At 72.4% G+C, this 44,130-nt stretch carries 45 protein-coding genes; 18 read left to right on the top strand and 27 right to left on the bottom strand.

From position 1 onward, the window contains the following. Positions 1–414 precede the first annotated feature (414 nt). Positions 415–1,575, top strand: a complete 1,161-nt coding sequence (locus FXF51_RS57405) for a DUF418 domain-containing protein (protein ID WP_148443323.1) — start codon at positions 415–417, stop codon at positions 1,573–1,575. Here the strand turns inward: FXF51_RS57405 and FXF51_RS57400 are convergent. Next, complete coding sequence (locus FXF51_RS57400) at positions 1,572–2,495, bottom strand: AraC family transcriptional regulator (protein WP_148443322.1); 924 nt, start codon at positions 2,493–2,495, stop codon at positions 1,572–1,574. The two genes, FXF51_RS57405 and FXF51_RS57400, sit on opposite strands and share 4 nt — an antisense overlap. A 119-nt stretch (positions 2,496–2,614) precedes the next feature. On the opposite strand from FXF51_RS57400, the gene FXF51_RS57395 reads away from it, so the two are divergent. The 3 genes from FXF51_RS57395 (at position 2,615) to FXF51_RS57385 (ending at position 5,782) form a co-directional block, all read left to right on the top strand. Then, complete coding sequence (locus FXF51_RS57395; protein WP_148443321.1) at positions 2,615–3,166, top strand: NADPH-dependent FMN reductase; 552 nt, start codon at positions 2,615–2,617, stop codon at positions 3,164–3,166. A gap of 72 nt (positions 3,167–3,238) precedes the next feature. Continuing rightward, positions 3,239–5,431: a hypothetical protein gene (locus tag FXF51_RS57390; RefSeq protein WP_222871951.1), complete on the top strand. Its 2,193-nt coding sequence runs from the start codon at positions 3,239–3,241 to the stop codon at positions 5,429–5,431. A 12-nt stretch (positions 5,432–5,443) separates the two neighbouring features. Next, positions 5,444–5,782, top strand: coding sequence for a hypothetical protein (locus FXF51_RS57385; RefSeq protein WP_148443320.1), 339 nt, complete (start codon positions 5,444–5,446; stop codon positions 5,780–5,782). 21 nt (positions 5,783–5,803) lie between these two features. Here the strand turns inward: FXF51_RS57385 and FXF51_RS57380 are convergent, their stop codons facing one another. From FXF51_RS57380 to FXF51_RS57370, 3 genes are all read right to left on the bottom strand, one after another. Then, complete coding sequence (locus FXF51_RS57380; protein WP_148443319.1) at positions 5,804–6,961, bottom strand: serine hydrolase domain-containing protein; 1,158 nt, start codon at positions 6,959–6,961, stop codon at positions 5,804–5,806. 98 nt (positions 6,962–7,059) lie between these two features. Then, on the bottom strand, positions 7,060–7,962 hold the full coding sequence (locus tag FXF51_RS57375; protein ID WP_148443318.1) for an alpha/beta fold hydrolase: 903 nt from the start codon (positions 7,960–7,962) through the stop codon (positions 7,060–7,062). Positions 7,963–8,046: 84 nt separating this feature from the next. Then, on the bottom strand, positions 8,047–8,865 hold the full coding sequence (locus FXF51_RS57370) for an SAM-dependent methyltransferase (RefSeq protein WP_148443317.1): 819 nt from the start codon (positions 8,863–8,865) through the stop codon (positions 8,047–8,049). Positions 8,866–8,984: 119 nt separating this feature from the next. Between FXF51_RS57370 and FXF51_RS57365 the strand changes: the two genes are divergently transcribed. Next, positions 8,985–9,959 (top strand): LysR family transcriptional regulator, encoded by a 975-nt coding sequence (locus tag FXF51_RS57365; RefSeq protein ID WP_148443316.1) that lies wholly within the window; start codon positions 8,985–8,987, stop codon positions 9,957–9,959. Here FXF51_RS57365 and FXF51_RS57360 read toward each other — a convergent pair. The 4 genes from FXF51_RS57360 to FXF51_RS57345 form a co-directional block, all read right to left on the bottom strand. Continuing rightward, positions 9,922–10,995, bottom strand: a complete 1,074-nt coding sequence (locus FXF51_RS57360; protein WP_148443315.1) for an ABC transporter permease subunit — start codon at positions 10,993–10,995, stop codon at positions 9,922–9,924. The two genes, FXF51_RS57365 and FXF51_RS57360, sit on opposite strands and share 38 nt — an antisense overlap. Beyond that, the gene (locus FXF51_RS57355) at positions 10,992–11,897 is read right to left on the bottom strand and encodes an ABC transporter ATP-binding protein (protein ID WP_148443314.1); all 906 of its coding nucleotides are present in this window, start codon (positions 11,895–11,897) and stop codon (positions 10,992–10,994) included. Before FXF51_RS57355 ends, FXF51_RS57360 begins: the two co-directional genes overlap by 4 nt. Further along, the gene (locus tag FXF51_RS57350) at positions 11,894–12,286 is read right to left on the bottom strand and encodes a GntR family transcriptional regulator (protein WP_148443313.1); all 393 of its coding nucleotides are present in this window, start codon (positions 12,284–12,286) and stop codon (positions 11,894–11,896) included. The genes FXF51_RS57355 and FXF51_RS57350 overlap by 4 nt, the downstream gene beginning before the upstream one ends. Before the next feature lie 68 nt (positions 12,287–12,354). Continuing rightward, the gene (locus FXF51_RS57345; RefSeq protein WP_148443312.1) at positions 12,355–14,706 is read right to left on the bottom strand and encodes a LuxR C-terminal-related transcriptional regulator; all 2,352 of its coding nucleotides are present in this window, start codon (positions 14,704–14,706) and stop codon (positions 12,355–12,357) included. Positions 14,707–14,783: 77 nt separating this feature from the next. Between FXF51_RS57345 and FXF51_RS57340 the strand changes: the two genes are divergently transcribed. Beyond that, entirely contained in the window at positions 14,784–15,767 is a 984-nt protein-coding gene (locus tag FXF51_RS57340; protein ID WP_148443311.1) for an NAD(P)-dependent alcohol dehydrogenase, read from the top strand. Here the strand turns inward: FXF51_RS57340 and FXF51_RS57335 are convergent. Further along, entirely contained in the window at positions 15,757–16,500 is a 744-nt protein-coding gene (locus FXF51_RS57335; RefSeq protein WP_148443310.1) for an SDR family oxidoreductase, read from the bottom strand. The genes FXF51_RS57340 and FXF51_RS57335 overlap by 11 nt on opposite strands. Before the next feature lie 86 nt (positions 16,501–16,586). Here FXF51_RS57335 and FXF51_RS57330 point away from each other — a divergent pair, with 86 nt between their 5' ends. Together FXF51_RS57330 and FXF51_RS57320 are read left to right on the top strand one after the other, a co-directional pair. Beyond that, positions 16,587–17,192: a TetR/AcrR family transcriptional regulator gene (locus FXF51_RS57330; RefSeq protein WP_187415152.1), complete on the top strand. Its 606-nt coding sequence runs from the start codon at positions 16,587–16,589 to the stop codon at positions 17,190–17,192. Between the two features lie 146 nt (positions 17,193–17,338). Beyond that, on the top strand, positions 17,339–17,587 hold the full coding sequence (locus FXF51_RS57320) for a YceI family protein (RefSeq protein ID WP_222871950.1): 249 nt from the start codon (positions 17,339–17,341) through the stop codon (positions 17,585–17,587). Here FXF51_RS57320 and FXF51_RS57315 read toward each other — a convergent pair. Beyond that, the gene (locus tag FXF51_RS57315) at positions 17,559–18,890 is read right to left on the bottom strand and encodes a hypothetical protein (RefSeq protein WP_148443307.1); all 1,332 of its coding nucleotides are present in this window, start codon (positions 18,888–18,890) and stop codon (positions 17,559–17,561) included. The two genes, FXF51_RS57320 and FXF51_RS57315, sit on opposite strands and share 29 nt — an antisense overlap. Positions 18,891–19,384: 494 nt before the next feature. Beyond that, the gene (locus tag FXF51_RS64010) at positions 19,385–19,465 is read right to left on the bottom strand and encodes a hypothetical protein (RefSeq protein WP_411268441.1); all 81 of its coding nucleotides are present in this window, start codon (positions 19,463–19,465) and stop codon (positions 19,385–19,387) included. A gap of 300 nt (positions 19,466–19,765) precedes the next feature. Between FXF51_RS64010 and FXF51_RS63355 the strand changes: the two genes are divergently transcribed. After that, positions 19,766–21,277 (top strand): PQQ-dependent sugar dehydrogenase, encoded by a 1,512-nt coding sequence (locus FXF51_RS63355; protein WP_148443305.1) that lies wholly within the window; start codon positions 19,766–19,768, stop codon positions 21,275–21,277. A 3-nt stretch (positions 21,278–21,280) separates the two neighbouring features. On the opposite strand, the gene FXF51_RS57300 is transcribed toward FXF51_RS63355, so the two are convergent. Next, positions 21,281–21,844 (bottom strand): ArsR/SmtB family transcription factor, encoded by a 564-nt coding sequence (locus tag FXF51_RS57300; protein ID WP_148443304.1) that lies wholly within the window; start codon positions 21,842–21,844, stop codon positions 21,281–21,283. 79 nt (positions 21,845–21,923) lie between these two features. Between FXF51_RS57300 and FXF51_RS57295 the strand changes: the two genes are divergently transcribed. Continuing rightward, entirely contained in the window at positions 21,924–23,363 is a 1,440-nt protein-coding gene (locus tag FXF51_RS57295; RefSeq protein ID WP_222871949.1) for an alpha/beta hydrolase family protein, read from the top strand. Between the two features lie 74 nt (positions 23,364–23,437). On the opposite strand, the gene FXF51_RS57290 is transcribed toward FXF51_RS57295, so the two are convergent. Continuing rightward, positions 23,438–24,397 (bottom strand): helix-turn-helix domain-containing protein, encoded by a 960-nt coding sequence (locus FXF51_RS57290; protein ID WP_148443303.1) that lies wholly within the window; start codon positions 24,395–24,397, stop codon positions 23,438–23,440. A 99-nt stretch (positions 24,398–24,496) separates the two neighbouring features. On the opposite strand from FXF51_RS57290, the gene FXF51_RS57285 reads away from it, so the two are divergent. Beyond that, the gene (locus FXF51_RS57285) at positions 24,497–25,525 is read left to right on the top strand and encodes a saccharopine dehydrogenase family protein (protein WP_148443302.1); all 1,029 of its coding nucleotides are present in this window, start codon (positions 24,497–24,499) and stop codon (positions 25,523–25,525) included. A 43-nt stretch (positions 25,526–25,568) separates the two neighbouring features. Here FXF51_RS57285 and FXF51_RS57280 read toward each other — a convergent pair whose 3' ends face one another. After that, a complete protein-coding gene (locus FXF51_RS57280; RefSeq protein WP_148443301.1) occupies positions 25,569–26,162 on the bottom strand; it encodes an NUDIX hydrolase in 594 nt (197 codons plus the stop codon). Between the two features lie 156 nt (positions 26,163–26,318). Continuing rightward, positions 26,319–27,014, bottom strand: a complete 696-nt coding sequence (locus FXF51_RS61610; RefSeq protein WP_187415150.1) for a hypothetical protein — start codon at positions 27,012–27,014, stop codon at positions 26,319–26,321. 51 nt (positions 27,015–27,065) lie between these two features. On the opposite strand from FXF51_RS61610, the gene FXF51_RS61605 reads away from it, so the two are divergent. Next, on the top strand, positions 27,066–27,428 hold the full coding sequence (locus FXF51_RS61605) for a hypothetical protein (RefSeq protein WP_187415149.1): 363 nt from the start codon (positions 27,066–27,068) through the stop codon (positions 27,426–27,428). Between the two features lie 121 nt (positions 27,429–27,549). On the opposite strand, the gene FXF51_RS57270 is transcribed toward FXF51_RS61605, so the two are convergent. Next, entirely contained in the window at positions 27,550–28,545 is a 996-nt protein-coding gene (locus FXF51_RS57270) for a hypothetical protein (protein WP_148443300.1), read from the bottom strand. Between the two features lie 236 nt (positions 28,546–28,781). Between FXF51_RS57270 and FXF51_RS57265 the strand changes: the two genes are divergently transcribed. After that, on the top strand, positions 28,782–29,189 hold the full coding sequence (locus tag FXF51_RS57265) for a hypothetical protein (protein ID WP_148443299.1): 408 nt from the start codon (positions 28,782–28,784) through the stop codon (positions 29,187–29,189). A gap of 177 nt (positions 29,190–29,366) precedes the next feature. On the opposite strand, the gene FXF51_RS57260 is transcribed toward FXF51_RS57265, so the two are convergent. From FXF51_RS57260 to FXF51_RS57235, 6 genes are all read right to left on the bottom strand, one after another. Then, positions 29,367–30,224 carry an SDR family NAD(P)-dependent oxidoreductase gene (locus FXF51_RS57260; RefSeq protein ID WP_148443298.1) on the bottom strand — a complete coding sequence of 286 codons (858 nt, stop codon included), beginning with the start codon at positions 30,222–30,224 and terminating at the stop codon, positions 29,367–29,369. Positions 30,225–30,249: 25 nt separating this feature from the next. Beyond that, positions 30,250–31,092: an oxidoreductase gene (locus FXF51_RS57255; protein ID WP_148443297.1), complete on the bottom strand. Its 843-nt coding sequence runs from the start codon at positions 31,090–31,092 to the stop codon at positions 30,250–30,252. A gap of 81 nt (positions 31,093–31,173) precedes the next feature. Next, positions 31,174–32,610 carry a dihydrolipoyl dehydrogenase family protein gene (locus tag FXF51_RS57250; protein WP_148443296.1) on the bottom strand — a complete coding sequence of 479 codons (1,437 nt, stop codon included), beginning with the start codon at positions 32,608–32,610 and terminating at the stop codon, positions 31,174–31,176. A 30-nt stretch (positions 32,611–32,640) separates the two neighbouring features. Next, positions 32,641–33,081: a VOC family protein gene (locus tag FXF51_RS57245; protein ID WP_262380577.1), complete on the bottom strand. Its 441-nt coding sequence runs from the start codon at positions 33,079–33,081 to the stop codon at positions 32,641–32,643. A 23-nt stretch (positions 33,082–33,104) separates the two neighbouring features. Beyond that, positions 33,105–33,923, bottom strand: a complete 819-nt coding sequence (locus FXF51_RS57240; RefSeq protein WP_148443294.1) for an alpha/beta fold hydrolase — start codon at positions 33,921–33,923, stop codon at positions 33,105–33,107. A 211-nt stretch (positions 33,924–34,134) separates the two neighbouring features. Further along, complete coding sequence (locus FXF51_RS57235) at positions 34,135–35,187, bottom strand: alpha/beta fold hydrolase (RefSeq protein WP_148443293.1); 1,053 nt, start codon at positions 35,185–35,187, stop codon at positions 34,135–34,137. Between the two features lie 394 nt (positions 35,188–35,581). On the opposite strand from FXF51_RS57235, the gene FXF51_RS57230 reads away from it, so the two are divergent. The 5 genes from FXF51_RS57230 to FXF51_RS57215 all read left to right on the top strand — a co-directional run bounded on the left by FXF51_RS57230 (position 35,582) and on the right by FXF51_RS57215 (position 38,472). Next, entirely contained in the window at positions 35,582–36,124 is a 543-nt protein-coding gene (locus tag FXF51_RS57230) for a TetR family transcriptional regulator (protein ID WP_148443292.1), read from the top strand. A 111-nt stretch (positions 36,125–36,235) separates the two neighbouring features. After that, entirely contained in the window at positions 36,236–36,661 is a 426-nt protein-coding gene (locus tag FXF51_RS57225; RefSeq protein ID WP_148443291.1) for an organic hydroperoxide resistance protein, read from the top strand. Position 36,662: 1 nt separating this feature from the next. Further along, positions 36,663–36,830: a hypothetical protein gene (locus tag FXF51_RS61600; RefSeq protein WP_187415148.1), complete on the top strand. Its 168-nt coding sequence runs from the start codon at positions 36,663–36,665 to the stop codon at positions 36,828–36,830. Positions 36,831–37,033: 203 nt separating this feature from the next. Further along, the gene (locus FXF51_RS57220) at positions 37,034–37,495 is read left to right on the top strand and encodes an ATP-binding protein (RefSeq protein WP_262380576.1); all 462 of its coding nucleotides are present in this window, start codon (positions 37,034–37,036) and stop codon (positions 37,493–37,495) included. After that, positions 37,492–38,472 (top strand): threo-3-hydroxy-L-aspartate ammonia-lyase, encoded by a 981-nt coding sequence (locus FXF51_RS57215; protein ID WP_148443289.1) that lies wholly within the window; start codon positions 37,492–37,494, stop codon positions 38,470–38,472. The genes FXF51_RS57220 and FXF51_RS57215 overlap by 4 nt, the downstream gene beginning before the upstream one ends. Here FXF51_RS57215 and FXF51_RS57210 read toward each other — a convergent pair. The 5 genes from FXF51_RS57210 to FXF51_RS57190 all read right to left on the bottom strand — a co-directional run bounded on the left by FXF51_RS57210 (position 38,462) and on the right by FXF51_RS57190 (position 43,849). Continuing rightward, positions 38,462–39,442 carry a serine hydrolase domain-containing protein gene (locus FXF51_RS57210; protein ID WP_148443288.1) on the bottom strand — a complete coding sequence of 327 codons (981 nt, stop codon included), beginning with the start codon at positions 39,440–39,442 and terminating at the stop codon, positions 38,462–38,464. The two genes, FXF51_RS57215 and FXF51_RS57210, sit on opposite strands and share 11 nt — an antisense overlap. A gap of 63 nt (positions 39,443–39,505) precedes the next feature. Beyond that, entirely contained in the window at positions 39,506–40,276 is a 771-nt protein-coding gene (locus tag FXF51_RS57205) for an enoyl-CoA hydratase-related protein (RefSeq protein ID WP_222871948.1), read from the bottom strand. A 67-nt stretch (positions 40,277–40,343) separates the two neighbouring features. Further along, positions 40,344–41,318, bottom strand: a complete 975-nt coding sequence (locus FXF51_RS57200) for a YihY/virulence factor BrkB family protein (protein ID WP_148443286.1) — start codon at positions 41,316–41,318, stop codon at positions 40,344–40,346. Between the two features lie 53 nt (positions 41,319–41,371). Next, a complete protein-coding gene (locus tag FXF51_RS57195; protein ID WP_148443285.1) occupies positions 41,372–43,336 on the bottom strand; it encodes a S8 family serine peptidase in 1,965 nt (654 codons plus the stop codon). Between the two features lie 45 nt (positions 43,337–43,381). After that, entirely contained in the window at positions 43,382–43,849 is a 468-nt protein-coding gene (locus FXF51_RS57190) for a hypothetical protein (protein ID WP_148443284.1), read from the bottom strand. Positions 43,850–44,130: the final 281 nt, after the last annotated feature.

Here is a 44,130-nt window from a genome sequence, read left to right as displayed (position 1 = left end):
GGGGGGGGGGGGGGGGGGGGGGGGGGGGGGGGTCCGGGACGCTCAGGTACGCGTACGCGGCCCAGCCGCCGCCGGCCAGCAGGAGCACGGCCAGGCCGCTCGCCAGGCCGATGAGCAGCGCGGTGTTGTTCTTGGGAGGGCGCGGTCGTCCCGGGGCACCGTACGGCGGCCGACCCCCGTATGGCGCGTATGGCGGCTGTCCTCCGTGCGGTGGCGGGGGTCCGTAACCCTGGGGCGGGCCGTAAGGCTGGGGAGGGCCGTAGCCTGCGGGCCGCGGAGGCTGCGGGGGGTATGCCATGCCCTCATTGTGGTGCAGGCCCTTACCTTCTGCCCCAAACACCCCATGCTTTGGTCGCCTCGCAGGAGACCAAGGTTCGATGCCGGGCCCGGCAAGCCGTCCGTAGCTTCAGGCTCATGACAGAAGTGCGCACACCGCCCGCCACCCGTGTCCACGAGGTGGACGTGGTGCGCGGGTTCGCGCTCGCGGGCATCCTGGTCGCCAACATCGGCTACTTCGCCGACCCCGGCTACGCCGTCAACGGCGCCATGCCCATCCCCGACGGCCCCGTGGCCTCGCTCATCACGGCGCTCGTGCTGACCAAGTTCTACATCGTCTTCTCGTTCCTGTTCGGCTACTCGTTCACGCTCCAGCTGCGCTCGGCGGAGCGGGCGGGCGTGAGCGTGCGGGCCAGGACGCTGCGCCGGTGCCTGGGGCTGTTCGTGATCGGCCTGGCGCACGGGCTGCTGCTGTGGATCGGCGACATCCTCACCCTGTACGCCGTGCTCGGCCTGGTCCTGCTCGCGATGCGCGGCATCAGGCCGAGGACGGCCGTGGTGACCGGGTCGGCCATCGTGGGCGGGCTCGCCCTGCTGTGGGCGGGGCTGGCGGCGCTGTCCACCCTCGACCCCACGGCCGGTCAGCCCCCGGCCGCCGATCCGGCGGCGGCGGCCCGCGTGCTGGCCCTGGCCACCGGCAGCCCGCTCGACGTGCTGACCCTCCAGGTGGAGCTCTACCCGTCGCTCGCCGCGATGATCTGGCTCTTCCAGGGGCCGACGGCGCTGGCCATGTTCCTGTTCGGGCTGGCGGCGGGCAAGACCAGGCTGCTGGAGGAGACCGGGCGCTGGTGGCGGCTCGCGCCCCGGATCCAGTGGATCGGCTTCGGCCTCGGCCTGCCCGGCGGGGTGCTGCTCGCGGTGACGGCCGGGCAGGCGGGCGCGTGGGAGCCGGCCGGGCTGGCGGTGAGCGCGGTCACCTCGGTGCCGCTGGCCGCCGCGTACGTGGTCACCCTGCTGCGCGTGACTCGCCGCTTCCCCGCCGCCGGGCGGGCGCTGGCCCCCGCCGGACGGGTGGCGGCCTCCAACTACCTCGGGCAGTCGGTGTTGTGCTGCCTGATCTTCACCGGGTACGGCCTCGCGCTGGCGGGCAAGCTGTCACCGGCGGCCGTGATGGGCGTGGCCCTGATGATCTACGCCGTGCTGCTGGGGCTGAGCGCGTGGTGGCTGCGCACGCACCGGTACGGGCCCGTCGAGTACGCCCTGCGCCGCCTCACCACCTGGAGCCAGGCCGGCGCCTAGGCCACGGCCGCGCGGCGGCGGAACCGGCCGGGCGCCACGCCGTACTCCCGCTTGAAGGCGTTGCCGAAGGCGAACTCCGAGGTGTAACCCACCCGCTCGGCCACCTCCGCCACTGACGCGTCTGACTCGCGCAGCATGCGGGCCGCGCTCGCCAGCCGCCACCAGGTCAGGTACGCCAGCGGCGCCTGCCCGACCAGCGCCGTGAAGCGGCGCGCGAAGCCGGCCCGCGACAGGCCCGCGTGTGCGCCCAGCGACTCGACCGTCCAGCGGCGGCCCGGCTCGCAGTGGATGGCGTCGAGCGCGCGCCCGATGGCGGGGTCGGCCAGCGCGGCGGCCCAGCCCGACATCGTGCAGGGCTCGCCGTCGCTGTCGAACCAGGCCCGCAGGATGTACAGCTGCAACATGTCGAGCAGGGACGACACGACGGTGTCCGCGCCGGGGCGCGGGTTGCCGATCTCGCCGGCCAGCAGCTCGACGGCGGCCCGCAGCTCGGGGTGCCTGCCGAGCGTCGAGGGCAGGTGGATGAGGGCGGGCAGCGAGCCCAGGATGGGATGGCTGCGGTCGGGGAACGTACGGTAGCCGCAGGACAGGAGGACCGTCTCGGCCCCGGCGCCCTCGAAGCCGGCCGAGGAGAACAGCTCGGTGTGCAGCGCGCAGTCCGACCGAGCCAGCGGCCTGGCGGGGTCGTCGGCCAGCCCGAACCCGTCGCCGTGCGGCAGGAACACCACGTCGCCCACGTTCAGCCGGACGGGCTCGCCCTCGGGCGGCAGCAGCCAGCAGGACCCGCTCAGCACCACGTGAAAGCCCGCGGAACCGGGCGCTGAGGGGAACGCCACCCCCCACGGGGCCCGCCACGAGACGCGGCTGGAGTTGGGGCGGCCGGTGCGCATGAAGGCGACCACGTCGCTCAGCATGTCCATGGCGGCAAGTCTAACGCCTGAGACGATTGCGTATAAATCTGGGACAGCAGCGCATTCAGTATCTCGGCTTCTCCTTCTACGGTGATTCGAGTAACCGAACTTCCCTGAGGAGCACCGACATGCTGAAGGTAGGCATCATCCTTGGCAGCACCCGTCCAGGCCGCACCGGCGAGGTGGTGGCGCAGTGGGTCCGCGACCTGGCGGCCAAGCGGGGCGACGCCGAGTACGAGATCGTCGACCTGCTCGACTACGACCTGGGCAACCTGGACGAGCCCGAGCACCCCTCCACGGGCAACTACCAGCACGAGCACACCCGGCGCTGGTCGGCCAAGATCGCGTCCCTGGACGCCTTCGTGATCGTCACCCCCGAGTACAACAACTCCTACCCGGGCGCGCTCAAGAACGCCCTGGACTTCCTGTACACGGAGTGGACCAACAAGGCGGCCGGGTTCGTCGGCTACGGCGTGGACGGCGCGCCGCGGGCCATCTCGCACCTGCGGCACGTCCTCGGCCTGCTCAGCGTGGCCACCGTGTCGAACCAGGTCGGCCTGTCGATCCACACCGACTTCGTCGACGGCTTCAACCCCGCCGGCTTCCACGAGGACCGGCTCAACGCCGTCCTCGACCAGGTGCACACGTGGGGCTCCGCGCTGCGACCGCTGAGGGGATGAAGTCAGTAGGTATTTCTCCCTGTACGTCCCCCCTCTAGGAGAGCACGATCCTGGGCAAGGGGGTGAGCAGCAGTGCCGATCGCCTGGGGCAACGTGCGAGGACGGGTCGTCTTCGACAGCTCCCGGCACGACGTGCTCCTGGAACGCCAGTCGTCCGGGTTCTCCTGGACGGGCACCCGTTCCCTGCTGCTCACCGACCGGCCCGCCGTGTACGTGCACGACACCGGCGGACTCGGCATCCCGGTCGTCACCGCGCTGGACCCGGCCGCCGACCCCGACGCCACGATCGAGCTGGTCGACGGCAGCACCAGGCTGGTCGCCGACCTCCGGCTGCCGGACGGCAGAACCATCGAGCTCACCTCCGGCGAGCTGCCGCGCCCCGCGCTCACCGCGCTGACCGGCCTGCGCGGCAAACTCATGCCGGACGCCCAGGCCACGGACTTCATCAGCCCGTGCGCCATCTCGATCACCCCCCACTACGAGGCCGGCACCGGGGACGACGCCCCGGCCGAACTGGCCGCGTACGTGGTCGTCACGGGCGGTCGCCTGCAACTGCGCAGCCGCGGCCAGATCCCGCTGGAGTGGCCCGTGAACCGGGTCACCGCGACCCCCGTCGGGCCGAGCGCGGTCGAGCTGCGGGGCGGCGCCCTGCTCGGCGGGCACTTCCTCACCGGCGCGACCCTGCATCTCGTGACCCGGCAGGTGAGGACGGCCTTCCTCCTCGTCGCCGGATCCTCGGGGCAGGGGCCGCGCACGGTGGGCACCTCCGCACCGGTGTCGCTGCGCGGCCTGGGCGGCACGAGCGGCACGAGCGGCACGAGCGGCACGAGCGGCCTGGGCGGCACGAGCGGCACGGGCGGTAGTGCGGTGGTGCGGGCCGACTGCGTGCTGAGCGAGCACGCGCTGGAGTTCCAGGCACCCGACACGCAGCAGGTGCTCGCCCGCTTCGACCTCGGCGACCGGCACCTGCGCATCGCGGGGACGGCCGAGCGGTTCGTCGTGTTCAGCCCGGCGTACGGGCCGGTGACCGTGGAGTGCGCCTCCGAGGTGTTCGGGCGGCGGCTGCACCGCAACGCCGACCTGCGCGCCGCCGCCGAACGCACGCTCGGCTCCGGGGTGCTGCCCGCCGAACTGGCTGACGGGCGGCCGGTCGCGTGCGCGTTCGCACCCGACGGCATGCGCGTCAAGGGTGGCGGGATGAACGTGCGCATCCCGTACGAGCACATCAGAACCGTCGAGGGCAGACCGGGGCCGCCCCGAGCCGAACTGCGGCTCACCACCGAACGCACGGACCTGCGCGTCGTCGCCCAGCCCGAGCTCGTCCAGGCCCTGCACACCGAGGTTCGGGCGTGGAGCAACGCGTGCGCGAGCGCGGCGCAGGTGCCCGACATGCTGCGCGCCGCCGTCGGGCTGGAGGAGGACTACCTGCTCTACACCGTGTTCGGCCCGTTCTACGAGCTGCACGCGGCGCTGCTCGGCGACGTCGGCGCCGACCAACTCGGCCGCCCCGTCGAGCTGCCCGAAGCCGGGGACGAGCGCGCCAGGATCGCCGCCGTCCTCCAGGCCGGGCTCCAGGAACTGCAGGCCCACCTCGACCAGGTCGCCACCGTCCTGCCCGCCTTCCTACGGCACCGCGACGCGCAACTCCTCGCCGCGGCCACCGGCGGCGCCGAACCCGGCTGGCTGAAAGCCGGGGAGCCGAGGCTGCGGGCGGCGCTCGCCCCCGCGCAGCGGGCCGCCGCCGAAACCGGGGCCCTCGCCGCTCAGCTCTCCCGCGTGATGGACCTCGACCCCGACGCGCTGCCCAAGGTCAGCTACGCGGGGGCAGCCCTGTCGCTGGGGGCGGCGGCACTGCTCAACCCGGTGTTCGCCGTGTCGGGCATCTCCCAGGCGTACTCGTCGCACGCGCAGGGCGAGCAGCGCAAGGCGCACGTGACCGCCCAGTCCGAGCGGGGGTGGGGCGTGGTGCTCGATCGGTGGAACGCGCTGGTGGGGGCTTCGGTGCCGGTGCTCGCGTACGTGCTGACCGAGAACGTGTTCGCGCTGCGCTGGGAGACCGCCCGGCGCATCGGGCAGTCTCTCGCCGGCGCGCCACCCGACGCCCGGCTGCCCGCGCTGCGCGCGGTGGCGCGGCGGCTCGCCGTCCTCGACGTGATGCGGCGGTATCCGGGCGGATCCGGGGTGCGGCTGCGGCGCGGGGAGATCGCCGGCCACCTGCGGGCCGCCCGCGAGTCCGTACGGACGCCGCGGTTCCTGGACTTCTGAGGGGTGGTCGTCGTGACCTTGTTCACCAGCCAGTTCGACCGGGCGCGGGACGTGGCCGGCGCCTACGCGGGGGAGGCCGGGGAGACCCGGTTCTGGGTGCCCGCCGCCGTCGTCGGGGGAGTCGCGGTGGCGGGGGTCGCGGAGGGCTGGGGTGAAGGGTGGGATCAAGGGTGGGACGCGGGCGCGCCTGAGGGTGAGCCGGTCGCGGGCGACGGTGGGGTGGTGGGCGCGCCTGTCGTGGACGACGGTGGGGCGTGGTCGCATCACGGGGATCACACGGACGCGTCGGTGGGTGGGGATGGTGACTTCTTCTACTTCATCGACGGGGACAGCAGCCTGACGATCGGCTGAGCATCAGAGGGCCGGCGCGCCTCAGAGGGCCTCTGCCACGACGTCACCGACTCGTTGCGCGGTGCTGAAGTCGGGCGCCAGCCGGTTCTTGGTGATCGCGAACGCCACACCGGTCGCGGTGTCGGCGCAGGCGTAGCTGCCGCCGCTGCCCGCCCAGCCGAACACGGTCGGGGTGTCGGCGGGGTCGGTGCCGAGGCGGCCGATGGCGTAGCCGTTCGACAGGACGGCGCGGTTGCCGAACACCTGGTCCACGTCGTCCACGATCGGGGTGCTCAGCTCGCGCAGGCGGTTCGCCGAGATCAGCCGGACGCCGTCCACCGGGGCGAGGAGGGCGGCGTACATGCGGGCCGCCGCGCGGGCGGTGAACTGGCCCGCCGCCGGGATCGCCGCCGACAGCACGTCGGCCCGGTTCGCGAACGCGGCCCCCGGCCGCACGCCACGCGGCGCCACCACGAAAGCGGCCGGATCGCCGAGCCCCGACGCCGCTCCGGGCTCTTCGCGTGACGGGGCCTCGGGCTCTTCGCGCGTCGGGGTCGCCGGTTGCTCGGCGTACTCCGGAGCGTCCTCCAGCCGGGCGAGCCTCCCCAGCTCGGCCCGCGGCACGCCGAGGAACAGCTCGTTCGCCACCTTCAGCGGCCCGGCCACCTCCTCGGCGAACGCCCGCGCCACAGGCACGCCGGTGACCCGCCGCACGACCTCCCCGACGATGTAGCCGAAGGTGTAGGAGTGGTAGCCGCTGCCGGTGCCCGGCTCCCACCACGGCCGCGCGTCGGCGATCACCGCGCACATCCGCTGCCAGTCGCACAGGTCTGCGGGGGTGAGGCCGGCGGGCAGCCCCGGCACGCCCGTCGCATGCGTCATGGCGTGCCGTAACGTGGCCGCGCCCTTGCCGTGCGCGCCGAACTCCGGCCACACCTCGGCGATCGGCAGGTCGTAGTCGAGAGCCCCGCGTTCGGCCAGCACGTGGACGAGGGCGGCCGTCAGGCCCTTGCCCGCCGAGAAGGCGTGGAACGGCGTGCCCGGGGTCACCGGCCGCCCGGTCGCCGGGTCGGCGAGGCCGGCCACCACGTCGGCGACCTGCTCGCCGTGCCGGTAGACGGCGATCTGCAGCCCGCGTTCCGCCCCGGAGCGTACGAGCTCGTCGGCCGTCTCCTGAAGCCGCCGCTGCAGGACGTTCATGATGCCGCCTCCCCGATCGGGCCCCGCGCGCCGTTCACGAGACAGACCGCTGCAGGACGTTCATGATGCCGCCTCCCCGATCGGGCCCAGCGCGCCGTTCACGAGGCAGGTCCCTGTTCGGCGCGGTGGACGAGGCCGGCGATGCGCAGGGCGAGCTCGGGCAGCAGCGCCCCGGGCAGGTTGTGCCCCATGCCGTCGATGACGACCAGCTCGGCCCCGGGGATCGCTTCCGCCGTGGACCTGCCGCCGCTGACGTCGCACATCAGGTCGTCGGAGCCGTGGATCACGAGCGTGGGCACGCGCACGTCGCGCAGCCGCGCCGTGCGGTCGCCCGAGGCGACGACGGCGACGGTCTGCCGCGCCATCCCGACCGGGTCGTAGGCCCGGTCGTAGGCGAGCGTGACCCGCTCGCGCAGCTCGTCCTCGCCGGTCGGGTAACCGGGCGACCCGAGGATCTGGAACGCCTTGACCCACTGCTCGATCGCGTCCTCCCGGGTGGCGGGCGGCGGCCCCGCCACGCGGGACAGCGCCTCGCGGTCGGCCCCGCCGACGCCGGGCGCGCCCGTCGTGCTCATGATCGACGTCAGCGACCGGACGCGGGCGGGATGCTCGATCGCCACCGTCTGCGCGATCATCCCGCCCAGCGAGACGCCGACGAAATGCGCGCTGTCCAGCCCCAGCGCGTCGAGCAGCCCGACGGTGTCGGCCGCCATGTCGGACAGCGTGTAGGAGGCCGAGGACGGGTCACCGGCCAGGGCCGCCTGAAGGTCGGGCGGCGGCGCGTCGTGGAAGTGGGTCGACAGGCCGACGTCGCGGTTGTCGAACCTGATCACCTGGCAGCCGCGGGCGACGAGCTCGGCGCAGAAGCCCTCCGGCCAGTGGATGAGCTGCCCGCCCGCGCCCATCACCAGCAGCACCGGTGGCGCCTGCGGGTCGCCGAGCCGCTCGTACGTCACCTCGATCTTGTCGGGACCGACCCCGAGCGCCTTTTCCTCGCTCATACGGCACCACCTCCTGCGGGCCATCGTATTTCGCCGGGACGGTCATTCGCCGAATTACGCTTCGGGGATATTCGCGATGATGACTCAGCGCTTTCGGCCGACCCCCGCCAGTACGTTGTAACGGGTCAAATCCTGACGAATAATGTCGCCTGGCTCGCTGCGCCAATCGGCCAGAGGCACCAGTCCCGGCTCGATCAGCTCCAGGTCGCCGAAGTACGACGCGATCTCCGCCCGTGTGCGCCAGCGGCCCGTCCCCAGGCTCTGGTTGAAGCTCCGCTCCGCCTCCACGGCGATCCTGGACGCCTCCGGGTGCTCATCGCCCGGATCGTGAAAGTGCACGATGGCCAGCCGGCTGCCGGGCGCGAGGACCGAGCGGAACCTGGCCATCACGCCGGACGGGTCCTCGTCGTCGTTGACGTGGTGCAGCACGGACACCAACAGCAGGCCGAGCGGCCTGCCGAAGTCCAGGCGTGCCCGGACCTCGGGATCGTCCAGGATCTCGGCGGGGCGGCGGACGTCGCCGGGGACGAACGTGGCGCGGTCGTCCCCGGCCAGCAGCGCGCGGCCGTGCGCCTGCACGATCGGATCGTTGTCGACGTAGACGACGCGGGCGTCCGCGGACACCGCCTGGGCGATCTCGTGTACGTTGCCCTGCGTGGGGAGCCCCGAGCCGAGATCGAGGAACTGCCGGATGCCGGCCTCGGCCGCCATGTGTTGTACTGCGCGGCGCAGGAAGGTCCGGTTGGCGCGGCCTGCCTCGCGGGCGTCGGGGGCGATTCTCAGGGCTTCTTCGGCGACCTTGCGGTCGACTTCGTAATTGTTCTTGCCGCCGAGGAAATAGTCGTAGACGCGGGCGATGCTGGGTTCGGTGGGGTCTACGCCGAGTGGCGCCCATTCCTCCATGGAAGGGAATCGTAGCGGTGAATCGTGGTGATTTATAAGGCGCACGTGGACCGCCCCGGCCCCTGGCTGGAGGCCCTGTCCGCCTTCCTGAGACCATCGCACGACGAGGAGGGACGAGCATGACGACGAGTGGTGGGACGGAGCTGGACCTGAGCGCCGTCAGGACGTTCCTCGCCGTGGTCGACGACGGCCAGATCACGGGGGCGGCCGCCGGCCTGCGGATGACGCAGCAGGCCGTGTCGAAGCGGATCGCCAGGCTGGAGGCCGACCTGGGCGTCCCCCTGCTGCTACGGACCCGCACCGGGGTGCGCCCGACCGAGGACGGCGAGGCGTTCATCCCGCACGCCAGGGCGCTGATCAGCCTCGCCGACCAGGCGGCCGCGATGTTCCGGGCGCGCCACCGCGCCCTGCGCGTCGACGTGCTGGGCCGCGACGCCGCCTCGATGGAGCTGGTGCGCTCCTTCTACGAGACCTGTGACGTGGACGTGGACGTGGTCATCTCCAAGGGCGTCCCCGCGCAGGGGGCGGCCCTGGCCGACGGCTCGATCGACGCGGCGTTCGGCCGGGCCACGGACGCTCTGCCGCAGGGGATCGAGCGGGTTCCGGCGTGCGTGGAGCCGATCCCCGTGCTGGCCGGCCGCCGGCACGTCCTGGCCGGGCGCGGGCGCGTCCCGCTGAGGGAGCTGTCGGGGGTGACGGCGTGGATGCCGGGCAACGCGCGCGACAGCGAGTGGGCGCAGTACTTCCGTTTCCTGAGCGCCGAGTTCGGCGTCCGGATCGACAGCTCGGGCCCGGTCTTCGGCCGTGACCACATCATGGAGCGGATCGAGGCCTCGGACGACCTCATCACCTTCGGCAACAAGACGCAGTACCCCGGCCACCCGGACGTCGTCGAGATCTCCGTCACCGACCCCGCGCCGGTGTATCCGTGGTCCCTCATGTGGCACGAGGCGAACCGCCACCCGTCGCTGCCGCTGCTCGTCGCGCACGTCCAGAAGCGTTACCGCCCGTTCGACTCGCGCAGCCAGTGGTTGCCCGCCCCCGACCGCCCGCTCTTCAGAGCTGCCGGATCAGCCGCAGGCACAACCCCATGAGCCCCAGAGTGAGCACGGCGTAGAGGCCGGTCTCCAACCACTGCAAGGGCCAGAACCGGGTGGAGGGCAGGTAGGTGACCTCCTGCCGGTAACCACGCCGGTTGATCTCGTCGAGACACGTGTCCCTGCTCTGCGCGGGCCGCGCGACCGGTTGGGCCTCCAGGCTGCAGGGCCCGGACGCCGTGGGCACGGGGACGAACGTCTCGTCAGGGAGCGCCTGGTCGCCGGTGCGGGCCGTGAACGTCACGGAGCCCGGCGGGCCGACGAGGCGGCTGGACAGCGTCCACGCGCCCGGGTCGCCGGGCACTCGCGTGGCCAGGGCCACCATCAGCGCGCCCTCCTGGCCTCTGAGCAACTGGTCCACGTTCTCCGGGATGAGGGCGAAGGAGGAACGGGCCGGAGGGAGCAGGTGGGGGCGGACCAGGAGCGGCATGGCGATCTGCACGGCGGTGAAGAGCGCCAGGGTGAGCGCCATGGCGGGCAGGGGGCGGCGCACCAGCATCCCGACGGTGACGCCGAGGGCGAACGCGAAGGCCGCGTACCCGATCGGAACGATGCCGCGTCCCATGAAGACCAGCGGCCCCATCAGCGGGAACTCCACGGCGGCCCGGTCGAGGTCGGCGGCCCACCAGCTCACCGCGAGGCTGCCCAGCCCGCCGGTCACGGCGGCGGCCCCGCCGAGGAGCGCCAGCTTGACGGCCAGCCAGCGCGTCCGGGTGATGCTCTGGCTCCACACCAGCAGGTGCGTGCCCGCCTCCAGCTCGCGCGTGATCAGCGGCGCTCCCCAGAACAGCCCGACGAGGGCGGGCAGGGCCAGGGCGACGGCGGTGACGCCGAGGAACGGGGTCTGGTGCTCGTCGAAGAACCGGTCCATGAACCGCTCGCAGTCGCCCAGCTCGCCGCACGCGGCCAGGCCCTGCGCGTACTCGTCGCCCAGCGTGGTGCGGCTCATGGCCAGGACGGCGGCGAGCGCGCCGAGCGCGAGTGCCGTCATCAGGGCGGCGGCGCGGAACTGCCGCCACGCCAGCCAGATCACCGCAGCACCGCCAGCGCGGGCCGCCGGGGGACGGCGGCGGGGGCGGGCGCGGTGGCGGCCTGCTCCAGGTACGCCAGGACGAGATCCTCCATGGTGAGCCTGCTGACCGTCCAGGCGGGGTCGAGGATCGGCCCGTCGGTGCGGACGATGAACGTGCTCTGCCGTTCGGTGTGCCGGGCGGAGACGACGTGCTGGCCGGCGGGCAGGCGGCCGGGGTCGCGGCGCGGGCCGGTGAGCCGGTGGTGGGTGGCCAGCAGCTCGTCCACCTCGCCCGCCAGCCGCACCCGCGAGTCCACGAGCACGATCAGGTAGTCGCAGGTGCGTTCGAGGTCGGAGACCAGGTGCGAGGAGAGCAACACGCTCAGCTCGTGCTCGGCGGTGGCCTCCATCAGGCCGCGCAGGAAGTCGCGCCGGGCCAGCGGGTCGAGCGCGGCGACGGGCTCGTCCAGGACCAGCAGCTCGGGACGCTTGGCCAGGCCCAGTGTGAGGGCGAGCTGGGCGCGCTCGCCGCCCGACAACTTGGCCGCGCGGCGGCGCGGGTCGAGGCCGAGCCGGTCGACGCGCTCCTGGGCCAGCGCCGCGTCCCAGCCGGGGTTGAGCCGGGCGCCGAGCCGCAGGTGATCGGCGACGGTCAGACCGGCGTAGGTGGGGGTGTCCTGGGCGACGAAGCCGACCCTGGCCAGTTGCGCCTGGCCGGCGGGCGGGCCGCCGAGCACGGTGATGCCGCCCGCCGTGGGGGCGAGCTGGCCGCAGGCCAGCTTGAGCAGCGTGGTCTTGCCCGCCCCGTTGGGCCCGACGAGGCCGACGACGTGGCCGGCGGGGACGTCGATCGTGCAGTCGCGCAAGGCCCAGCGGCGGCCGTACTTCTTGCCCAGGTCCTGGGCTTGCAGGACAGCGGTCACGCGATGTCCTCCTGCGCCGTGTTGCGGAAGGTGGTCATGAACAGGGCCTCGATGCTCTCGTCGTCGAGCCCGGCCGCGCGGGCCTTGATCAGCCAGCGCCGCAGCTCCTGGCGGAGCGGGCCGTGCGCGGCGAGCGTCGCGTCGGTCAGCGTCGCCGTCACGAACGTCCCCACGCCGGGCCGGGCGGCGACGAGCTTCTCGTGTTCGAGCTCCCGGTACGCCTTCAGCACCGTGTTCGGGTTGATCGCGAGCTGGGCCACCACTTCCTTGACCGTCGGCAACCGGTCTCCCTCCCGCAGCAGGCCCAGCCGCAGCGCGTGCCGTACCTGCCGGACGAGCTGCAGGTACGGGGACACGCCCGACCCGCTGTCCAGGTGGAACTCGATCACCGATTACTCCATTTACCTAGTGTCCTAGTCTTTCTAAGTACAGGAGCATACGGTGGGAGTAAAGAGCGTCACGGGCGGAGCGTGGCCGCCCAGGCGGCGATCTGGGCCCGCGAGTTGACGCCGAGCTTGTTCATGATCGCCCGTACGTGGCTGTCCACCGTGTGCTCGGAGATGAACAGCCGCTCGCCGATCTGCTTGTTGCTCAGCCCCTCGGCGACCAGCCGCGCGACCTCCGCCTGCCGCTTGCCGAGCGGCGTCTCCTCCGGTGCCCGCTCGGGTGGCGCGGGCTCGCCGAGTGCCAGGCCGATCGCGTCGTCCCTGCCCAGCCGCCCTCCCTCGGTGTACGCCGCCTCGTACGCCGCCGCGCCCAGCCCCGCCCTGGCCGTCCCCTCGGCCCCGGCCAGCAGCGGCGCGAGGAAGGGCAGCACGCTCGCCCCCGCCCCCGTGCGCACGGCGTCGGCCGCCCCCATCAGCAGCACCGCGTGCCGCAGCCGCCCCGAGCCCGCCGCGACGCAGCCCAGCGCGTCGAGCAGCACGTACTGGCCCACCCGGTCGTCGATCCGGTACGCCACCCGCAGCGCCTCCGCCAGCAGCGGCTCCGCCTCTGCGGGCGAGCCCGCGATCAGCCTGGCACAGCCCAGGTTCAGCAGCATCATGTCCAGGCTGTAGAGGTCGCCCGCCTGCCTGGCGAGCCGCACGCCCTCCTTCGCGGCCTCCCCGGCGGTGTCCAGGTCGCCTTCGAACAGCCCGTTCAGCGCGCGCGACTGCAGGTACATGAGCACGGCCGTGCCGTCGTCCGTCGCCGCCAGGGCGGCTCTGGCCCGCTCGCCGAGCTTCCGCGCCCGGTCGTGGTCGCCCGACATGCTCGCCGCCATCGACGCCAGCGACAGCGACTGCGCCAGCACGGACGCCATCCCCGCCCCGCCCTCGATCACAGCCTCGGCCCTGGTCGCCGCCTCGGCCAGTGCGGGCTCCGCGCTCGCCGCGTCCGACTGCAGCACGGCGAGGAACCCGCGCAGGAAGGCTGCCCTGGCCCGCTCGGCCGGCCCGCCGCCCGGCAGGGCCAGCAGCTCCTCGGCCCAGCGGACGCCCTCGCTGAGGGCACGCGTCATCCAGTAGTAGCCGAGGGCGTAGAGCAGGGTCATGCCGCGTCCGGCGCGGCCGGGGGTCAGGCAGCTCCGCAGGACCGCGCGGAAATTGTCGATCTCCAGGTCCATCCAGTCGAGCCACTCGGCCAGGCGGTGCCGGACCTGCGGCGCGGCGCGCAGGCAGAGCGCGGTGTAGTGGGCGGTGAACCTCCGGACGAGCGCCTCCCTCTCGCCCGCCTCGCGCAGCTTGAGTGCGGCGTACTCGCGCATCGTCTCGTGCAGGCGGTAACAGGCCAGGTCACGGGCGTCCTCCTTGATCACCAGCGACTTGTCCACCAGCGACGCCAAACGGTCCAGGGCGGGCGGAGCGTCGCTCGCGCAGACCGCCTCGACGTCCTCCAGCGTGAACCGGCCCGCGAACACGCACAGCCGCCGCAGCAACGCCTGCTCCGCCGGGTCCAGCAGATCGTGGCTCCAGTCGATGGTGGTGCGCAGCGTCTGGTGGCGTGGCAGCGCCCGCGTCCCTCCGGTGAGCAGCCCGAACCGGTCGTCGAGCCGGTGCAGGATCTGCTCGGCCGACAGCAGCCGCGTGCGGACGGCCGCCAGCTCGATCGCCAGCGGTAGCCCGTCGAGCCGGTGGCACAGCCCGGCCACCGCCGCCTGGTTGGCGGCGGTCAGCTCGAACGTGCCGGACGAGGCCGCGGCGCGTTCGGTGAACAGCCGGACCGCCTCGTTGCGCCGCAGCTCCACCAGCGGCGGGCGGGCGTCCCTGGCCGGCAGGCCGAGCGCCGGCACCACGATCACGTGCTCGCCCGGCGCCGACAGCGGCTCCCTGCTGGTCGCGAGCACCCGCACGCCGGGCGCCGCCCGCATCACCTCCGCGACGAGCAGGGCGGTCGCCGCGAGCAGGTGCTCGCAGTTGTCCACCACCAGCAGCAGTCTCTTGTCCCGCAGGTACGCCGCCAGCACCCGCGACGGCCGGGCCGCCGCCTGCGGCCGCAGGTCCAGGGCCGCCACGACGGCGTCCGCGACCAGCCCGGAGCCGCGCACGTCCGCCGGCTCCGCCGGCTCCGCCGACTCCGGCGGCTCCATCGGCCCGGAGTCGCGCACGTCCGCCAGCTCCACCAGCCACGTGCCCCCGCGGAAGGCGCGCCCGAGCATGCCGGCCGCCCGCAGCGCCAGCCGCGTCTTCCCGACCCCGCCGGGCCCCACGAGGGTGACCAGGCGGGCCTCGGCGAGCCTGGCCCTGACGGCGGCGAGCTCGCGGCGGCGGCCGACGAAGCTGGTCGCCTCGGCGGGCAGGTTGCCCAGGCGGCGCGGAGGTCTGGCCATGGTGGCTCGGACACTACCTCTCCCATCACGAATTCACGTGATTTCGTACAACCCCTTCCGGCCGCACCCTGGAACGCGTGAAAGCCATCCGCTACCACGCCTACGGCCCGCCCGAGGTGCTCCGGATCGAGGACGCGGACCCGCCCGCGGCCGGCCCCGACGACGTGCTGATCCGCGTGCACGCCGCCTCCGTCAACCCCCTGGACTGGCACAACATGCGCGGCGAGCCGTACCTGGTCCGCCCGATGAACGGCCTGACCCGGCCGAAGCACACCGCGCTGGGCGCCGACCTGGCGGGCGTCGTCGAGGCGGTCGGCCGCGACGTCACCGCCTTCGTCCCGGGCGACGAGGTGTACGGCGGCTGCGGCCTGGACCTGGTGCCCGGCACGACGGGCCTGGCCGAGTACGCCTGCCTGAAGCAGGACGGGATGGTGCTGAGGAAGCCGGCCGGGCTGACGTTCGAGGAGGCCGCGGCCGTCCCGGTGGCGGCGCTCACCGCGTTGCAGGCGCTGCGGGACGTGGCGCGGCTGCGGCGCGGGCACCGGGTGCTGGTGAACGGGGCGGCGGGCGGCGTGGGGACGTTCGCGGTGCAGATCGCCAAGGCGCTGGGGGCGGCAGAGGTGACCGGGGTGTGCGGCACCGGCAACGTGGAGCTGGTCCGGTCGATCGGCGCCGACCACGTCGTCGACTACACCAAGCAGGACTACACGCGCGAAGGCCGCCGGTACGACGTGGTGCTCGACCTGGTCGCCAACCACGGCGTGCTGGCGAACCGGCGCGTGCTCACCCGCCGGGGCGTCTTCGTCGGGTGCGCCCCGGCGAAGGGCCTGTGGATCGGGCCGGTGATCGGCATGGTCAAGCTCGCGGTGACGCCCCGGATGACGTTCTTCCTGAGCCGCAACAGCCGGGAGGACCTCGCCCTGGTCGGCGAGTTCGTCGAGTCGGGCGAGGTCACTCCTGTCATCGACCGCACCTACTCGCTGGACGACGCCGCCGAGGCCGTCCGGTACCTCGAACAGGGGCACGCGAGAGGCAAGGTCGTGGTGACGGTCACACCCTGACGGACAGGCCGCCGTCCACGGGAAGGTTCACGCCCGTGATGTAGCCGGCGGCGGGGGAGGCCAGGAAGGCGACGGCGTGGGCCACGTCCTCGCCGGCGCCGATCCGGCCCAGCGGCACGCGCGTGGCCAGCTCCTTGAGGAAGGCGTCGCGCGCGGTGTCGGGCAGGCCGAGCTTGCCCAGGGCGGGGGTGTCGATGGGGCCGGGGCTGACGGCGTTGACGCGGATGCCGCGCGGGGCCAGCTCGACGGCCAGGGCGCGGACCATCGAGATCAGGGCCCCCTTGGTGGCGCTGTAGACCGACCAGTGGGGCTGGCCGAGCGCCGCCCCGAGGGCGCCGTTGAAGATCACGCAGGCGCCGTCGGCGAGCAGGGGGAGCACCCGCTGGAGGGTGAAGACCTGGCCCTTGACGTTGACGTCGAAGTGCTGGTCGTAGAACGTCTCGTCGATCGACTCCAGGGGGGCGACCCGGCCGGTGCCGGCGTTGAGGAACACCAGGTCGAGGTGGCCGAAGTGGTCGCGTACGTGCTGGGCGACGGCGCCGGCGTCGTCCGGCACGGCCAGGTCGGCGCGCAGGATCGCGACGTCCTGGGGGAGTGCGTCCCTGGCGGCGGCCAGGGTGACGGGGTCGCGGCCGGTGACGAGCACCGCGTACCCCTGGGCGTGCAGGGTGCGGGCGGTGGCCAGGCCGATCCCGGTGGTGCCGCCGGTGATCAGTGCGGCGGATGCGGTCACGTCATGCTCCTCACGAGTGGACGGATCGGTCCAATGACTGTAGGCACAACTGGACCGATCCGTCCAGAGCCATTAGGCTGACCGCCATGGCGCACCAGCCGACCACCGACCGGGGCAGGCGCAGCCGCGACCGCATCGTGGCGGCGGCTTCGGAGCTGATGGCGACCCACGGTGTCAGCGGCACCGGCATCGAGCGCGTCCTGGCGCGGGCCGGCGCGAGCAAGAGCCAGCTCTACCACTTCTTCGACGACAAGGACGACCTGGTCAGGGCCGTGATCCAGGCCCGGCTCGACGGCGTGCTCGGCGCGCAGGGCCCCCTGCTCGCCGAGCTGGACGACTGGGCCGGCATCCGCCGCTGGCTCGACCTGATGATCAGCGAGAACGAGGCGCACGGCCTGCCCGGCTGCCCCATCGGCAGCCTCGCCGCCGAGCTGTGCGGCCGCGACGAGGCGGCCAGGGCCGACCTGGAGCGCTGCTTCGAGATCCTGGAGAGTCACCTGGCGGACGGGCTGGCGAGCATGCGGGCGCGCGGCCTGCTCGTTCCCGAGGCGGATCCGCGACGGCTGGCCATGGTGGTGTTCGCCGCGTTCCAGGGCGGGTTGCTGCTGGCCAGGACACGGCAGGACGTCGAGCCGCTGCGCGTGGCGCTCGACGCGGCCTACGAGCACCTGCGCTCGTTCAGGAGCCGGTAGACACGTGGCGCGGCGCCGCCGCCTGGAGCGCGGCCAGGCCCTCGTCGGTGAGGACGGCGAGCCAGCCGCGCCGGTCACCCTCGTAGTGCTCCCCGCGCACCCAGCCGCTGTGTTCGAGCCAACACGCGGGCGGCGACGGCTTCGAGGTGACCGGCGACCTGACCATCCGCGGCGTCACCCGCGAGATCACCGTTCCCCTGGAGTGCACCGGCACGGCCACCGGCGTCATGGGGCTCAAGCGGGTGGGGTTCGAGGGCGGCACCGTGATCAACCGCAAGGACTACGGGGTCAGCTTCAACGCCGTCCTGGAGACCGGCGGGGTGATGGTGCCCGAGAAGATCACCCTTGAGTTCGACCTGTCCGCCGTCAGGGCCGGTCAGCGGGGCACGGGGTGAAGAGCGGGCGCGTGCCGGTGGAGTAGGCGGCCGGGTCGGTGAAGCGGCACCCGTAGGACGGGGCGGCCACCACGGCCCGGTTCGTCACGTCGTCGCCCTGGGGCCGCCTGCCGGTCCGTTCCCAGCGGACCAGGTCGTCCCAGGCGGCGCCCGCCTCCACGTCGCTGAACTCGCAGTGCCCCACCGCGCGGATCGCCCGCTGCACCAGCAGCCAGGACCTGCCGTGCCGGGCCACGTCGGCGCGGTAGTACTGCTCCATCGAGAACGGCACGAAGGCGTCGCCCAGGTCGTGCAGCGACAACACGGGCACGTCGATCCTGCCGGAGACGCTCGGCACCTCCGTCAGCCGCGCCGTGCGGCGCGCCACCGGATCGGCGGGATCGACCCGCTGCACGCTCGCGTTCACGTTCACCGGCGTGACAGGGCGGTAGACGGTGTCGCGGTTGGTCGCCACCCTGCCGGGCTCCTGCGCGAGCGTGCCGCCGCCGTCCGGGCCCGCCAGGCCGAACAGGAAGTCCTGCCAGTACGCGAACGCCGCCGCCCCACCGGGCCGTTCACCGCCGCTGAGGTTCACCACGACGTCGCGGAACTGCCTGCCCAGCTCGTTGGCCGGCTCGCCGCCGTTCAGCCCGAGCCGCTCCTTGATCTTCGGGACGACCGAGGTCGCGTAGTCCGCCGGGATCGGGTACGCGGGCACGTCGGCCAGGTCCTGGGCGACGAGCTGGAAGTCGAGGAAGAAGTCGAACAGCTCGTGGTCGCCGAGCACCCCGCACATCGGCAGCGCGGCGTCGTACACGCCGGGGAACTGCTCGATCGAGCGGACCGTCACGTGGCCGCCCATGGAGACGCCGGCCAGGAACGTCCGGCGCGGCCGTGCCACCTCCCGCGCGAAGCGTGTGACGAGGTCGCGGGTGCTGAGCACGCCCGCGCGCACGTCGTAGCCGTTGGCGTAGTAGGAGGAGGCGGCCCAGGCGTAGCCCTGCTCCAGCAGCCGCTGCCGCAGGCCGTAGGAGGGCGGGTCCACGGTGAGCACCGTCGTGTCGCCGCGGTAGCCGTGCGCCCACATCACCAGCTCGCCGTTCCAGCGCGGCGGCACCTCGATGTCGAACGCGGCGTGCTCGTGCACCCCCTGCACCACCCGGCTCGGCTTGCCGTGCACGGTGGCCGGGGCCAGGGGCGGATTGTCGATGGTGTAGCCCGGCAGCGGCTGGTCGCCGGGGACACCGGGGGCCGCCGCCGCGGCGGGCGCCGCGGATAACGCGCACAGCACCACGGCGAGCGCGGCCGAGAGGAGGGTACGCATGGGATCGTCACCTTTCTCCGGGATTTCTCCTGGATGTCTTCGGGGATCTCGACTCCTGCATGTTCTCAGCCCCGCTGGGGCCGATGTGAGCACCGTTACCTGTTGGGATGTGTGGGCTTTGACGGGTTGTTTGGGTTTAAGGAGGTAACTGAGAGTATTCGCATGGGTACGTCTGCTTCCGTCAGGCGATCGCCCAGCACGGGGGACGCCGGATTTCTGGCCGATCTGCAATGAACGGAAAAGCACGTGAACACTCAAATTCGCCGAGGGCGGCTCGCGGCACTCGTCCTGACCGGCGCGGTCGCCGGTGTCGTCTTCCTTCCTCTGGGCGTGGGGGTGGCCAGCGCGAGCGCCGGCTTCCCCGCCGTCCAGGCCGGGGGCCCGCCCTCCGAGCCGGTGCGCCACGTCACCAAGTACGTGCCGAGGGAGAAGCCCGTCCTGCACAACCCGCGCTACCACATGCCGCGGATCGACGTCATCGTCCACAACGACAACTACTCGCGTAACGAGCGCCGCCACGAGCGTCTCAAGCACGAGCCGGTCAAGCAGGAGCCGGTGAAGGAAGAGCCCGTCAAGGAAGAGCCGATCAAGGACGACAAGGTCGACAACGACAAGTGGTGGTGGCCGAACCTGGACTAATCGGTCCGGGTTCACGGTGACCTGGGGCCGCTTCCTGTCGGGGAAGGAGGAGGCGGCCCCTGACCACCCAAGAACGATGTACGTTTCATCGGCCCCGCCGGGCCGCTCCCGCATCGTCCCCGGTCAGAGGGCGGGAACGACCCGGCGGGGCCGCGGCGTGATCGTTGATCTGGTTGTGACGGCGGATGGGCGGATACCGTCCGATCTCGACGAAGCCTCGCCGCTGGAGCCCTGACATGCCAGGAAAACGCTGGGCAGCGCCCGTGCTGCTCGCCTTGTCCCTGCCACTGCTAGCCCCCGTCAGCACCCCGCCGCCCGCGTCGGCCGCCTCCGCCGTGCCGCTGGAGGAGATCAACGCCACCACCATTCAGGTCGCGTTCGGCTTACGCCGCCCCACCGCCATCGCCGCCCCGGACGACGGCACGAACCGGCTGTTCATCACCGAGAAGCGCGGCACCGTACGCGTCTACCACCCCGACACCGGCCTGGCGCAGACCCCGATCATCGACGTCACCGCGTCGGTGGACGAATCCGGCAACGAGCGCGGGCTGCTCGGCATCGCCCTGGCCCCCGACTTCGCCACCAGCCAGGACCTCTACCTGGCCTACACCGCCCTCCCCGACGGCGCCGTCACCCTGGCCAGGTACCGGCTGGACGAGGCGCGGCTCGAACCGCTGCTCTCCCAGGAGCACGCCGAGAACACCAACCACAACGGCGGCCAGATCGCCTTCGGCACCGACGGCAACCTCTACATGAGCATCGGCGACGGCGGCGGCGCCGGCGACCCCTTCGACACCGGGCAGCGCCTGGACACCCTGCTGGGGAAGATCCTGCGGGTGGACGTGAGCAGGAGCTGCGGCGCGCTGGCCTACTGCGTACCCGCCGACAACCCCTTCGTCGGGGTGGCGGGCGCGAGGGCGGAGGTATGGATGTACGGCGGCCGTAACCCGTGGCGCTTCTCCGTCGACCCGGCCAACGGCTCGATGTGGATCGGCGACGTCGGCCAGGGCCGGTGGGAGGAGATCAACCACGTCAAGACAGGGCGGCAGGCCGGCGCGAACCTCGGCTGGTCCTGCTACGAGGGGCTGGAGGTGTTCGACCAGGCCCAGTGCGCTTCCGGCGCCACGTACACCAAGCCCGTCTTCACCTACTCGCCGCACACCGGCGGCTGCGCGGTCATCGGCGGCCAGGTCTACCGCGGCAAGCAGTTCGCCGACCTGGTCGGCGGCACTTACCTCGCCGCCGACTACTGCTACATGACCGTGTGGGCGCTGCGGGAGAACGGCGCGGGCGGCTACGCCGCGGCGGAGATCGGCGAGATGCCGACGCAGGTCACCGCGTTCGGCGCGACGCCGGAAGGCGAGCTGTACGTCGTCAACGACCTGCCGGGCGGCCTGCACAGGGTCTCCTTCGAACGGGCGAAGCCGACCTGCCGGATCGCCTACACCACCCGGACCTGGGGGACCGGCCTGACCGTCGATCTCACCATCACCAACACCGGCACCGCGCCGCTCAGCGCCTGGACGTTGCGCTTCCCCCTCGGCAGGGGGCAGAGCGTCATCTCCGACTGGAACACCGACCTGACGCAGAGCGGCGACATGGTCACCGCGGTCAACGCCGCCCACAACGGCTCCATCGCGCCCGGCCAGAGCGTCACCATGGGCTACCTCGCCAGCCACACGGGCGACGCGTCCCCGCCGAGCAGGTTCACCCTCAACAGGGACAACTGCGCCGTGGTCAGGAGCTGACCCTCAGCTCTCGTCGGCGGGCAGGGTGAAGAAGCGGACGTGGACGGGGCGCGCATCCGGCGGCGCCCCGTCGGCCGGGCGGCTGTAGCGCAGCAGCAGGGCGATGTACTCCTCGTAGAACGCGTCCAGGTCCTGCTTCGTCATGCGGGCCAGCCCGCGCGAGCCCCGCGCCCAGCCCGGGTCGGCCCGGTAGGCGGCGGGGAAGCGCTCGAACAGGGCGCGGTCCTCCTCGTAGCCGATCCGGTGGAACTCCTCCAGCACCGGCCTGTCCTCCGGCGCGACCTGGTCGGGGGTGGGCAGGCGCATATCCCTGGGGATGCGGGCGCGGCGCCACCAGCGTTCGCGGCCGGTCGAGCGCTCGGGGATCTCCTCGATGAAGCCGTACTTCTCCAACTGGCGCAGGTGGTAGCTGGTGGTGCCGGTCTTGGCGCCGAGCAGCTCGCCGAGCGTGGTGGAGGTGGCGGGGCCGTGCACGTTGAGATGGGTCAGCATGCGGCGGCGCATCGGGTGCGCCAGCGCCTTGAGCCGGTCGGGGTCGTCGAGTACGTACGGCTCGTCATCCTTCATGAGGAGCAGGCTAATCCTCCAGAACGATATCTGCAGACATTCCTTTGCCGAGAGTTCTCTGCAGACTAGTCTCGGCGATATGAGGAAGATCCTTATGGCGGCTCTGGCCGTGTTCTTCGTTCTCCCGCCGCCCGCCCAAGCCGCCGCGCCGCCCGCGCTGCCGGGTGACCTGACCTCCACCGAGGTGAGCTTTCGCGGCGAGGGCGGCCTGGAGTTGCGCGGCAGCGTGATCAGCCTGCCGGACGCGCCTGCCGGACGGCCCGGGGTCGTGCTGGTGCACGGCGCGGGCACCGGCACCCCCCGCGAGAAGCTGCTGGCCGAGGCTGTGGCCTTCGCCCGGCAGGGCCTGTCCGTGCTCGTCTATGACAAGCGCTCGGTGGGCTACTCGACGTTCGAGCGGTCGTACGCGCAGCTCGCCACGGACGCCTTGGGCGCCGTCGAGACGCTGCGGCACCAGCCCGGCGTCGATCCGGCCAAGGTCGGCATCTGGGGGCTCAGCGAGGGCGGCTGGGTGGCGCCGATCGCCGCCACCCGCACCTCGGACATCGCCTTCGTCATCCTCGTCGGCGCCAACGCGCTCAACCCCCTGCGTCAGCAGGCCTGGGCGGTGGCGGCGGGGCTGCGCAAGGCGGGCGCGGGCGGGTCGCTGGTGGACCGGGCCGAGCCCAACCTGTACCGGGTGATCGCGGACGGCGGCCTGTTCCCCGAGCCGTACCACGACCCCGAGCCGGTCATCGAGCGGTTGCGGCAGCCCGTGCTCGGCATCTGGGGGGTGCACGATCTGCTCACCCCGCCCAGGGAGTCGCCGCCGCTGTTCGCCGAGGCGCTGGAGAGCAGCGGGAACCGCCGCTACACGTTCCGGTTCTTCCCCGGCGCCGATCACGCCGCCCACCTGACGCCCGACGGCGGCGTCACCCGGCTGCCCGAGCTGGCGCCCGGCTACGCCGAGCTGGTCGGGACGTGGGTACGCGACGCCACCTCCGGCCGCGCGCCCGTGGCGCAGGTGTCCGGGCCGGAGCCGCAGCAGGCGAGCGACACCGCCGGGGTGCCGCCCACCGCCTGGTGGGAGTCGGCCGGCGTGCAGCTCCTGGCGCTGGTGCTGTTCCTGGTGGCGTTCGGCGGGTACCCCGTGGTCGCCCTGGTCCGGCGGGTCAGGCGCGGCCCGGACGTCGCCCTGGGTCGGCGGATCGGGCGTGGCCCGGCCGTCGCGCCTGTCAAGGCGGCGCGGCTGGCGAGCGCGGGCGGGCTGGTTGCGCCGGTGGGTGGGTTCGCCTACCTGTTCTACGTGGTCATGACCGGCGGGAAGCTGGCCTCGCCCGGGCCTCTCGTGGGGGATCGGCCGCTGCTCTGGCTCGCGCTCCAGGCGGTCGCGGTCGTGACCGTCGTCGCCACCGTGCTCACGGCGGTGCGGTGGCGGCGGGTGACGGAACGCGGCGAGCGGGTGCGGCTGGGGGTGCTCGTCGCGGGCGGCGTCGTGTTCCTGCCCTGGGCGCTGTACTGGGGGTTGTTGCTCCCCTAGGGTTCGTCAGCGCGGTCGCAGGGGGTGGTCGCTCTCCTGGCTAGTGCGGTCGCAGGGGGTGGCCGCTCTCTTGGCTAGTGCGTCCGCAGGGGGTGGGCGCGGGAGCGGAAGGTGCGGCGGTAGGTGTCGGGAGGCACGCCGACCGTGCGGTTGAAGTTGCGGCGCAGGGTCGTGGCGGTGCCCATGCCGGTGGCCGCCGCGATCGTGTCCACGCTGTCGTCGGTCGTCTCCAGCAGTTGCTGGGCGTGGCGGATCCGCTGGATCAGCAGCCACTGCAGCGGCGTGGTGCCGGTCACCGACCTGAAGTGACGCCCCAGGTTGCGCGCGCTCATCCGCGCCTGGCGGGCCAGGTCCTCCACGCTCAGCGGATGGTCCAGCCGCTCCATCACCCAGGGGAACAGCTCCGCCAGCGGATGGTTGTCCGGCGCGGGCACCGGGGTGGTGACGAACTGGGACTGGCCGCCGTCCCGGTGCGGCGGCACGACGAGGCGGCGGGCGACCGCGTTGCAGACCGAGGAGCCGTGGTCGAGGCGGACCAGGTGCAGGCACAGGTCCATGGCGGCGGCCTTGCCCGCGGAGGTGAGCACGCTGCCGTGATCCACGTACAGGACGTCCGGGTCCACCTCCACCTGGGGATGGCGGGCGGCCAGGACCTCGGTGTGCGCCCAGTGCGTGGTGGCCCGCCTGCCGTCCAGCAGGCCGGCGGCGGCCAGGATGAACGCGCCCGTGCACAGGGACGCCACGCGCGCGCCCGCCTCGTGGGCCGCGCGCACCGCCTCGACCAGCTCGGCGGGCGGATCCACGTCGACGTCGGCCCAGCCGGGGACGATCACGGTGTCGGCGCGGGAGAGATGGTCGAGGCCGTGGTCGGGCGCCAGCTGGAACCTGCCCGCCCGCACGGGGCCCTGCCCGCAGACCACGAAGTCGTACCAGGGATCGGCCAGATGGGACAGGTCGCTCCCGAAGACCTCGTACGCCAGGGAAAGCTCGAAGTGCAGCATGCCGTCGGTGACCGCCAGCGCGACTGTGTGCATGTCCGGAATTGTATGGGTAATGGCGTTCCGGACGCTCGTGCGATCGGGGGGATCTTGCCAGGATGTTCACATCAGATCAGCCGATTGAGGGAGAAACCCATGGCAGCGGGGCAGATGGTGGCGGTTTTCGGCGCGTACGGGCACACCGGCCGGTTCGTGGTGGCGGAGCTGCAGGCGCGTGGGTTCGTCCCGGTGCTGTCCGGACGTGACGCCGACAAGCTGAAGGCACAGGCGTACGAGACGGGGCTGGAGGCCCGCCCGGCGTCGGCCGACGACCCGGCCGCGCTCGACCGCGCGCTCGCCGGCACCGCGGCCGTGATCAACGCCGCCGGGCCCTTCGCCGTGACCGGTGCCCCCGTGATCGAGGCGGCCCTGCGCGCCGGCATCCCGTACGTGGACGTGGCGGCCGAGATCGAGGCCAACGCCGACACGTTCGCGCACTTCGCCGACCGCGCCCGCGAGGCGGGAGCGGTGGTCGTGCCCGCGATGGCCTTCTACGGCGGCCTCGGCGACCTGCTGGTCACCGCCGCCATGGGCGACTGGACGTCGGCCGACGAGGCGCACATCGCCTACGGCCTGAGCAACTGGCACCCCACCGCCGGGACGCGCGCCTCCGGCGTGATCTCCCGGGAACGGCGCGACGGCCGGCGCGTCCGCTTCTCGGGCGGGCGGCTGGAGTACCGCGACGACCAGGCCCCCACCCTGGAGTGGGCGTTCCCCGAGCCGATGGGGACGCGTGCCGTCATCGGCGAGTTCACCATGGCGGACGTCGTCACCGTGCCCAGCCACCTGCCCATCCCCGAGGTGCGCACGTACATGACGGTCGAGGCCGCCAAGGACGTCGTCGCCCCGGACAGCCCGGCGCCGGCGCCGGCCGACGAGTCGGGGCGGTCGGCGCAGACCTTCCTGGTGGACGTCGTCGTGCGCTCCGGCGGGGACGAGCGGCGGGCCGTGGCGACAGGGCAGGACATCTACGCCGTCACCGCGCCGCTGGTGGTGGAGGCGGTCGAGCGAATCCTCACCGGGCGGACCAAGGCGGTGGGTGTCGTCTCCGCCGGTGAGATCTTCGACGCGGCCGACTTCCTGCGCGCCCTGTCCGCGCACCTGTCCGTGGACCTGCGCCCGTGACGCGACCGGGAAAGCGGCCGGTCGTGGAGCGTCTGACGCCGGGTCACGGCGTCCCCTCCTGAAGACGCAGGCGGGCGGCGGACAGCTTCGCCACGAACCGTGACATCCCGGGGTCGAACCGCTCCGCCTCCCAGCGGGCGCCCTCCCCGAGCCCGAACCAGCGCACCTCGGCGAACTCTCGCAGCTCGGGCGTGACCGGCATTCGCTGATCCCCCTCCAGCACGAACCAGAGCGTCACATCGGTGTGCGAGTCAGCCCCGCGCGTCGGCGTCACGGTGAGGAAGAACGGATCGCGGCCGAGCACCGGATGGAAGCAGGCGGCGAGGCCCAGCTCCTCCTCGGCCTCGCGCAGCACCGTCCGGCGCGGATCCTCGCCGGGATCGACGTGCCCGCCGGGCGGCAGCCACGCCTGCGCCTTCCTGTGATCGACGAGCAGCACAGCGTCGCGCCGCTCGTCCACCAGGACGGCGTACACGACGAGGTGGATGGGCGGCGTCGCGGGCTTGGACACGCGGAACAGCGGCGCGCCCGAGTCCACCCACTCCAGCGCCCACCGGCGGTCCGCCGCCTCCCGGTCGTCGTGCGGGGGAAGCTCCTCGACCAGAGTGCGGACCAGCCGCTCGGGGCTAGGACGCATCGGACTTGTCCGCATCGGACGGCAGGCCCGGGGCGGTCATCGACCCCGCCTCGAACCGCAGCCCGCCGACGGCATGGCCCGATCCAGCGATTCGGTGAAAGTACGTCGATTCGGTCACGGCCAAGGACGATAGCGCCGGGCACTGACATCGCGGAGCTAACTCGTGACGACCTCTTCGTCCCGGCGCTTCATGAAGAAGTGGATGCCACGGTCGGTCTGCATCGCGGTGTGGAACTTCCTGGCCTTGGACTTCGCCGACGCGTTCGTCGTGACGACCGTGACGACCACGTAGTTCAGATACGCGCCGGAGTAGACCGCGCCGTAGGCGAAGCTGCTGTGGGCGCTGCTCCTGCGCCAGGCCACCTTCTCGTCCGCGCCGTTCTTGAGCTGAGTCGCGGTCTTCTTGGCGTCCGCCGCCCCCGGGAACTGCAGAATCACCTGCACGGCCTTCAGGTTGCCGCCGTAGGCGGTGTAGGCGAGCTGGACAGCGCTCTCGCAGTCGTTGTCGGCCATCACGCCCTCGGCGTCGAGCGGGTCGCACGAGTCGTACGTCCAGCCGCCGACCTTGCGGGCCGCGTACTTCTCGCCCTTCAGCGAGTAGTTCCAGTTGCCGAACTCCGTGTGCGTGAGCGGGGAGTCCGCGCTGCCGCTGGGTGTGCCGGACGGCTCGGGGGAGCTGGTCGTCGGCGTGGGCGACGGCTCGGGGGAGGACGACGGCGGGGCGGACGTGGGCGGGGTGGTCGTCGGCTGGGCGATGGGGGTGGGGGGTGCCTCGGTGGAGGAGTTGATGTAGGCGTACGCGCCGAACGCGCCGCCGCCCAGCAGGAGGAGCGCGGTCAGGGCGACGATCACGCCGATGAGCACGGGGCTGTTGCGGTTGCCCGGCGGGGGGCCGTAGGGCGGTTGCTCGCCCTGGTTGCCATAGCCGTTCTGGCCTGTGCCGGGCTGCTGGCCATAGCCGTTGTGGCCTGTGCCGGGCTGCTGGCCGTAGCCGGGCTGGCCGTGGTTGGACGGCTGCCCGTAACCCGGCTGCCCATACCCCGGCTGGCCCGGCTGGCCCGGCTGCCCATACCCCGGCTGGCCCGGCTGGCCCGGCTGGCCCGGCTGGCCATACCCCGGCTGGCCCGGCTGGCCGTGCGCGGGAGGAGGACCGTATCCCGGCTGACCATGCCCAGGTGGCGGGCCGTATCCCGGCTGGCCGGGCTGACCGGGGCCGGATGGGCCGGGGGCCTGTGGGGGACCGTAGCCGGGGGTGCCCTGGCCTGACGGCGGCCCGTACCCTTGGCTCCCTTGAGGCCCCCAGGGCCCTTGGGGACGGGGCTGCTGAGGGTGTGCCATCACCCCATTGTGGGACACATCCACCCCGTCTGCCCCAAGTACCCCCTAACTACGATCCGCACCGCCAGACAGCCGCCGCCGGCAAATGGTTCTGACCAGTCGTGGAACCGCCTATGGAGTCGTCGTCCCCGACCGTGGTGACGGACTCGGCGCCGCCGAGCTGACCCAGCGACGTCCCGTACCGCCACACCTGGAACGGCGCGCCGGTCAGCGAGGTGACGATCAGCCCGTTCCCGTTGAGCTGCGCCGTCTGCGCGTTCTGGGGCAGCAGGTGCGGCAGGCCGTCACGGTCCCAGTAGGCGGGCCGGTTGGGGTCGGAGCCCAGCCGCAGCGACCCGCCGACCAGCCCGCCGGAGATCACCAGGGCGTAGCCGTGCTGGGTGTCCGGCGCTTCGGGCAGGCGGGTGACCCGGCCGTCGCGCCACAGGTGCGGCCAGGGGTAGGCCGTCCTTGAGCCGACGAGCAGGGTGCCGTCGCCGTCCACGTCGATCAGCGCCATGCCGTCGGGCACGCCCTGCACCTGCTCGACGACGCCGGGCCGGTCGTGCGGCCAGCGCACCACCACGGGCACGAAGCCGGTGCCCCGCCACAGCAGGGCGTTGCCGTAGATGTCGCCGTTGTCGGCGATTCCGGCGGCCCTGCTGGTCGTCTCTGCGCCGGGCAGCGGGGGCAGCATCTCCCGCTGTCCGCCCCGGATGCGGAAGGAGACCACGTGCTCTCCGTAGAGGCCCTTGAGGGACGTCCCGGCGATGGTCCCGGCGCGGTTCTGGCCCACGACGCGGTCGGCGCCCTGGCCGGAGGCGCCGTAGTCGATGACGCGGCCGTCCTTCCAGTACAGGATCCGCCAGCCGGTGCCGGAGAAGTAGGCCCTGCCGGCGTAGCCGCCGCTGTGGTCGGTGGCCTCCACCAGTTGCTGGGTGGTGCCGGCGGGGGCGGGGAGGAGCTGCATCCGCCAGGTGCATGCCGACCGCGCCGCCGCTGCAGGGGGCGTGAGGCCGAGCAGTGCGACGACGAGCATCGCCGCCAACGCGATTCTGCCTGTCATGACAACAGTCGATCGTGGTGGGCGGTGGCGGGCATCTCCCTGAGTGCTCAGCAGCCCGGGCTCGGTGGCGATCCGGGACCGCGAGTCGCCGTCGCGGCATGGCGCCCCGTCAGTCGTGTCAGCGGCCGTGTCAGCACGACGACAGTCCGGTATCAGAGAACTCCGTCATCTTTGAGGACATGAACGGTGCGGCGCACGCGGCACCGGAACCGCACACCACCACAGGAGCATCCGACATGTCCCTCAACCTGACCGACCAGGACAAGGCCACCCTCCGCACCGCCGCCTACGGCGCCGTCACGCTGCTGTCCGCCGCCGGTGCCGCCGGCTCGCCGCACAAGATCGCGACCGAGGGCTCGATCGCCCTGGCCTCCGCCACCGGCCCGATCGGGCACGTGCTGGCCGCGAAGTCCAAGGACATCGCGCTGGACGGCAAGTCCGTCGCCGAGCTGGCCGACCACGTGCTGCCTGCGCTGACGGAGTCGATGAGCCTGCTCAAGCGGCAGGCGCCGGAGGAGGCGGACAACTTCCGCGGCATCGTACTGATCGCCGTCGAGGCGGGCCTGCGCGGTCAGAAGGGTGAGCCCGGCCCGACCCTGACCGAGATGGCTCGCAAGATCACCGAGGCCATCGACGCCGCCTGATGGGCGGGCACGGCCCGCCACCGGCGTATCCCGCGCCTCGGCCACTCGCCTGGCGAGGCGCGGGCAGTCGCCGTTCCCGGCCACCCGTCGGGTGAGGCGCGGGCAGCCGCCGTTCCCGGCCACCTGCCGGATGAGGCGCGGGCAGTCGCCGCTCCAGACCACCTGCCGCACCGGCGGTCACAGGACGGCGTGCTCGGCGCTGCCCGGGAAGTCGGTGCCGAGCGCGACCTCCCTGCCCGCGTCGAACTCCGCCCTGAGCTGCAGCAGCTTGGCGTCGATCCTGCGCTGGGCGTCGCTGCCGAGCACGACCCAGTGCCGGGGCCGCTCGGCGACGGCCGCCTCGTACATCGCCTCGGCCGCCCGCACGGGGTCGCCGGGGAACATCTCGGGCTTGAGCGTGCCCATCATGGCCCTGAACGCGCCCGCCGTCGCCCGGTAGTCGTCGATGGGGACGCCGGAGGCCTTGGTGCGGTGCTCGATCCCGGTGCGGAACGAGCCCGGCTGGATGATCATGGCGTGCAGGCCGAGCGGCTCGATCTCCTGCCAGAGGGCCTCGGTGAAGCCTTCGAGGGCGAACTTGCTGGCCGAGTAGTAGCCGTTGGCGGGCAGGCTGGCCAGACCGTCCATCGAGGAGACGTTCACGACGACGCCGCGCCCCCTGGCGCGCATGCCGGGCAGGACGAGCCTGGTCAGGGCGACCGCGCCGAAGAAGTTGACCTCGAAGAGCCTGCGGTAGTCGCTCTCCTCCTGCTCCTCCAGCGCGCCGATGAAGTCGATGCCGGCGTTGTTGACCAGCACGTCGATGCCGCCGAAGCGCTCTTCCGCGCGCTTGACGCCGGCTTCGCGCTGCTCGGGGTCGGTCACGTCGAGGGGGAGGGCGAGGGCGGTACGCGGGTGGCGGGCGGCCAGCTCGGTGGTGGCCCTGGTGCTGGAGGCGGTGAGGACGGCCTGGTCGCCGCGGCCGAGCACGTACTCGGCCAGGGCGTGCCCGAGGCCGCTGGACGCGCCGGTGATGAGCCAGGTTCGAGTGTTCATGGGAGATAGCTCCTTTTCTGGTCGGTCAGCGCTCGTCGGCGGGGAAGTCGGCGGAGCGGCTGACGTCGGCCCACTTCTCGGTCTCGGCGGCGCGGATCGCGCCCGCCTTCTGGGCGCTGGCGACGGCGTCGCTGCCGAGCAGGAGCCGCCGGGGCGGGTCGTCGTCGCGGACGACGTCGATGATGACCTTGGCGGCGCGGGCGGGGTCGCCGGACTGGGCGCCGTCGGTCTCGCGGCGGTAGCGGTGGATGGCGCCCACGGTCTGCTCGTAGTCGGGGCCGACGGCGTGCATCTCCATGGACGAGCCCTGCCAGTCGGTACGGAACGCGCCCGGCTCCACGATGATCACCTTCACCCCGAAGGGCGCGACCTCGTTGGCGAGCACCTCGGAGAAGCCTTCGACGGCGAACTTGGCCGTCTGGTAGGCGCCCATGCCGGGGGTGCCGCCGACGCGCCCGCCGATGGAGGAGAACTGCACGAAGACCCCCGACCGCTGGGTGCGCAGGACGGGCAGGGCGGCCCGGGTGACGTTCACGACGCCGAAGAGGTTGGTCTCGATCTGGGCGCGGAAGTCGTCCTCGGCCATCTCCTCGATGGGGGCGCTGTTGCCGTAGCCGGCGTTGTTGACGACCACGTCGAGGCGGCCGAAGGCGTCCACGGCCTCCTGGACGGCGCGGGTGGCCGCGGCGGCGTCGGTGACGTCGAGCGCGACCGCCCGCACCTGGTCGCCGTGGCGGGCGAGCAGGTCGTCGAGCTGCTTGGGGCTGCGGGCGGTGGCGACGACGCGGTCGCCTGCTTCGAGGACGGCTTCGGCGAGGCGGCGCCCGAGGCCGCGTGACGCTCCGGTGATGAGCCAGGTCCTTGCCATGACGATCTCCTTGTCCAAGGCGGTTCTTAACTGCCCCATCAATGTAGCATTTATAAGAATAAGATACCCATAAGAGTGGCACTAAAGGTTCCGGTATGTCTCCAGCAGCCGCAGCCACACCTCGCTGATCGTGGGAAAGGCCGGCACGGCATGCCAGAGCCGCTCGACGGGCGTCTCCCCGACGATCGCCACGGTGGCCGAGTGCAGCAGCTCGGCGACGCCCGGCCCGGCGAAGGTGACGCCGACGACCGTGCGGCGCTCCGGGTCGATGAGGGCGCGGGCCCTGCCCCGGTAGCCGGGATCGTGCTGCAGCGCCCCGGCGACGTGGCCGAGGTCGTAGTCGACGACGTCCACGCGGCGGCCGGTGCGCCGGGCCTCCATGGTGGTCAGGCCGACGCTGGCCACCTCGGGGTCGGTGAAGACGACCGCGGGCACGGCCGCCGTGTCGGCGGTGCCGGAGTGGGCGCTCCAGCGTCCGGTGTCCAGGGGAGCCCCGGCGGCGCGGGCGGCGATGACGGCGCCGGCGATGCGCGCCTGGTACTTGCCCTGATGGGTGAACAAGGCCCGCCGGTTGACGTCGCCCGCCGCGTACAGCCAGTCGCCGGGGACGGCGGTGACGGTGTAGGCGTCGTCGGTGGCGAGCCAGTCGCCCGGCGGCAGGCCGACGGTCTCCAGGCCGAGGTCGCCGGTGCGGGGCGCGCGGCCCGTCGCGAACAGGAGCTCGTCCGCGCTGAGCCGGTCACCGTCGGACAGGATCAGGTGCACCTCGCCCCCCGTACGGGCGGCGGTGGCCACGCTCACCCCGAACCGCAGGTCCACGCCCGCCTCGCGCAGGCGCTCCGCGACGAGCTCGCCCGCGAAGGGCTCCATGTTCGACAGCAGCCCTGCGCCCCGGACGAGCAGGGTGACCTGGCTGCCGAGTGCCTGCCAGGCGGTGGCCATCTCGGTGGCCACCACGCCCGCGCCGACGATGGCGAGCCGCCCCGGCGCCTGCCTGGCGCTGGTGGCCTCGCGGCTGGTCCAGGGCCGCAGGTCGGCGAGCCACGGCAGGTCGGGCAGCGCCGCGCCGCTGCCGGTGCACACGGCCACGGCGTGCCGGGCCAGCAGCCGGACGGTGCCGCCACCGGGCGTCGTCACGGCCACGCGCCGCGTCCCGTCGAGGCGGCCGTGCCCGCGCAGCAGCTCGATGCCCGCCGTCTTGAGCCATTCGACCTGGCCCTCGTCGTTCCAGTCTGCGGACATGCGGTCGCGGTGCGCCAGCACGGCGGCGACGTCCAGCGGGCCGGAGGCGGCCGGGGACAGCCCCGGCACCCTGCTCGCTTCGGCCCGCAGCAGCGCGGGCCGCAACAGCGCCTTGCTCGGCTCGCACGCCCAGTACGAGCACTCGCCGCCGACCAGCTCGCTCTCCACGATGACGGTGCTCAGGCCGGCGGCGGTGGTCCGGTCGGCGACGTTCTCGCCGACCGGACCCGCCCCGATCACGACCACGTCATAGGTACGGGTGTCTTCGATCGTCACTGATCCTCCATGGTGTGGTCGTGCCGGGGGTCAGCGGCCAGGCAGCCGCTCGGTGATCTCCTGGAGGAACCAGCGGTTGCCGTCGGGGTCGGCGAACGAGGCGAAGGAGCCGTAGCTGGCCCGCTGCGGGTGCACGCCCTCCACCCGGTCGGCGTCGCCCGCCTGGTGGAAGGCGCCGGTGGCGTCGTGGAACGGGCCGCTGACCTCGACGCCGCGGTCCGTCAGCTCCTTGCGCGCCTGCTCGATGTCCGACACGATCAGGTGCAGGCCCTGGACCGTCCCCGGCGCGGCGTCGGTGAGGCCCTCGCCGAAGATGATCGAGCAGCCGGAGCCAGGGGGAGTGACCTGGATGATCCGGTAGCCGTCCTTGATGGGGAAGTCCGCGTCGAGGCGGAAGCCCAGGCTGCCGGCGTAGAAGTCCCTGGCGCGGTCGGCGTCGGAGACGGGCAGGACGACGACTTCGAGCTTCATGTCCATGGTGATGACCCTTCTTCTCAACGGGTGGAGCGGGCGGCCTGCTCGATGACGGCGGCCACGGTCCCGGGGTGGGAGACGGCGACGGAGTGCGAGGCGCGCACCTCGGTGACGTGCGCGTGGGCGCGCTTGGCCATGTAGCGCTGCACCTCGGCGGGGATGTTGAGGTCCTGGGTCGTGATGACGTCCCAGGACGGCTTGTCCTGCCAGGCGGCGGCCTCGGTCTTCTCCTCCAGCGCGGACTGGGCGATGGGCCGCTGGGTGGCGGCCATCAGCGCGGCCTCGCGGGCCGGCACGTCGGCGGCGAACTGGTGGCGGAACTTGTCGGCCTTGATGTACAGGTCGGTGCCGGTGCCGCTGCCGGGCAGCGTGAACGGCGCCGGGTCGAGGGCGTCGGGAAGCGTGGAGCCGGGGAACTTGTTCGTCAGCTCCAGCGCGGTCTCGCCCTTGGCGGGCAGGAAGGCGGCCACGTACACGAGGGCCTTGACCTCGGGGTCGCCGGCGCCGGCGACGCTGATGACCGAGCCGCCGTAGGAGTGTCCGACGAGGATCTTCGGCCCCTTGACGTGGTCGAGGACGCTGCGCAGCGCCGCCGCGTCGTTGGCGGGCCCGCGCAGCGGGTTGGCCGCGGCGACGACGGGATAGCCGTCCTTCCGCAGCTTCTCGATCACCCCGTTCCAGCTGGAGGCGTCGGCGAAGGCGCCGTGCTCCAGCACGACGGTGGGCTTGGCGGGCCCGTCCGCCGCTTGGGCGGGCCCGGCGATCACGAGGGCGCCGAACGCTACGCCCGCCGACAGGGCTCCCAGCGTGACCCGGCGGCTGCGCTTGATGCTGACCATGACGAATCCCCTTTCACAAGGCTTTAGTGATCTGGTGTCATCACTGTCGTCCTGGAGGGGGCGTGGTCACATCCGTCGCATGACGGTCAGTCACGGGACGCCGGGCCGTCCGGCGCCCGGCCTGGCGCCGGTGCAGGCCGGCGGGTGGTGCGGTGGCCCTGAGCAGGGGGTTCGCAGCCTCGGCGGGTTGAGTCATTCGACTCTTCGGTCGTCAGAGGTGGTCCACGTCCATGACGGCCTGGGCGAAGGCGGTGGGCGCCTCCTGCGGCAGGTCGTGGCCGATGCCCGTCAGCCTGCGGTACTCGTAGGCGCCGGTGAACATGCCGCGGTAGGCGCTGTCGTCGGGCGCGGAGAAGGGGTCGAGCTCCGCGTCGAGGACGATGGTCGGCACCTTGATGACCGGCCGCGCCTGGAGCCGGCGCTCGACGGCGTCGTAGCGGCGCTCGCCCTCGGCCAGGCTCAGCCGCCAGCGGTAGTTGTGGAGCACGATGGCGGCGTAGTCGGGGTTGTCGAACGCGGCGGCCGTGCGGTCGAAGGTTGCGTCGTCGAAGCTCCATGATGGGGAGACGGTGTCCCAGACGAGGCGGGACAGCTCGCGCCGCTTGGTCCTGTCCTCCATGGCCTTCTTGCCCCGCTCGGTGGCGAAGTAGTACTGGTACCACCACGCGTACTCGGCCTTGGGGGGCAGCGGCGACAGGTTGGCCTCCAGGTTCGTGATGAGGTAGCCGCTCACCGACACCAGGGCCTTGACCCGCTCCGGCCACAGGGCCGCGATGATGTCGGCGGTCCGCGATCCCCAGTCGAAGCCCGCGAGCACGGCCTTGTCGATCCTGAGGGCGTCCATCAGCGCGACGATGTCCAGCGCGATCGCCGACTGCTGCGCGTTGCGGACGGTCTTCGCGGACAGGAACCGCGTGGTGCCGTGGCCGCGCAGGTAGGGCACGATCACCCGGTAGCCCTGTGCCGCGAGCTGGGGGGCGACGTCCACGAAGCTGTGGATGTCGTACGGCCAGCCGTGCAGGCAGATGACCACGGGGCCGCGGGCCGGGCCCGCCTCGGCGTAACCGATGTCCAGCACCCCGGCCCTGACCTGCTTGATCTTGCCCAGGGACGTGTGGGTGCCGGGCGGAACCGTCGGCAGCACCGGGGCCTTGCCGTGCGTGGCGGCGGAGGCGGCCGGGAACGCCTGCAGACCCGCCAGCGAGGCGACTGTCGCGCCGGTGGCCAGGCCGAGGGTCTTGCCGAAGGTACGCCTGTTCATCATGGGTGGTCCTCCCTGTCATGTCGCCGAAATTGCGACATCTCCTACTGTTTCCGGCAGGAAGAACTCAGCACATCAGTCACATGACGGTCAGCCGCGACAGGCGGCCCGTGCCCCGGCGGGGCGGGCGATCCACGGCTTCTGAGTCATTCGACCGGGTCGATCACTCGCCCGCGCGGGCGGCGCGCGCCAGGATCGGCCGGGCCACCTTGGGGCCTTGCGTGTGCCGCGGCCGGACGCCGGCCGCCAGCCGGATGCGGGCCAGCTCGAACGGGAAGCCGGACGCCGCCGGATGCGCCTCGGCCCGGCCGCGAACCGCCTCACCTGTGTAGCGTTTAAGAGCATAACATTCTCATAATTGTGCTGAATGTGCTACGTGGGGGGGTACCTTGAGTGCGTGAGAGCAGACGCCGCACGCAACCTCGAACGTGTCCTCAGTACCGGCGCCCGCATGCTAGCGGACGACCCCACGGTGACGATCGCCGCCATAGCCGCGGCGGCGGGAGTGGACCGCCGCACGGTCTACCGCCGCTTCGCCTCCCGTGAGGAGCTGATGGCCGCCGTCTACAAGGCGCGCTACGACGCGGTCGAGGCGGCCGTCGACGCGGCGCGGCTGCGCGAGGCGCCGGTCGCGGTCGCGCTGCACCGCTACGTCGAGGGGATCGTCGGCGTCAACCGCAAGTGGCCCGTGGAGACCAGCCGCATGCTGCGCGAGGAGACGCTGCGCGAGCGGCGCCGCCGCCTGATCGACGCGGTGGACGCCTTCCTGGTGCGCGCCACCGATGAGGGCCTGTTGCGCTCCGATCTGCCGCCCGGCTGGGTGGCCACGATCCTGCCGCCGCTGATGGAGCACGCCGCCGACGACCTGCCCGAGCTGAGCGCCGCCCAGGCCGCCGACGTCGTGGTGGACACGCTGCTGCGCGGTGCGGGCGCCACCTGAGCGACGTCACCGGCTTGACTGGTGACGATTTGGAATGCCAGAATCGTCACCAGTTGAGCCGGTGACGCCAAAACGGCGCTCCCGGCGTACCGCTCAGAAAGGGAGAAAGCCATGGCTGTCAGCTACACCGGGGTCGTCACCGTCACGGGCGAGGGTCGCAACGGCGGCCGGGTCCAGGCCGACGACGGCCTGCTCGACACGATGCTCGCCATCCCGAAGGAGCTCGGTGGCGCCGGCGGCGCCACCAACCCCGAGCAGCTCTTCGCCGCCGGCTGGGGTGCCTGCTTCCTCGGCGCGACCAGGAGGGCGGCGGCGCAGCGCAAGATCAGGCTGACCAGCACCGCCATCACCGTCGAGGCCACCCTGAACCACGGCGACGACGGTGAGTTCGGCCTCAGCGCGGTGCTCAACCTGGAGCTCGGCGGCGTCGACCAGCGGACGGCCGAGGAGCTCGGCGCGGCGGCCCACCAGCTCTGCCCCTACTCCAAGGCGACCCGCGGCAACATCCCGGTCACCATCAACGCGAAGGCCGTCTGAGATGGAGCCGGCATCCGACATCGCCGCGGCCGTGCGGCGGGTCCGCTTCGGGCGGCTGCCGGAGCGGGTCCGGCTCCAGGACACGATCGAAGAGCACGTGGCCACCCGGCCGGACCCCGCACGCGGGGCCTACGACGAGGACGAGTGGCTCGTGCGGTACTGCCTGTGAGAGGGGGAGGCGTGGTGAAGGCGTTGATGGTGGTCACCATCGCGGTGGCCGTCGCACTGGCCTGCCTGGCCGGGGTGGTCTGAACCGGGGCCCTACCGCCCTGCAACGTTGCAATGGGAAGATCTTCGTGCCGGAACGTTGCTGGTAGGCGGTGCGGGACCCTCACTCCGCGCACCGCGCACCGCGGAGGGTGAGGCTTGTCGGTGACTGGCGCACGAGAGGAGGCCGTTCCCCTCGTCCGTGTGCCGCGCGTCGTGGGGCGCGACGCGGAGCTGGAGCGGCTGCGCCGCGCACTGGCGGACCCGTCCGCGCTGGTGCTCGTCGAGGGGGAGGCGGGCATCGGCAAGACCCGGCTGGTGCAGGAAGTGATCAACGGGCGGGAACGGCTGCTCGTCGCGGTGTGCCCGCCCTTCCAGGACGCCGCCACACTCGGGCCCGTCGTGGACGCCGTCCGGCAGACCGGCGTGGCGCCCGCCGGGCTGGGGCTGAGCGGGCTCGCAGGAGCGCTGCGGCCCCTGTTCCCCGAGACGCGCACTGGGCCGACGAGGCCACCCTCGAACCGTAGACCTGCCTCACCGGGCGCCGGCGCGGCAGTTCGCGCCGGCGCCCCGTACGCTGTCGTCGGCTGTGCCGCCGCCGACTCGACGCAGGAGCACCAAGCATGACGAATCCCGCACCGCCGGTCACGCTCGACGACGTCCAGGACGCCGCCGCGCGCCTCAAGGGCGTCGCGCACCGCACGCCCGTGCTGCGCTCGCGCACGCTCGACGCGCGGGTGGGCGCGGAGGTCTTCCTCAAGTGCGAGAACTTCCAGCGCATCGGGGCGTTCAAGTTCCGCGGTGCCTACAACGCCATTTCGAGGCTCACGCCGGAGCAACTGGCCAGGGGCATCGCCGCCTACTCCTCGGGCAACCACGCGCAGGCCGCCGCCCTGGCCGCGCGCGAGCTGGGCTCCACGGCGGTGATCGTCATGCCGGAGGACGCACCGCGTTCGAAGAGGGAGGCCACCGCCGGCTACGGCGCGGAGGTCGTCACCTACGACCGCTACACCGGCGACCGGGTGGCCATCGGCGAGGCGCTGGCCGCCGAGCGCGGCCTGACGCTGATCCCGCCGTACGAGCATCCGCACGTCATCGCCGGTCAGGGCACCGCCGCGCTGGAGCTCATCGAGGACGTCGAGGACCTCGACGCGCTGCTCGTCCCGGTCGGCGGCGGCGGGCTCATCGCCGGCAGCGCCACGGCCGCCAAGGGGCTGCTGCCGCGGATCCGGGTGACCGGCGTGGAGCCGGAGGCGGGCGACGACACCAAGCGGTCGCTGGCGGCGGGAGAGCGGGTGCCGATCCCGGTGCCGCGCACGATCGCCGACGGCCAGGCCGCCGAGATCCCGGGCGAGCTGACGTTCTCCATCAACAAGCACCTGGTGGACGACGTCGCGCTGGTGAGCGACGACGACATCCGCGCGGCGATGCGGTTCGCGTTCGAACGCCTGAAGATCGTCATCGAGCCGAGCGGCGCGACGCCGCTGGCCGCGCTGCTGTCCGGGCGGGTGCCTGAGCTGCCGCGCAGGGTCGGCGTGATCGTCTCGGGCGGCAACGTCGACGCCCGCCGCTTCGCGGAACTGTGCGCACCCGTCAGGGGGTGAGAGCGCGGGCGATGGGCCAGGCGCCGGGGGAGGTGTTGGACAGCACGGTGCTGGTGGTGCCGGTGCGCGGGTCATGGGTGGACTTGAACGACGCGCCGGCGTCGTAGCCGGCGAGGATCACCGCGTCGGTGCTCTCGTGCAGCCAGAAGCCGAGGCCGTAGCGCAGCGACTCCTCCGGTACGTCGCAGCGCGGCCGCACCACCTCGGCCACGTCGGCCACGATGTCCCCGGCGAAGAAGGCGCGCCAGAAGGCGGACACGTCGGCGGCGGTGGTGTGGATGCCCCCGTCGCCGGTGGCCAGCACCGGCAGGTGGAAGACGTTGGCGCGATCCACCCCGTCCAGCGGCAGGTAGCCCACGGCCGCGTCGCCGGGCAGCTCGTCGGAGCGCAGGAAGCCGGTCCTGGTCATGCCGGCCGGGCGAAGCACCCGTTCCCTGACCAGGTCGTGGTAGCCGACGCCACTGGCCCGCTCCGCCAGCAGGGCCAGCACCACGAACCCGCCGTTGCAGTAGCAAAACCGCTCACCGGCCCTGAACTTGGCCGGATGCCCGTCCAGCAGGGGCAGGAAGGCCTCGGTGGTGGTCAGCTCGTGCGCCGCGCCGATCAGGTACGCGGTGATGTCGGTGTCGACCTCTTCGTCCAGGTAGTCGCCGATGCCGGACGTGTGGGTGAGCAGGTGCTCGACGGTCACGTCGGCCGCGATCAGCGGCAGGTCCTCGCCGAGCAGGGAACGGGCGGTGGTGCCCAGCTCCAGCACGCCGTCACGGACCAGAGAGAGCACCGCCAGGGCGGTGAATCCCTTGCTGCCGCTGGCGATCCCGAACCTGGTGTCCACGGTGTTCGGGACGCGGTAGGCGCGGTTGGCCAGCCCGTACGCCTTGGCGAACTCGACCTGACCGGCCCGGTCGATCCAGACCACCCCCGAGAACCCGGTCTCCTCGGCGATCTTGTCAATGTCACCACGCGGCATTGGCGCAGACTACGCCAAGCCCGCGCCGCCGCCCCACGCATTTTTCCTTCCGGAGGGCGCCCGTCAGTCGCTCCACTTCGGCTGGCGCTTGCTCAGGAACGCGGACATGCCCTCACGGGCCGAGGCCGACTGCGACGACTCGGCCATGACCTTGGTGGCCAGCCGGTAGGCGTCCGTCTGCGGCAGAGCAAGCTGCTCGTACAGGGTGCGTTTGCCGAGCGCCTTGGACGCGCGGCTCCCGCGCGTGGCCCGCCCGAGCAGGTCGAGCACGGCGGCGTCGAGCTCTTGCGCGGGCACCACCCGGTTGACCAGCCCCCAGTCGAGCGCCTGCGCGGCGGTGATGGTGTCACCGGTGTAGGCCAGCTCGGCGGCGCGCTTGCGGCCGATGTTGCGGGCGATGGCCACCATGGGCGTGTGGCAGAACCAGCCGCCCTTCCCGCCGGGCGCGGCGAACCCCGCCGAGTCGGCGGCGACGGCGAGGTCGCAGGTGGCGACGAGCTGGCAGCCCGCGGCGGTGGCCAGGCCGTGCACCCGGGCGACGACCGGCTGCGGCACCGACTCGATCAGCTCCATGAGCTGGAGGCAGGTGTCCAGGAGGGCGCGCACCGCGTCCTCGTCGGCCTCCGCCACGTCGGCGAAGTCGTGACCGGCGCTGAAGACCGGGCCCGCCCCGGCCAGGACGATCCCGGACGCGTCGCTGTCGCCGGCCGCCTCGAACGCGCCGATCAGGTCACGCAGGTGGGCCATCGACAGGGCGTTGCGCCGCTCCGGCCGGTTCATCGTGATCGTCACGAAGTCGGCGTCGCGGTCTACCAGTACATGATCGAGGTTCATGAGCGGGCTCCTGGTGATTGCGCGGGTCGCGTGACCACGATCAGGCCACGTGGCCATTGTTCCCCGCTCAGGGCTTCTCGTCCTCGTCCATCTTCCTGGTGTCACGCGGCTCCAGGTACGGCTCCTGCTCCGGCGGCTGACCGGCGTCGATGGCCCGTTCCCTGGCCAGCTCGGCGTCGAACTCCACGCCGAGCAGCACGGCGATGTTCGACAGCCACAGCCAGATCAGGAACACGATGACCCCGCCCATGGCGGCGTACGTGGCGCCGTAGGAGGCGAAGTTCGCCACGTAGAAGCCGAACGCGGCCGACACCACGATCCACAGGATCACGGCGAGCGCGCTGCCCGGCGTGACCCAACGGAACCCCGGCTGGCGCACGTTCGGCGCCGCCCAGTACAGCAGGGCCAGCACGATGATGACGACCGCCACCAGGAGCGGCCACTTGGCGATGCCCCACACGGTCAGCGCCGTCTGCCCGATCCCGAGGAACTCGCCTGCCTGCCGGGCGATGTTCCCGGTGAAGACGACCGAGACAATGCCGACGGCCATCAGCACCACCAGCACGGCGGTGATGCCCAGCCGCAACGGCAGCGTCTTCCAGATCGGACGGCCCTCGGGCATCTCGTAGACGACGTTCGTGACCCGGATGAACGCCGCCACGTACCCGGAGGCGGACCACAACGCGACGGCCAGGCTGATCACCAGGGCGACGCCCGCCGCCCGCTGGCTCTGCTCCAGCGCCAGCAGCACCTGCTGGAGGATCTGCTTGGCAGGGCCGGGGGTCATCGGCCCGAGGCTCTCCAGCAGCGGCCGGGTCGCCGACTGCCCGAAGACGCCGAGCAGCGACACCACCGCCAGGAGGGCGGGGAACAGGGACAACGTCGCGTAGTACGTCAGCGCCGCAGCCCAGTCGGTCAGCTTGTCGTCGCCGAACTCCTTGCCGGTCCGCTTCAGCACGCCCCACCACGAGCGAGTGTGAAGCTCGGTCGGCCCTTCCGGTGGCTGCTCGGTGCGGTGCACGGCGCTGGATGTGGCCTTCATGCCTTCTGCGGCTTCCCGGCGCCGGTCGAGGCAAACGACTTCTCGCCTCGGACTTAGGTGATCCGCCACACCAGGGCGTACGGCTGCGGATGAGTGGTGATCCGATGGGCGCGGACGGTGACGGTCACCTGCCCCGTCGGGACTCCGCTCCACCAGACCTGCTCGACGTTGTTGTGACGGTCGTAGCCGGGGTCGCTGCCCATGTTGCCGTGGCGTTCCCGCCCATCGGCGGCGCGGACGACGAGGTCGAGGTCGTTCTGCAGACCGGCGCCGGGCGGGTCGGTCCACACGAGGGTGACCTTCAGGGTGGCGCCCGGGCTGCGGCCCGGCGCGGGCACGTCGATCGTGACGGTGCGCTCCTGCCCCTGGCTCAAGGCTTCGCCCTGGTGGAAGCCGGCGTCGCGAGTACGGCCCGGGACGATGACGGCACGGGCCAGGTCGAGCCGGCCGAAACCGGAGTCGTGGTTGGGCGAGCTGCCCGCCTCGGTGGGGGAGTACTGGCCGGTCAGCTCGACCGCACCGTTGATGAGCAGGGCCTTGACGAGCGCGGCGGAAGGGTTCGGGGTGCCGTTGGCGATGAGGCTCTCACGGACGACGGCGGCGCAGCCGGCCACCAGCGGGCAGGCCATGCTGGTGCCGTGCTTGAACGACAGCAGCGGGTCACGTGAGGTGCCGGCGTTGGTGCCCGGCTCGGCGATGCGGGACTGAGCGGACAGCACACTGGTGCCTGGGGCGACCAGGTCGGGCTTGTAGCGGCCCTCCTTGGTCGGGCCGCGGTTGCTGAAGGCGGCCATGCCGTGCGCCGCGTCGGCCATCCTGTCGGAGCGGATCGGCTCGGCGGGGAAACCGTCCGGCTTGAGCTCACCGTAGGTCTTGGTGAGGTCGGGGCGCGCGTTCTCGCTGGCCCCGACCGTGATGCAGTTCTTGGCCGCGGCGACGCCGCCCACCGTTCCGCGGTCGATGACGCCGTCGCCGTCGCCGTCCGTGGCGTCGTTGCTCGCGGCGAAGCAGATGACCATGTCGGGGTGGTTCCAGACGAAGTCGTCGATCTCCCAGCCGCCGTACTCGTACGGCAGCCCGACCTCGATCGTGCCCCAGGAGTTGTTGTGCACGCGGACGCCGTCGGCGTCGTAGACGGGGCCGAACAGCCGGCGCAGGTCTTCTGGCAGGCTCCATTCGCCCTGCTCGTCGAGCATGGACTGCAGCACCAGGCGGGCCTTCGGCGCGGTGCCCTCGATTCTGCCGCCCATCTGCGGGGAGTCGATGCTGCCCAGCGCGGAGCCGGACACATGGGTGCCGTGACCGTGCGGGTCGTCGGTCCTGCCCGGGCGGCCGAAGGCGTACAGCTTCGCCACCCGGCCGGTGAAGGCCGGATGCACGTCGGTGGTGGAGCCCTTGTCGAAGCCTGTGTCGGCGACGCCGATCACCTGCCCCTCGCCTTGGTAGGTCGTGTCGCCGATGCGGACGTCGGCGTTCAGGATGACCCGGGCGACGTTGTTGGCCGGGCCGTAACGCGGCACCCGCAGCACGGCGCGCACCTCGTCCCAGGAGGCCAGCTCGGCGAGCTTGTCATCGGCCACGGCGAGGCGCACCTTGCCCGCGGCCGGCCCCGGCCGGCCGGCCGCGGGGCCGGCGACGGTGGCGAGCCGCTCGGCCAGCCCGGACGAGGAGGGGTCGGTGCCGTGCTGGAAGACCACGTCCACGAGCCCGGTCTCCGACCCCGTGCTCAGCGCGGGTGCGATCTTCAGCTCGGGACGGTAGACGTCCGCCCAGGTCACGTACGGCAGGGCGCGCACGGCCTCCAGGTCGGCGGGGCGGTAGCGGCACAGGTAAGTGTCGTCCGGGACGTACTCGAGGACCTCGACGGCCATCCCGGCCAGCTCCGCCCTGCGCTCGCCGGTCAGCAGGCCGTCGACCTGCACCAGCACGTAGTCGGAACGTGAGGCGTCGGCGGCACGCGACTCGGGGGGCTCCTGGAGCGGGTCGAACGAATGGCCGTTGATGGCGATGCGGGTCATGAGGTGACCCGCTGGCTGGCGAGCATGGCAAGCCTTTCCTGAGCCTCAGCCGGCGGTGGGGGTGGGGGACGGGCTCGGCGAGGGCTGCGGCGCTTGCTCCACCGTGAGCTGCTTGCGGGCCTTGCCGTAGCGCTGCACGATCTTCTTGTTCTCGACCCTGACCAGCTCGGCCTGGACCGCGACCTGGTCGCCGACGTTGAGGACCGCGCCCTTCACGAGCTTGGCGGGGACATTGGCGTTCTTGCCCTTGCCGTCGCACGTGATGGGGCCGGCGACCGCAGTCGCGTAGTTCGGCCGGTCCTTCAGCGCGATGCCCTGGATGGCGTTCGGGCCGTCCGCGTCGCAGGTGAAGGTGACGTTGATGAGGATCGTGGTGTCGTCCTTCTTCTTCGCGGAATTGACGGCGATGGTGTTCGCGGCGAGTGCGGGGGCTGTGGGGGTGAGGGCGAGCAGGATCGTTCCGGTCAGCGCCAGGACGCCGATGCGGAGGGACCGGCGGGTGGGGGTGGACATGTACAGCCTTTCTCGGGAGTGTTTGCTGCGGACCATCCCAGTCCATCACTTTATGTAATTGTTGCGCTACTCTCTGCGACTACAGGGTGGGGTGTCGGTTTGGCTTACCCGCCCTTACCTGCGCCGTCCCCAGGCGGGGGCCATACCTCAGAGCTGGGCTTGGCAAGATGGTCTGTCCTTCCGGGTCGCCGCCGCCGCGCCGGACGCGTAGCCCCGGCTCGCCCCGCTTCGCCTCGCCCCGCTTCGCCTCGCCCCGCTTCGCCTCGCCCCGCTTCGCCTCG

It is taken from the genome of Nonomuraea sp. PA05 (assembly GCF_008086045.1).
GTDB lineage: Bacteria > Actinomycetota > Actinomycetes > Streptosporangiales > Streptosporangiaceae > Nonomuraea > Nonomuraea monospora.
This window is presented reverse-complemented; position numbering and strand designations above follow the sequence as displayed.

Coding starts and splice junctions, on each gene's coding strand:
- FXF51_RS57400 (WP_148443322.1), bottom strand. CDS start 2,495: ATGGACATGCTGAGCGACGTGGTCGCCTTCATGCGCACCGGCCGCCCC.
- FXF51_RS57210 (WP_148443288.1), bottom strand. CDS start 39,442: ATGCCGCGTGGTGACATTGACAAGATCGCCGAGGAGACCGGGTTCTCG.
- FXF51_RS57295 (WP_222871949.1), top strand. CDS start 21,924: ATGAGGAAGATCCTTATGGCGGCTCTGGCCGTGTTCTTCGTTCTCCCG.
- FXF51_RS57265 (WP_148443299.1), top strand. CDS start 28,782: ATGTCCCTCAACCTGACCGACCAGGACAAGGCCACCCTCCGCACCGCC.
- FXF51_RS63355 (WP_148443305.1), top strand. CDS start 19,766: ATGCCAGGAAAACGCTGGGCAGCGCCCGTGCTGCTCGCCTTGTCCCTG.
- FXF51_RS61600 (WP_187415148.1), top strand. CDS start 36,663: ATGGAGCCGGCATCCGACATCGCCGCGGCCGTGCGGCGGGTCCGCTTC.
- FXF51_RS57365 (WP_148443316.1), top strand. CDS start 8,985: ATGACGACGAGTGGTGGGACGGAGCTGGACCTGAGCGCCGTCAGGACG.
- FXF51_RS57370 (WP_148443317.1), bottom strand. CDS start 8,865: ATGGAGGAATGGGCGCCACTCGGCGTAGACCCCACCGAACCCAGCATC.
- FXF51_RS57375 (WP_148443318.1), bottom strand. CDS start 7,962: ATGAGCGAGGAAAAGGCGCTCGGGGTCGGTCCCGACAAGATCGAGGTG.
- FXF51_RS57290 (WP_148443303.1), bottom strand. CDS start 24,397: ATGCACACAGTCGCGCTGGCGGTCACCGACGGCATGCTGCACTTCGAG.
- FXF51_RS57270 (WP_148443300.1), bottom strand. CDS start 28,545: ATGACAGGCAGAATCGCGTTGGCGGCGATGCTCGTCGTCGCACTGCTC.
- FXF51_RS57285 (WP_148443302.1), top strand. CDS start 24,497: ATGGCAGCGGGGCAGATGGTGGCGGTTTTCGGCGCGTACGGGCACACC.
- FXF51_RS57235 (WP_148443293.1), bottom strand. CDS start 35,187: ATGATGAACAGGCGTACCTTCGGCAAGACCCTCGGCCTGGCCACCGGC.
- FXF51_RS57280 (WP_148443301.1), bottom strand. CDS start 26,162: ATGCGTCCTAGCCCCGAGCGGCTGGTCCGCACTCTGGTCGAGGAGCTT.
- FXF51_RS57195 (WP_148443285.1), bottom strand. CDS start 43,336: ATGACCCGCATCGCCATCAACGGCCATTCGTTCGACCCGCTCCAGGAG.
- FXF51_RS57345 (WP_148443312.1), bottom strand. CDS start 14,706: ATGGCCAGACCTCCGCGCCGCCTGGGCAACCTGCCCGCCGAGGCGACC.
- FXF51_RS57260 (WP_148443298.1), bottom strand. CDS start 30,224: ATGAACACTCGAACCTGGCTCATCACCGGCGCGTCCAGCGGCCTCGGG.
- FXF51_RS57200 (WP_148443286.1), bottom strand. CDS start 41,318: ATGAAGGCCACATCCAGCGCCGTGCACCGCACCGAGCAGCCACCGGAA.
- FXF51_RS57255 (WP_148443297.1), bottom strand. CDS start 31,092: ATGGCAAGGACCTGGCTCATCACCGGAGCGTCACGCGGCCTCGGGCGC.
- FXF51_RS57300 (WP_148443304.1), bottom strand. CDS start 21,844: ATGAAGGATGACGAGCCGTACGTACTCGACGACCCCGACCGGCTCAAG.
- FXF51_RS57225 (WP_148443291.1), top strand. CDS start 36,236: ATGGCTGTCAGCTACACCGGGGTCGTCACCGTCACGGGCGAGGGTCGC.
- FXF51_RS57380 (WP_148443319.1), bottom strand. CDS start 6,961: ATGAACGTCCTGCAGCGGCGGCTTCAGGAGACGGCCGACGAGCTCGTA.
- FXF51_RS57245 (WP_262380577.1), bottom strand. CDS start 33,081: ATGAAGCTCGAAGTCGTCGTCCTGCCCGTCTCCGACGCCGACCGCGCC.
- FXF51_RS57215 (WP_148443289.1), top strand. CDS start 37,492: ATGACGAATCCCGCACCGCCGGTCACGCTCGACGACGTCCAGGACGCC.
- FXF51_RS57190 (WP_148443284.1), bottom strand. CDS start 43,849: ATGTCCACCCCCACCCGCCGGTCCCTCCGCATCGGCGTCCTGGCGCTG.
- FXF51_RS57315 (WP_148443307.1), bottom strand. CDS start 18,890: ATGCGTACCCTCCTCTCGGCCGCGCTCGCCGTGGTGCTGTGCGCGTTA.
- FXF51_RS57205 (WP_222871948.1), bottom strand. CDS start 40,276: ATGAACCTCGATCATGTACTGGTAGACCGCGACGCCGACTTCGTGACG.
- FXF51_RS57405 (WP_148443323.1), top strand. CDS start 415: ATGACAGAAGTGCGCACACCGCCCGCCACCCGTGTCCACGAGGTGGAC.
- FXF51_RS57395 (WP_148443321.1), top strand. CDS start 2,615: ATGCTGAAGGTAGGCATCATCCTTGGCAGCACCCGTCCAGGCCGCACC.
- FXF51_RS57240 (WP_148443294.1), bottom strand. CDS start 33,923: ATGGTCAGCATCAAGCGCAGCCGCCGGGTCACGCTGGGAGCCCTGTCG.
- FXF51_RS57330 (WP_187415152.1), top strand. CDS start 16,587: ATGGCGCACCAGCCGACCACCGACCGGGGCAGGCGCAGCCGCGACCGC.